Source organism: Caballeronia hypogeia, from assembly GCF_001544875.2.
Taxonomy (GTDB): Bacteria; Pseudomonadota; Gammaproteobacteria; order Burkholderiales; family Burkholderiaceae; genus Caballeronia; species Caballeronia hypogeia.
In genome coordinates, this window is the sequence record NZ_FCOA02000003.1 from 398,268 (window position 1) to 454,557 (window position 56,290).

Sequence of the window (56,290 nt, forward strand, 5' to 3'; positions counted from 1 at the left end):
GCTCGCGCCCGGCACCTGGCGGAAGTTGTACTTCGACAGCTCATTGGCGACGAGCGTCTCGTACGTCGTCTGCTCGATGCTGTTCTGCTGCTCGTCCTTGCGCGCGAATGCGTAGGTGCGGGTCGTGTCGTTGCCGCGCCAGTCGGAGAAGGCGGTCACCTGGGTCTGCACGTAGGTCGTGCATCCGCCGAGCCACAGCGCGACAAGCGCCAGCACGGCCAGGCGGCCCAGCGCAATCAAACGGAAATTCATGGTCGTCCTCACTTCGTTCAGCACCCTGCCCGTTATGTTTCGCACCGCCGGCATGTCCGGCGGCGGCTTGTTTTGTGGGGTCCACGACGCGCTGCGCCGCCCGATTCACGATCCCCGGGCGGCTTGTACAATGGTTCGACCAGCCGCGCGCGCGTTGGTGCGCTCATTCGTTCGAGCGCACAACGCCCGGCGCCGCTCAATCCAAACATGAAGATCTTGCCATGTCTACCACGACCGCATCCGCAGTGATTCGCCGCGAGGACTACACGCCGCCCGCCTTCCTGATCGACTCCGTCGCGCTCGAGTTCGACCTCGTGCCGGCGCGCACGGTCGTGAAGAACACGATGAAGCTGCGCCGCAACCCCGACGCCCGCGGCAACGCCACGCGCCTCGAACTGATGGGCGAGCAACTCGAATTCGTGAGCGCGACGATCGACGGCGCCGCGCACGCGGATGTCCGCATCGAGGAGAACGGGCTGTCCATCGGCAGTATTCCTGCGGATGTCTTCGAGCTTAGCATCGAGAGCATCTGCAATCCGGCGGAGAACACGACGCTCTCCGGACTTTATGTCTCCAGCGGCAACTTCTTCACGCAGTGCGAGGCGGAGGGCTTCCGCCGCATCACCTACTTCCTCGATCGACCGGACGTGATGGCCACCTACGTCGTCACGCTGCGCGCCGACAAGACCGCGTATCCGGTGCTGCTGTCCAACGGCAATCTGATCGAAGAAGGCGATCTCCCCGATGGCCGGCACTTCGCCACCTGGGAAGACCCGTTCAAGAAGCCGAGCTATCTGTTCGCGCTGGTTGCGGGCAAGCTCGTGTGCATCGAGGAGCGCATTCAGTCGGGTTCGGGCAAGGAGAAGCTGCTGCAGGTTTGGGTCGAGCCGCACGATCTCGACAAGACCCGTCACGCGATGGACTCGCTCATCAACTCGATCCGCTGGGACGAAAGGCGCTTCGGGCTGGAGCTGGATCTCGACCGCTTCATGATCGTCGCGGTGAGCGACTTCAACATGGGCGCGATGGAGAACAAGGGCCTCAATATCTTCAACACGAAGTACGTGCTGGCCAATCCGGAAACCGCGACGGACACGGATTTCTCCAATATCGAAGCCGTGGTCGGACACGAGTACTTCCATAACTGGACCGGCAATCGCGTGACCTGCCGCGACTGGTTCCAGCTGAGCCTGAAGGAAGGCCTGACCGTGTTCCGCGATCAGGAATTCTCCGCCGACATGGCCGCCGGCGACGTCGAAGGCGCGGCCAGCGCCGCTGCGCGCGCGACCAAGCGCATCGAGGACGTGCGCGTGCTGCGTCAGATGCAGTTCGCGGAAGACGCTGGTCCGATGGCGCATCCGGTGCGTCCTGAGAGCTACGTCGAGATCAATAACTTCTACACGATGACCGTCTACGAGAAAGGCTCGGAAGTCGTGCGGATGTATCAGACGCTGTTCGGCCGCGACGGCTTCCGCCGCGGCATGGACTTGTACTTCCAGCGCTTCGACGGCCAGGCCGTGACCTGCGACGACTTCCGCCAGGCGCTCGCCGATGCGAATCATCGCGATCTCGCGCAATTCGAGCGCTGGTACGCTCAGGCAGGCACTCCGCGCGTCTCAGTGCGCGCGCAGTACGACGCCGCGAACAAGCGCTACACGCTGACGCTCGCGCAAGGTTACGGCGACGCGTCCGAAGCCGCGCGCGAAACGCAGAAGGGACCGCTTTTGATTCCATTCTCGGTCGGTCTGATCGGCCAGAACGGCGCGGATCTGCCGCTGCGCCTGGAAGGCGAGAAAGAGCCGAACGGCACGACGCGCGTGCTCGAATTCACGCAGCGCGAGCAGTCCTTCACGTTCGTCGATGTGAACGAGGCGCCGCTGCCCTCGCTGCTGCGCAATTTCTCGGCGCCGGTGATCGTCGAATACGACTACACCAACGAGGAACTCGCGTTCCTGCTCGCGCACGACAGCGATCCGTTCAACCGCTGGGAAGCGGGCCAGCGCCTGGCCACGCGCGAGCTGCTCGCGCTCGCCGGACGCGCGGCGAAGGGCGAGACGCTCGCCATCGACGATCAGGTGATCGCCGCGTTCGCCCGCGTGCTCGGCGACACCACGCTCACGCCCGCGTTCCGCGAACTCGCGCTGATGCTGCCCTCGGAAAGCTATCTCGCCGAGCAGATGTCGGTATCCGATCCGGCAGCCGTGCACGCGGCGCGCGTCTTCATGAGCCGTCGCCTTGCGTCGCAGTTGCGCGACAAATGGCTCGCGACTTACGAGGCGAACCGCACACCGGGCGACTATCGTCCGACCGCGGACGATGCCGGCAAGCGCGGCCTCAAGAACCTCGCCCTCGCCTACCTGAGCCAGCTCGACGATCCGCGCGAGGCCGTGAAGCTCGCGCAGGCGCAATACGCAGCCGCCAACAACATGACCGACCGCTCGGCCGCACTCGGCGCTCTGTTGCTCGCAAGCGCGACGAAGGGCGCGGATGGGAGCGTCGCGGACGCGGCGCTGGCGGACTTCTACCGACGCTTCGAGAACGAGGCGCTGGTCATCGACAAATGGTTCGCGCTGCAAGCCACGCAGCGCGGCGGGCCGGATCGCAAGGTCATCGAGATCGTGCGCAAGCTGATGCAGCATCAGGCGTTCAACATCAAGAATCCGAATCGCGCGCGCTCACTGATTTTCAGCTTCTGCAGCGGCAACCCGGCGCAGTTCCACGCGGCGGACGGCTCCGGCTATGCGTTCTGGGCCGAACAGGTGATCGCGCTCGATGCGCTCAATCCGCAGGTCGCGGCACGGCTCGCGCGCGGGCTCGAACTGTGGCGCCGCTTCACGCCGCAGTTGCGCGAGAAGATGCACGCGGCGTTGAGCCAAGTCGCCGCAACGGCGAAATCGCGTGACGTGCGCGAGGTGGTCGAGAAGGCGCTCGCCGCTTAAGCCCTGTTTCATCTGCTTTTTTTGTCCGACGGCCGTCGCGCGTGGTTCTCGCGCGACGGCCGTTCTCGCTTATGGCGGATTCGCGCAGCCGCTGTCATACGGAGGCGTCAGGTCAAGCGGTTAGAATCGTGGATATTCGTCTAACGCTCACGGAGCTTAAGCATGTCCTCCATTTCCAGCCGCACCACGCTCTCGAAATATCTGATCGAGCAGCAGCGTGAACATCAGAACCTGCCGGCCGACTTGCGTCTGTTGCTCGAGGTCATCGCGCGTGCGTGCAAGCAGATCAGCTATCACGTGAGTAAGGGCGCACTGGGCGAAGCGCTCGGCAGCGCCGGCAGCGAGAACGTTCAGGGCGAAGTGCAGAAGAAGCTCGACGTCCTCTCGAACGAAATCCTGCTCGAAGCCAACGAATGGGGCGGCAACCTGGCCGCGATGGCATCGGAAGAGATGGAAAAGATCTTCCCGATCCCCAATCGTTACCCGAAGGGAAATTATCTGCTGACCTTCGATCCGCTCGACGGCTCGTCGAACATCGACGTGAACGTTTCGATCGGCACGATCTTTTCGGTGCTGCGCTGCCCGGACGGCGTAGAGCCCAGCGAGGCTGCGTTCATGCAACCGGGTTCGCAGCAGGTCGCGGCGGGCTACGCGGTGTACGGCCCGCAGACCGTGCTCGTGCTGACGACCGGCAACGGCGTGAACTGCTTCACGCTCGATCGCGAGCTCGGCTCGTGGGTGCTCACGCAGCGCGACATGAAGATTCCGGTCGAGACGCGCGAATACGCGATCAACGCGTCGAACAGCCGCCACTGGTATGAGCCGGTGCAGCGCTATATCGACGAACTGAACGACGGCCGCGACGGCGCGCGCAAGGAAGACTTCAACATGCGCTGGATCGCGTCGATGGTGGCGGACGTGCATCGCATTTTGAATCGTGGCGGCATCTTCATGTATCCGGCCGACAAGCGCGATCCTTCGAAGCCCGGCAAGCTGCGCCTTATGTACGAAGCGAATCCGATGTCATTCATCGTCGAGCAGGCAGGCGGCGCTGCGACCAACGGCGAAGAGCGCATTCTCGATATCCAGCCGACGAGCCTGCATCAGCGCGTCGCGGTGTTCCTCGGTTCGAAGAGCGAAGTCGATCGCGTGACCCGCTACCACCTCGACAAGAAAAATTGATCTTAGGTATTGCCAACCTCAGAAAAGCTCTGCATAATCTCACTTCTTCGTTGCTGACGAATATTTCAGACGCAACAATGGAGCCGGAATAGCTCAGACGGTAGAGCAGCGCATTCGTAATGCGAAGGTCGGGGGTTCGATTCCTCTTTCCGGCACCAGACAGGATTCAGGCAGCATTAAAAAACCCGCGTTCACGCAAGTGACGCGGGTTTTTGCTTTTTACTTTCGCCCCAAGCTTCGCCGCCATATTCGACGCCGACGAGCGTTGTGCTTTTTGCAACGATTGCTCGCTGTTCTCTACAGGATTGCGACAAGAACGGAAAACCGGCCTCACCGATTTCACGTTCCGGCCCGCCGCCTGCCTGATTCACGCCATATGTGCGCTTTCGTACAACAACGAGCCATTTTCCGCCCCGCACCATCGCGCGTCAACGCGAGTTTCCCGGTATCGTTATATCCATAGAGGAAAAGCTACAGTTTAAGTGCGCGATGGTCGCGTTTTCTCCGACGCCAGGCGGGACAAGGCTTGCGGGACGACGATCAAAAGGCGAAGAAACCGTAGTTTTTGCAGCAATCGATTAAGGGACGGTAATGCCTTACCGATGTTTTATCCCCCGAAAGACGAACGATCATGCGTTGCACAGGAGGCGCGCCAAAATGGCCGACAGAGACTCAAGCCAAAGCGGTTGCGATCCGATAACGCATTCATAGAGGAAAAACGTATTTCGTATTTCAGCCGCGTGCGGCGGCGCAAAAGCCGCATCGGCCAATGCATGCGCAATTGTTGATGTCACAGAGGAGAGCAATCATGGACGCAAAACCGACGAAAATCCCGACGCCCGACAAGGTGTTCTGTCCGGATCCGGAGCCGGTTGGCGTCGAGTTTCTCGCGACCGAACTGCCCGAGCATGTGCGCGCGTTCTTCGATGAACAGCGCAACTCGGCGCAGTCGAAATAGGCGGATCCGCTGGATCACGCCGTCGTCGTGAGAACGACGCCCGCTGCGCGCGGCGCACACGGACCCGATGGTCCGCTTATGGCTCACGCCAGGATGCGTCGCGCCTCGCGTTCATGACCGCTCTCCGGCGAGTCGTGCGGCGCGGCTCGCTTCTCCGAAATCTTTCGCTCTCGACTGACCTGCGGGCTTCGGCCTGATTGCGCGGTGCGCTATTCTGGCTCTTTTGCCTTGAGACCGTTGAGACCGATGCGCCGCCGATCGAAGTCTTTCCTCCTTTCCTTAGCCGCTTCAGCCTGTCTACTCGCACTCGCCGCGCCCTCCTCCGCACGCGCCGACGGCGACGACACTCCGTTCACCAATCTCATCGCGCTCGTTTCGCAACGGCTTGCGCTGGCCGAGCCGGTGGCGCGCTGGAAATGGGCGCATCACGAGCCGATCACCGACGCGCGGCGCGAAGAAGCGCTGCTCAAGCACGTCGAGGAAAAGGCCGCGGCCGCGCAGGTCGATACGGATTTCGCGCGCCAGTTCTTCCGCGATCAGATCGAAGCCAGCAAGGACGTGCAGAATGCGCTCTTCGCCAACTGGCGCGCGCTGAAGGCCGCACCGGAAGCCGCACCGCCCGATCTCGCGAAGGACACGCGTCCGAAGCTGGACCGGCTCACGCAATCGTTGATGTCAGCGCTCGCGCACGTCGAGCCCATTCGTCATGCGGACGACTGCCCGATGCGCCTGGCTGAGAGCGTTGCGCGCTGGAAGCATCTGACGCGCTATAACTCATCGATGAACGAACCGCTGCAGCGCGCGCTGTCGCATGTGTGCGCGTCCGGCGGCGTGGGCGCGGTCGGCTGATGAGCTTTTAGACGGCCGCGAGCATTTCGGCGGTGAGCGGCGTTACGGCCAGACCACGCGCCAGGCGCTCGCTCAGAACCCGGTAGGTCGACAGCTCGAACGCGCGCGACGTGCGGTTCGAGACCAGCGCGCCCGCCTGCGCGAGCGTATCGGCGGTGCCGAGATACTGCCAGTCGTCGATCACATGCCACACGCGCAGCGCCGAGGCGGCATCGCGCTCTTCGATCGCGATCGGGCCAGCGTAAGGCCAAGGCGCGCCACGAACATCGCCGGTCCGCGATTTCGGCGCGCGATTGTGCACGGGCCGCGCCTGCGCGATCCATTGCGTCTCCGCCAGCAACGCGCCGATTTCACCTCCGGTCGCCTTCCACTCGACGCGGCGCACGAGCGCTGCAAGGCGCAGATCTTTCGCCGAACGCCGAGGCCCGACGAGATGCGAGCGCACTCGCTGACGCAGTTTCACGCTGCGGCCCGCATAGAGCGGCGCGTCGTCGTCGCCATAAAACATGTAGACGCCGCAGCCTGCGGGAATCTGCTCGATCGTGTCCTCGTCGATGTGCGCCGCGAGCTGGAAGCGGCGCGTCACCCGTTCGAGATGTCCGCGCAATACGTCCGGCGCGTGCGCGCGATGCAGGTGCTGCCAAAACTGCCAGAGCAGATCTGCATCGGCGAGTGCGCGGTGCCGCGCCGAGGGCACGAGCGCATGACGTTCGACGAGCGCATCGAGGCCGTGACGGCTTTCGCCCGGATAGACCGCGCGAGACAACTGCACCGTGCACAGCACGTCCGGCGCGAAGCGCAGCCCGATTCGCTTGAACTCACCCTTCAGGAAGCCGTGATCGAAGTGCGCGTTGTGCGCAATGAACAGACGGCCATTCATCCGTTCGAGCAGAGCCGAGGCGAGTTCCTCGAAGGTGGGCGCGTCGCGAACCATCGTGTCGTCGATGCCGGTCAGTTGCTGGATGAATGCCGGAATCGGCTTTTGCGGGTTGACCAGCGACGTCCACTGCGAAACGCCTTGCGGCCCGGCCTCCACGATCCCGATTTCGGTGATGCGATCCACGCCGAACGTCCCGCCGGTCGTTTCTAGATCAACGAATACGACGGGCTCCGATGGGTAGGCCAGGTTTGAGAACGGTTCGAAATGCATCGTGGACGGCGGAGAGTCGGCGCGATGGCCGGATTGAGAACACGCGATGGCGACGGGATTGCCCATTCTAACGCAGGGCGCGGTGGCCGGCTTTCGCTGGCGGGCTTGCCTGTTTATCGCAGCTTTGGGGTTGGGATTTCAAATCAACTCATAGTCGGCGGTCACGTCGAGGGCCATTTCGCGGAGCATTTTGGCGATCATTAAGATCGATACGATAGCAATGGCGGATAACCCGTAATCGCATTCCCTGATTAGCAAATATTTTTTGTCGGCGCACGAGATGCAGAGCGCAGGTACCGACAGGGCAGCACGGCGCGAATAGGCGGGCCGGCGCGCCGCCCGCCACGCCAGATCTTGGCGCCGCTGGCATCGACCGAAACCTCGCTTCGCGGCAGTAGTTTTATTTGATCTCCCAAAAATCAATATTTTCGAAAATTAATATCGACGCGAATTCCCGCGCCCGCCATTCAAATAATCCGCATTGAGTTGAATTCGTTTCTTTAATTCGACCAGCCACAGTAACAACACTATTCGGCCTGCAAGTGTTTACTCGTCTTGCCCGATTCTCCGAAATTAAGAATAATGGAAATTAAAGAGTAACTTAAATGTAAGTGGAGGCCACGATCATGATGCAACTCAATCGAGTCGCGCAGTGGTTGAATTCGCTGCTAACGCCATCGATGGAACAGCCGGATGAAATCGCTTCACGGAGCGAATTCGATCCGGCATGGCATGGCGATCATTGGCAAAACCTGTTGTCATCGCCCATGGACGCGCGTCACTACGTCATGGAAGACTGGACGACACCGCTCGACGTCGACCTCGTCGCCGTCGAACCCGCGCCAGCACAGGCCGACGCGCCAAACTGACCCACGGAAAACGCAGGCAAAAAAAAAGCGCGACCGGGAAGTCGCGCTGACAAAGTTTGGAGATCTTTTTCCGTCAACGAAAAAGTCTGCTTCGGAAAGCAGAAATGACAGTATAGCGAGATGGCTCGCACAAATTACCTGCAGATTCAGCAAACTTCTGTTTCAAATATCTCAACAATTCATTTTCGGGCCTTGTCCCATTGATTTTGCGTACCGATTCATGTCGCACATGCGCAACGTCGTATGGTTGACACTTCTGCGCTTACGACTTTATTCGCCGATAAACCCCTGTATTTAAAGAAAAATACCCATCACCAAGATCATTGCCGCTGCAACAATGGTTTATTGCGGAAATTGGAACGCCCTCCTCTGTAACGCCGTCTTTACACTTCGTCTGGTCCGGAAACATATGTGTCCCACCGCGGATGCATGGCTCCTCCGCCGAGCGCCTCTCGCAGCGCGCCGGAGCGAGGTTTCCACAAAGCCTGGGTCCAAGGCCCTATCTGCTCTCGGAGTTACAAAGATGAAAAAGACTCTCGTGGTCGCCGCCCTGTCGGGCGTTTTTGCTACCGCCGCCCATGCGCAAAGCAGCGTCACGCTGTACGGCCTGATCGATGCCGGCCTGACGTACACGAACAACAACGTCAGCACCTTCGGCGGCGACGGTCACAGCAACTGGAAGGCGACGAGCGGCTCCGCGAACGGCAGCCGTTGGGGCCTGCGTGGTTCGGAAGACCTCGGTGGCGGCCTGAAGGCGATCTTCACGTTGGAGAACGGCTTCAACATCATGAACGGCCAGAACGGCCAAGGTGGTCGCGAGTTCGGCCGCCAGGCGTTCGTCGGTCTGTCGAGCAACCAGTTCGGCGCAGTGACCCTCGGCCGTCAATATGACTCCGTCGTCGACTTCCTCGGGCCTCTGGCTCTGACGGGCACGCAATACGGCGGCACGCAGTTCGCCCACCCGTTCGACAACGACAACCTCGACAACACGTTCCGCGTCGACAACTCGGTCAAGTACACGAGCGCGAACTACGCTGGCTTCAAGGTCGGCGCGATGTACGGCTTCTCGAACCAGGCTGGCGGTTTCTCGAACAACCGCGCATACAGCGCAGGCGTGTCGTATAACTACGGCCCGTTGAACGTCGCCGGTGCGTACTTCCAGGCGAACAACGGCGGCCAGGCTGCCGGCGCCCTCACGACGGATCAGACGCCGTTCGCGGCAGGCCGTCAGCGCATCTTCGGTGGTGGCCTGAACTACGCGTTCGGCCCGGCGACGGTCGGCTTCGTCTTCACGCAGACAATGCTCGACAACGCGACGGCTCTGACGAACGTCGGCTCGCAAGGCCTGGGCAACATCGCGCTCGGCGGCGGCAGCGTCCGCTTCACGAACTACGAAGTGAACGGCCGCTACAACCTGACGCCGGCATTGTCGATCGCGGGTAACTACACGTTCACGGATAGCCACATCGCAGGCGAAAAGCCGAAGTTCCACCAGTTCAACCTGCAAACGGCATACGCGCTGTCGAAGCGCACCGACGTGTACCTGCAGGGCGAGTACCAGCACGTGGCGGACGCGGGCGACCTGCCGATCGGCGCGACGATCAACGGCGTGGGCATCTCGTCGTCGACGAACCAGGTTTCGGCAACGGTTGGCGTGCGTCACCGCTTCTAAGCTTCACACGCAGTTCTGTTGTGCAAAAAGCCGCTCCTCGGAGCGGCTTTTTTTCGTCCGTGCTTCGCGCGGCGCGGAAGTTCAGTGGGGATATCGCACATCCAGAATATCGATCTGCTGCACGCCCGCGGGCGTGTGCAAGGCGACCGTATCGCCGATCTTGGCCTTCAGCAGCGCCCGCGCCACCGGCGAAATCCAGCTCACGTAGCCGCGGTCCAGATCAACCTCGTCGACGCCCACGATCGTCACGGTCTTCACGTCGCCGTCGTCGCCGGCGTAGTCCACGGTCGCGCCGAAGAACACCTGATCGACGTTCTCCTGCTTGCTGCTGTCCACCACTTCCGCCAGATCCAGGCGCTTGCCCAGAAAGCGGATACGCCGGTCGATTTCGCGCAGACGTCGCTTGCCGTAGATGTAGTCACCGTTTTCCGAACGATCGCCGTTGGAGGCCGCCCAGGAGACCAGCCTGACGACCTCCGGGCGCTCGGTATCCAGAAGCTGCAGAAGCTCGTCACGCAGGCGCTGGTGGCCTTGAGGCGTGATGTAGTTCTTGGTGCCCGCCGGAACGTCCGGATGGCCGAGATCGATGTCGTCGTCGCTGTCGTCCGACTCTTTGACAAATGCCTTGTTCATGATGCGAATCGCTTCCGAATTGCCAGGATTGGTGCTTTGAAAACATCAACTTACCACGTCGCGCCTCGGGTTCGTGGCCGCCCTTTCGATGGAACGTCAGACGAAAATCGAGATTTTGCCTAAAAACCCTTCCTTTTTGAAAATAGCTTGGCTATAATTCCGCTTCTGCGTGCGGCTGTAGCTCAGTTGGATAGAGTACTTGGCTACGAACCAAGGGGTCGTGGGTTCGAATCCTGCCAGCCGCGCCACTTATTCTGATGCTCTCGCGCTAACGAGGTCATCGAGTGCTTAACCACTAGCGCAATGAAGTAACACAGTGTTGTACCGTTTTGCGTGCGGCTGTAGCTCAGTTGGATAGAGTACTTGGCTACGAACCAAGGGGTCGTGGGTTCGAATCCTGCCAGCCGCGCCACTTATTCTGATGCTCTCGCGCTAACGAGGTCATCGAGTGCTTAACCACTAGCGCAATGAAGTAACACAGTGTTGTACCGTTTTGCGTGCGGCTGTAGCTCAGTTGGATAGAGTACTTGGCTACGAACCAAGGGGTCGTGGGTTCGAATCCTGCCAGCCGCGCCATTTTTTGAAGGGCCTTCCACACGGAAGGCCCTTTTTCTTTGCGCCGACGAAAGGGCTCACACGCGCGGCGTCGAGCCGATATCGCCGATATGCATGTTCGGCGATGGCACATCCTCGACCGAGGCCACCGCGCTCGATTCCCCGATCGCCTCGGCGCGCGCACCGAGCAGCGATTGCGGGCGACGCAGGAATTCGTCTTCGACGGTATGGCCGAACGCATGGCGCACGAATGCGCGCAAGAGCGCGATCCTCAGCGATTCGCCACGCCCTTCCACCGGCTTGCCCTCCCTGCCAAAGCTCACGGTGCACACCACTTCGCCACGGCCGTGATCGTGCATTTCCAGCCGGCAGGCGCGCTCCAGTACGACCGACGCAGCCTCCCACGACGTCGACGGCAGGAAACGCCCGTCCCAGGGCTTGCCCCGGTCGTTGCCGCGAATGGAGAGCGTCTCTCCGCTGTCGGTGAAATGAATCTCGCGGATGAAGTCGTGCAGCCCGCGCGCGACCCAATAGTCGAGCGTGGGGCCTTCGAGATCGGAAGTGTTCATTGCAGCGCTCTCCTGTTGTCGGACGACGACAGGCGTGCACGCTGCGTACCCGCAGGGCGTCAGTAGTCGGCGCGCTCGCGGTCGATGCGCATGCCGCCGTCCTGGTTGCGGTGATGCGGTTCGTCGCTTGGACGCTCGCGCGCGATGCGCATCACGTCCGGATTGGTGCGTACACGGCGCATGACATTGGCCAGATGCACGCGGTCGCTGACCTGAATCACGAAGCGCAGCAGCTTGGCTTCCTGCGACACGTCTTCGTCCATCGCGATATGCACGATGTTCGCATCCGCCGACGTAATATCCGCCGCGACGCGCGCGAAGACGCCCTTCGTGTTCTTGACCAGCACCTTCACGGCGACATCGAACAGACGGCCCGGCTGCGGCGCCCACGCGACGTCGATCCAGCGGCCCGGATCGCGGCGATGAATGCGCTGCGCGACGCGGCATTCGGTCGTATGAATCGCCATGCCGAGCCCGATGCCGATGTAGCCCATGATGTTGTCGCCGGGAATCGGGCGGCAGCAAGGCGACAACTGGACCGACATGCCCTCCGTGCCCGTGATGACCACCGGCGGCGCGGTATTGGTGTTGTGATGCTCGCGATGCGGATGCTCGTCGTCATCGACGATGCCGTTCATCAGCACCTCGATGCGCTTGGCCATGACCGCCGCCACGCGCCGGCCGAGACCGATGTCGGCGAAGATTTCCTGGCGCGTCTTGTTGCCGGTCCACAGCACGAGCTTTTCCCACACTTCCGGCGTGACGTCGGACAGCGCAAGGCCGTAGCCCTTGAGACTCTGATCGACGAGCCGCTCGCCCAGCTGGACGGACTCGTTCAGGCGCATCGTCTTCAGGTAATGACGGATGGCCGAGCGCGCCTTACCGGTGCGCACGAAGCCGAGCCACGCGGGATTCGGCTTCGAATACGGCGCGGTGATCACCTCGACGATATCGCCGCTCTTGAGCTCCGTGCGCAGCGGCAGGAGCTCGTTGTTGATCTTCACCGCGACGCACTGGTTGCCCAGGTCGCTGTGAATGGAATACGCGAAGTCGAGCGCGGTCGCGCCGCGCGGCAGCGGCATGATCTTCGACTTCGGCGTGAACACATAGACCGCGTCCGGGAACAGGTCGATCTTGACGTGTTCGAGGAATTCGCTCGAATCGCCCGCTTCGCTCTGAATGTCGAGCAGCGACTTGAGCCACTGATGCGCGCGCTTCTGCACGTCGTTGAGATCCGCGCCACCGTTCTTGTACAGCCAGTGCGCGGCGACGCCCGCTTCCGCTATCTCGTGCATCTTGCGCGTGCGGATCTGGAACTCGATCGGCGCGCCGAACGGGCCGACCAGCGTCGTATGCAGGGACTGATAGCCGTTCACCTTCGGAATGGCGATGTAGTCCTTGAATTTGCCCGGCACGGGCTTGTAGAGCGCATGTAGCGCGCCGATGCACGTATAGCATTCGAGCGCGCTCTCCACGACCACGCGGAAACCATAAACGTCGAGCACCTGCGAGAACGACAACTGCTTGTCGCGCATCTTCTTGTAGATGCTGTAGATCGTCTTTTCGCGGCCGGTGACTTCCGCGTTGATCTTCGCATCGGCGATGGTGCGCTGCACCGCTTCGAGAATCTTGCCGACCACTTCGCGCCGGTTGCCGCGCGCCGCCTTCACCGCTTTTTCGAGCGTGGCGTAGCGGTTCGGATTGAAGTTCGCGAAGGAAAGGTCCTGCAGCTCGCGATACGTATTGTTCAGACCGAGCCGATGGGCGATCGGCGCATAAATATCCAGCGTCTCGCGTGCGACGCGCCGGCGCTTTTCCGGCGGCACCGCGCCCAGCGTGCGCATGTTGTGCAGCCGGTCGGCGAGCTTGACGAGAATGACGCGCACGTCGCGCGCCATCGCGAGCAGCATCTTGCGGAAGTTTTCCGCCTGCGCTTCCTCGCGATTGCGGAATTCCATCTTGTCCAGCTTGGACAAGCCATCGACCAGTTCCGCGACCTTCGCGCCGAAGCGCTCCGCGATCTCGGTCTTGGTGACGCCCTGATCCTCGATCACGTCATGCAGCAAGGCCGCCATGATCGATTGCGCGTCCAGCTTCCAGCCCGCGCAGATTTCCGCGACGGCGACCGGATGCGTGATGTACGGCTCCCCGCTCTGGCGATACTGCCCCAGATGCGCTTCGTCGCTGAAATGGAAGGCCGCCTTGACTTCCTTGATCTCTTCCGGAGTGATGTAGCTCGCGAGCGTGTTCGTCAGCTTCGCGATGGAAACGACGTCATGCCTGCGCGGCTGCTCCGGCGTGGCGGTCGGGCCGAACAGATGGCGGAACGACTGTTCGAGGACCGCGTCGATGTACTTGCGCGCCGCATGCGGCTTGTCGGCGTCGAGCACCGAATCGGCGTCGATTTCGATGTCGGGATCCACGGCGGTGGAGACGGGCAACGGTGTCTGGCTCATCTTCGCCTCCGTGGTGATGTGACGCGCTGGGGTCGTCGGTTGCAGAAATTGAAACCGCTTTAGCCGCCGCCCTTAGACGGGCACCTTCTTCAGCATTTCAATGCCGACCTGGCCCGAGGCGATCTCGCGCAGCGCAACGACGGTCGGCTTGTCGCGGCTCTCGATCTTCGGCGTGTGGCCTTGCGCGAGCTGACGTGCGCGATACGTCGCGGCGAGCGCGAGCTCGAAGCGATTGGGGATTTGTTTCAGGCAGTCTTCAACGGTGATGCGGGCCATGTTTGTTTCCTTCTCGATATGGACTTTATTCTACCTTATGTGACCGATACGACCCGGCCACTCCAGTGCGTCACGCCTGCGGCGTGGAGTGGATGCCGAGGTCGACGAACAACTGCGTATTGCGTGCGTATTGCGACGTGAAGCGCAGACGCGTCGCAGCTACGAGACAGCGCAGTTCGGTGAGCGCCCGATCGAAGTTCTCGTTGATGACGACATACTCGGCTTCCGACGCATGCGCCATTTCGCTACCGGCCGCGAGCAGGCGACGCACGATCACTTTTTCGGAATCCTGGCCGCGTTTCTTGAGGCGATCTTCGAGCGCATCGAGCGACGGCGGCAGGATGAAAATTTCCACCGCATTGCGGAACTGCTTCTTCACCTGCTGCGCGCCCTGCCAGTCGATTTCGAGCAGCACGTCGTGGCCCTGCTTCATCTGGTCCGCGATCCACAGCTTCGAGGTCGCGTAGTAGTTGCCGTGCACTTCGGCGCTTTCGAGAAACTCGCCCTTCTCGCGCCGTTCCATGAATTCATCGACGGACACGAAGTGATACTGCACGCCGTTGGTTTCCTTCGACCGCGCTTCGCGCGTCGTGTACGACACCGACAGCAGGATGTCCTTGTCCTCGGCCAGCAGCGCGTTCACGAGCGTGGACTTGCCCGCGCCCGAGGGCGCGACCACCATGAACAGGTTGCCGGGATAGATACCCGTGTACTGGCTGTGCGAGCGGTGTGTGTTCGGCATGATGTTGCGTTACTCCAGATTCTGTACTTGCTCGCGCATCTGCTCGATGAGCAGCTTGAGCGTCATCGATGCATCGGCGAGTTCCTTCGCCGCGGCCTTCGAGCCGAGCGTGTTCGCTTCGCGGTTGAGTTCCTGCATCATGAAGTCGAGGCGCTTGCCGACCTTGCCGCCCTTCTGCAGCACGTGGCGCGTTTCATTCAGATGCGCGGTGAGACGTTGCAATTCCTCGGCGATGTCGATGCGAATGCCGTACATCGTCACTTCCTGGCGAATGCGCTCGGCAATTTCTTCGCGCGGCACGCTGGTCGTGACCGTCGCGCCGCCGTCCGTCGTGGCGATGCCGAGCGCGTCCTGCAGACGCTCGACGATCTTCTGCTGATGCCGGGCGATCAGTTCCGGCACGAGCGGCGTGATGCGCGCGACGATGGCTTCCATCTCCGTCACGTTGTTGATGAGCACGCCGCCGAGCGCCGCGCCTTCACGCGCGCGCACTTCGATGAGATCGGCAATCGCCTGCTTGCCGCACGCGAGCACGGCTTCGCGCAACGCTTCCTGCGACACCGCGCTTTCGGCCAGCACGCCGGGCCAGCGCAGGATTTCGCCGGTACGCATGCGTTCGGCGTCGGGGAAGATATCGAGCACGGCGCGCTCGAGCGTGGCGAGCTGGGAGAGCGCGTCGCGATTGAGCGCGCCCGCGTTGGCCGTCTGCTCGACCCGATTCAGGTTGATGCGGATATCGACCTTGCCGCGCGAGAGCCTGGTCATCAGCATTTCGCGCAGTTGCGGCTCGGTGGCACGCACGTCTTCGGGCATGCGGAAATTCAGGTCGAGAAAGCGCGAGTTCACCGTGCGCAATTCCACCGATACGCCGATGCTCGAAGCCGTGCCGCCATTGGGTCCCACGCCATCCGCGACGACTTCGCGCGTCGCGCTGGCATAGCCTGTCATGCTGTAGATCATGGTACGTCTCGCGATGTGAGCCTTCGTTGCGAAGGCCGTTTCGATACGAAACGCCCGGCGCTTTTCGAAGGTGCGCTGGGAATGGCACGCGTTGGCTGCCGGGCGAGGAATCCGCATTATCCCATTTTTGGCGTCGTGGCCGTCCGAATGACGAGTGCAATGGCGTGACGCGCGCGCAACGCCTGAAAGTGAATGACGATAAAATCCCGTGATTCGCAGTTCCACTTCCCAATCACGACATCCATGACCGATTCCCCCTTGCTCAAGCCTTCTCCCCCGCGCCCGAGCGGCCGCCGCGCGAACCAGTTGCGCGACGTGCGCATCACGCGGCATTACACGAAGCACGCGGAAGGTTCGGTGCTCGTCGAATTCGGCGATACCAAGGTGATCTGCACGGCGAGCATCGCCGAGCGCGTGCCCGAATTTCTGCGCGGCCGTGAACAGGGCTGGCTCACCGCGGAATACGGCATGCTGCCGCGCGCCACGCACACGCGCAGCGACCGCGAAGCCGCGCGCGGCAAGCAGACGGGGCGCACGCAGGAGATTCAGCGCCTGATCGGTCGCGCGCTGCGTTCCGTGTTCGATCTGAACGCGCTCGGCGCACGCACGCTGCACATCGACTGCGACGTGATTCAGGCCGATGGCGGCACGCGCACGGCGAGCATCACGGGCGCGTTCGTCGCGGCGCACGATGCGGTGGGCAAGCTGCTTGCGGCGGGCAAGATTGCGCAGTCGCCGGTGAAGGACTTCGTCGCGGCGATCTCGGTCGGTGTCTTCGAAGGCGCGCCCGTGCTCGATCTCGACTACGACGAAGACTCGCAATGCGACACCGACATGAACGTCGTGATGACGGGCGCCGGCGGCTTCGTCGAGGTGCAGGGCACGGCGGAAGGCGCGCCGTTTTCGCGCGACGAGATGAACGAACTGATCGCGCTCGCCGACAGCGGCATCAAGGCGCTGATCCTGAAGCAGAAGGAAGCACTGGGGATTCAAGGTGTCTGATGTCAACGGTCTTGGCCGCGTCGTGCTCGCGTCGAACAACGCGGGCAAGCTGCGCGAATTCGCGTCGCTGCTGGATGCGGCGGGCATCGAACTGATCGCGCAGGGCGAGCTCGGCGTGCCCGAGGCGCCCGAGCCGCACGTGACGTTCGTCGAAAATGCGTTGGCGAAGGCGCGGCATGCCTCTTCGTTGACCGGCCTGCCCGCGCTGGCGGACGACTCCGGCCTGTGCGTGCGCGCGTTGAACGGCGCGCCGGGCGTGTATTCGGCGCGTTACGCATCGCTCGATGGCGGCGAGAAGAGCGATGCCGCGAACAATGCGCGCCTCGTCGCGGATCTCGCCGACAAAGCCGATCGCCGCGCGTATTACTTCTGCGTGCTGGTGCTCGTGCGTCATGCCGACGATCCGGAACCGCTCATCGCCGAAGGACGCTGGCACGGCGAAGTGCTCGACGCGCCGCGCGGCGCGAACGGCTTCGGCTACGACCCATACTTCTTCCTGCCCGCGCTCAACGCGAGCGCCGCCGAGCTCAATCCCGCGCGCAAGAACGCGTTGAGCCATCGCGCGCTCGCGCTACGCGAACTGCTGCAACGACTGAAGGAACTTGCGTGAGCGCCGGACCGAAGACCATCAACGTGGTGCAGGCATTCACGTCGCCGGGCAGCATCAGGCTGACGTCGCTGCCGCCGCTCTCGCTGTACGTGCATTTTCCGTGGTGCGTGCGCAAGTGCCCGTACTGCGACTTCAACTCGCACGAGTGGAAGGACGACACGTTCCCCGAAGAACGCTATCTCGATGCGTTACGCGCCGATCTCGAAAGCGCGCTGCCGCTCGTGTGGGGACGGCAGGTGCATACGATTTTCATCGGCGGCGGCACGCCTTCGCTGCTGTCGGCGAAGGGTCTCGACCGTTTGCTATCGGATGCGCGCGCGCTGCTCCCCATCGACGCCGATGCCGAGATCACGCTCGAAGCCAATCCCGGCACCTTCGAAGCCGCGAAGTTCGCATCGTTTCGCGCGAGCGGCGTGAACCGTTTGTCGATCGGCATTCAGAGTTTCAACGAGGCGCATCTGAAGGCGCTCGGCCGTATTCACGACGCGACGCAGGCGCGCCGTGCCGTCGAAATCGCAGCCAAACACTTCGACAATTTCAATCTCGACCTGATGTTCGCGCTGCCGCAGCAATCGCTCGACGAGTGCCGGCATGACATCGAGACGGCGCTTGCCTTCGCGCCTCCGCATTTGTCGCTGTATCACCTGACGATGGAGCCGAACACGGTCTTCGCGAAGTATCCGCCCGTGCTACCCGACGACGACGCGTCCGCCGACATGCAGGACTGGATTCACGAGCGCACGCGCGAGGCCGGCTACGAGCGCTATGAAGTGTCGGCGTATGCGAAGCCGCATCGACAGAGCCGGCATAACCTGAATTACTGGCGCTTCGGCGATTACCTCGGCATCGGCGCGGGCGCGCATACGAAGCTGTCGTTTCCATCGAAGATTCTGCGTCAGGCGCGCTTCAAGCATCCCGCCTCGTACATGGATCACGCGCTCTCGCCCACCGAAACGCCGATTCAGGAAGAGCGTGAAGTCGGTCCGCGCGATCTACCCTTCGAGTTCATGCTGAACACGCTGCGTCTGGTCGAAGGCTTTCCGGTGCACGCTTTCGTCGAGCGCACGGGGCTCGCGCTGTCCGCGATCGAACCGGCGCTCGTTCAGGCGGAGAAGCGCGGCTTGATCACGCGCAGCATCGAACGCATCGCGCCCACCGAGCTCGGCCAGCGCTTTCTCAACGACCTGCAGGAACTGTTCTTGAAGGACCCGAAAAATTGAGCGCACCCACGATGGCGCCGGGCCCGGTGATGCGGCATCGCCCGTTCGCGCTGTTCTGGACCGCGCGGGTGATGTCGTCGGTGGCTTTTCAGATGATGTCGGTTGCGATCGGATGGCAGATCTATTCGATCACGCATAGCGCCTACGCGCTCGGTTTCGTCGGACTCGCACAATTCCTGCCGATGTTCGTGCTGACGCTCGTCGTCGGGCACGTGGCCGACCGTTACGACCGGCGCACGATCGCGTACGTGTGTCAGGCGATCGAGGGCCTCGGCGCGCTCGCCCTGTGTCTGGGCGCATGGCACGGCTGGGACAGCGTCGCACCGATCTACGCGATCGCGATGATCACGGGCGCGGCCCGCGCGTTCGAATCGCCGTCGATGGCGGCGCTCCTGCCGAATCTCGTCGCGCGTTCCCAGTTGCAGCAGGCGACCGCGTGGTCGACTTCCGCCAATCAGACCGCGATGATCCTGGGCCCGGCGATGGGCGGCCTGCTGTACGGTCTGGGCGCGCTCACGGTGTACGGCGCGGTGACGATCGCTTTTCTGGCGGCGGCGTGCTCGATTGCCGCGATCCGCATCGACGCGCCCGTGCGCATGCGCGCGCCCTTGTCGTTCGAAGCGCTGTTCTCGGGCATCGGCTTCATCAGAGGCAAGCCGGTGATTCTGGGCGCGCTGTCGCTCGATCTGTTCGCGGTGCTGCTCGGCGGCGCAACGGCGCTCCTGCCGGTCTATGCGCGCGACATCCTGCATACCGGCCCGTGGGGGCTCGGCGTGCTGCGCGCGGCGCCCGCCGTGGGCGCGCTCGCCGGTTCCATTTACCTGGCGCATTTTCCGTTGCGCCAGCGGGCGGGCACGGCCTTGTTCGGCGGCGTAATCGCGTTCGGCATTGCGACGATCCTGTTCGGTCTGTCGCGCGATATCGTGTTTTCGCTGGCGGCGCTCGCCGTGCTCGGCGCTTCGGACGTGATCAGCGTGGTCGTGCGCTCGTCGCTCGTGCAATTGCAGACTCCCGACGAGATGCGCGGACGCGTCGGCGCGATCAACTCGCTGTTCATCGGCACGTCGAATCAGCTCGGCGAGTTCGAATCGGGCATGACGGCGGGGCTGTTCGGCGCGGTGCCAGCGGTGCTGATCGGCGGCGTCGGGACGATCGCCGTCGCGCTGCTGTGGATGCGGATATTTCCCGCGCTGCGGGCGACGAAATCGCTGGAAGGCTGAGCGCCCCTTTCCGCCGATGACTTGCGCTACAATACGCGCCTTGCTGGAGGTGTGGCCGAGTGGTTTAAGGCACCGGTCTTGAAAACCGGCGAAGGAGCGATCCTTCCGTGAGTTCGAATCTCACCGCCTCCGCCAGAATCAAAAACCTCGTAAGTTCAGTGACTTACGAGGTTTTTCGTTTTTGGCGGGCCGATTTGCTCAAGTGCGCGTTTGCTTGGGCAGACGGTCCAGTTGGCGATTGCGATTCTTTGATTCGTCGGTCCCACTATTGCATGCCCTAACGGCACGCCTCGGCAGGACTACCGATCATATGAACCGCACATTCAGACGATACGTATAGGCACCGCATTGCAACCCCGGTATCGTCGTGCTGCCTCCTTCGCGGGTTTCTCCCCCGTTCCCGGTCGAAGGAGGGCTTCAATGGGTAAGGTTGGATTGTGGCCTCGCTACGTGCGAGGCCTTTTTTTATCCGCCGTCCGCCCGCACCGCAGGCTTCCAGCAAAATCGCCGTGAACAAGACGGCAAAAACATCATCTAACCGCCCTCATTGATAACAACGCGGAGCATCGCCTATGAAGCCAGGCCGCATCATTCCCCTTCTCTTCGCCTGCGTCGCGGCCACGACTTTCCCTGCATACGCCCAGCCCCAGGCTAGCGCCCAATGGCGCGCCACTGAAACCACGCTTTTCGATCTCATTCAGAACGGTTATGGGATCGTCACCGTGACGAGTGTCGCTGCACGCAGCACCGGCCTGCCCGAGGACACCTATGTGCTGCAGAAGAACAACAGCGTGTACCGTTGCGTGGAAACGCGCGCGGCGGAAACCGGCGCGACTCGCTCCACGGCGCCCCTACACTGCGCCGAACTGGTCAAACCTTATATCGACTGACAAGTGACACGGGACGGCGCGAAACAAGCGCCGCCCTTCGCTCAATTATCGTCGGATCGGACGGGCGGGCGCACGTGCGGAACCGGCTCCGCCTTGGCGGCATCGGTTTTGGTCGTGGCGCGCTTCGGCTCGTTCTTCGAAGGCGCCGCCGATGTTGGCTGCTGCTGCCGGGCCGGGGCCCCGGACGGGGCAGGATGGTTCTTGCGTGACATTGCATTCTCCCGAAAAGTCTGGGACATCCCTCTTCTACCTTAGCACCGCGCGGTCCTCGTCGCTTGGGTTGCGCCGGAATCAGCCGACCGGCGCCTCGCCCTCGCCCGACTGCTTGCCCGGGCGGTCGTTCGGCCCTTGCTTGCGGCCTTCGTCATCGCGCTCCGGCAACTTGCTCTTCTCGTTGTCGCTGTGCTCCGCGGGCTTGCCGCTTTCCGGGACGTTCGTATCGCTGCTCATGGCTCCCTCCTCTAGGGCTTTCGAATGAAAGCATGTTGAGCAAATCTCGCGCCCGAAAGCGCGCCAGCGCACGCTTTTTTCGCACCGAACTCCGCTGCAGCGACTACCATTTAAGTAGATCACCTGCGTCAATTCCCGCGATGTCCGCCTTACGTACCGGCCTCACCGTCTTCGCGATCATCACCATCATCGCGATGAGCGCCTGCACGATCACCCCGCCTCCGGGCGTCGTAGCGGCGCGCACCGCCGCCGCGCCCGCCGTCTCCGGCCAGACGCTCGACGAGTACAAGCACCGCATTGCGCAACGCATCTTCGAACGCAATCCGTCGCTCGTACTGAGGGGCACGCCGCAAGCGATGCTGCGCTCCTTCGTTCTCGTTTCGTTCACGGTCGACAGCGGCGGGCGGCTCGTGGATTCGTCCGTGTATCGCACGAATGGCGACGACGAAGCCGAAGCCACCGCGCTCGCCTCGCTGCGCCGCGCGTCGCCGCTACCCGCGCCGCCCGCGCGGCTTCTGAACGGCCACGGCCAGCTCGAGCTCTTCGAAGGCTGGATGTTCAACGACAACGGCCAGTTCCAGTTGCAAACGTCGCACTCGCCGCAGGCGACGACCATCGATTGATTGGCGGGCGCTGCGCACGCTCGTTATAATTTTCGACACCCCTGCCGGACCCGTTTCCGGCGCGGCCTTCGCCGCGCGCTCATCCGCGCGTCGCGCGAAGCGCCTGGCGCAGCATCGCCTGCGCCGCGACCGCGCGCGCCACTCGCGCGCGTCGCCTCGACCTTGGCTTCCCGCCTCCGTGTCGCCATTCATACAGAAAGCTTGCGCGCGCCGCCGATCGCCGACCTCGTTCGTCATCCACTCGCCCCTTGCCCGGCCGCGCGCGCGACAATGCTTCGCATCAAGCCAACACCAAGCAACACGACAACGGAGACAACATGTCCTCACCCTCGCTTTCCGCCGCAAAGCCCGACGACGGATCCCAAAGCGCTTCTCGCGTGATTTTCGCGAGTTTCATCGGCACCGCGATCGAGTTCTATGACTTCTACGTGTACGCGACCGCCGCGGCGCTCGTCATTGGACCGGTGTTCTTTCCGCACGATTCGCCCGCCGCGCAGGCGCTCTCCGCGTTCGTCACGTTCGGCATCGCGTTCTTCGCGCGGCCCATCGGCTCGTTCCTGTTCGGTCATTTCGGCGACCGCATCGGCCGCAAATCGACGCTCGTCGCCTCGCTGCTCGTCATGGGCCTCTCGACGACGCTGATCGGCTTCGTGCCCGGCTACGATTCCATCGGCAGCCTCGCGCCGATCCTGCTGTGCGTGCTGCGCTTCGGCCAGGGCATCGGCCTCGGCGGCGAATGGGGCGGCGCGGCGCTACTCGCGACCGAATACGCGCCGCAAGGCAAACGCGGCCTGTTCGGGATGTTTCCGCAACTCGGGCCGTCGATCGGCTTTCTCGCGTCGAACGGGCTGTTCTTCGGCCTGGCGCTGTCGCTCTCGGACGAGCAATTCCGCAGCTGGGGCTGGCGCGTGCCGTTCATCGTGAGCGCCGTGCTGGTCGCGCTGGGCCTGTATGTGCGCCTGAAAATCGCGGAAACGCCGGCGTTTCGCGCGGCTGTGGAGCGTGAGGAGCGCGTCAAGGTGCCGGTCGCGGAACTGCTCGGCCGACATCTCGCACCGACGCTGCTCGGCGCGTTCGCGATGGTCGTCTGCTACACGCTCTTCTACATCTCGACGGTGTTCTCGCTGTCCTACGGCGTCGCCAAGCTGCATTTCGCGCGTGAGACTTTCCTCGGCCTGCTGTGCTTCGCGGTGCTGTTCATGGCGATCGCCACGCCGATCTCGGCAATCGCGAGCGACCGCTTCGGCCGCAAGCCCGTGCTGATCGTCGGCTGTCTGCTGGCGATCCTCTCGGGCTTCACGATGGCGCCGCTGCTCGGCAGCGGCAACACCGTGCAAGTCGCGCTGTTCCTGACGATCGAGCTGTTCCTGATGGGCGTCACCTTCGCGCCGATGGGCGCGCTCCTGCCGGAACTCTTTCCGACCAACGTGCGTTACACCGGCGCGGGCGTCGCGTATAACCTCGGCGGGATTCTGGGTGCGTCCGTGGCGCCGTACATCGCGCAGTTGCTCGCCAATCGCGGCGGGCTGACGTGGGTGGGCGGCTATGTGTCGGCGGCGGCGGCCGTGAGCCTCGTCGCCGTGCTATGCATGCGCGAAACGCGCAATATCACGCTGAAGTAGGCCCGGAACGGCAACCGGCGCGTTAGCGATCGCGCCGGTTGCCGGCATGCGCCGGCACCGGCCGTCGCTCGATGGCCGGCACGCGCGGCGCGGTCTGCCTTTCGATCGCCGCGCCTTTGGCTCTCGCCGCCTTCATCGCCTTCCGGTCGGCCCAGAAACGCGCGAGCGCGAGCAAACTTACGATTGCGATGGCATCGGCGATCAGACCCAGAATCCAGTGCGACGGATAGCGGTTGAGCCCGAGCACGCCCATCGCGCGCAACGCCGAATCCAGGACAAGCGACACGCACGTCCCCGCGATAAAGCACACGAGCCCCTGCTGCCCGATCGTCACGACACCCGGCAGCCTGCGCGCGAGCCTGCCGATCCAGCCCGCATAGACCGCGCGCGCGACCACCCACGCGACCGCCGCGAAGCTCACGATGCGCAGCGTCGCGAGATTCTGCTTCATGTATCCCGGCGGTGCCTGGGTTTCGAGGAACAGCTTGAAGAACGCGAAGGTCAGCGCGACGGCGATCGCGCCGGCGGTCAGCCAGCGCGCGAACCGTCCGGCGTGGAATTCGTCGCTGATCGGCTGGACTCGCGCGAGCACGCCGGTCACGAACATCAGTTGCCACGCGAAAGGGTTGAACGACCACGCCTCGCCGTACGTGCCGGGCAAGAAGCGCAGCAGCGGCGCGGCCGCGAGCCACACCAGCAAGCTGCCGAACATGGCGACGACGGGCTTCCTCTGCGCGAGCGGCACGATCATCGGCACGGCGAGGGCGAACACCGAATACATCGGCAGCACGGCCGACAGATACGGCTGCTGGCGCAGCAACGCGATATCGGCGACGAGCCCGAACGGCCGCACGAGGAAATTCGGCCATTCGGTGTACTGGAGCATCGGCGTATCGACCTTGAGAAGCATCAGCAGCGCCCCGCCAATCAGCATCAGCGACGCGGTAAACAGGTACGCGCGATAAATCTCCCAACTGCGTTTGAAAAAGCGTCGGCGGGCGGCTGAATCGCTACGGCGAGTCGCAAGCGCCGTATAAGCCGCCGCCGACGCATAACCTCCAAGAAAAACGAATACTTCGGCGGAATCACAGAACGCATATTGATGCAGCGTAAAGCGCGACAGGACACTTCCCGTTATATGGTCCACCGCGATAATGAGCAGCACGATTCCCCGAAAGAAATCGACTTCGAGGGAACGTGTGGCCGGGGAAGTCATTTGGCGAATGCTCCACGAACTGCGGTTCGGCGCGCGACGGACATGTCTGGCGCGCATGCGGGGTTTGTACCTACGTCGGAGAGAAAATTCCCCGAATCGACGGGTATTTAAATTAACACCCGGGTGCAGTCGGCAAGCTGGCGGGAAAATGACTTTTTTGTCCGCTTTCCAGTCAATGTAGCGCTGCCTATACTCAAAACGAGTTCGACAAAAACGCTGCGCGGAAAGTTATTCCGCAATCCATTCAGGAGGTCGTCATGCGTATTCATCTCGAGAGTTCGAATCTCGTCGCAATGATTGCCATTGCGCTGCTGACCGCCTTGCTCCTCGCCGTGAAATTCAGACCCGCGACCTGGCGCGGCGTGCTCTTCGAAGCGGTGATCGCCAATGTCGGCGCGATCCTCGCCGTGCTCGCCTTCGAGGTGCTGACGGCCTGAAATCGCCCGCGCGCGGTTTCAAACAGCGCGCCTGCAAATAAATTTCAAACCAGTTGAACTTTCGCCAAAGCGCTCACTCTGAACAATTAATGTTGTTTGTGCGGGCGCGCTTCACGCGCTGGACGAACAGCAACCTTCTCCTCTCCGCTCCTGATTCTGTCGGGAGCGTTTCTTGGGCGCCCGGCGAAAGCCTCGCGCCTGTTCTTTTTTCTGGCCTCGGTTTTTGCGTATCGCCTTACGCGGTGTGACGCTGCCCGACGCACTTTCCTCCTGCGATCCCGTCCCGTCTGCGCATCCGTATCGGCCGCGAAATCGCTCCATCTGGCACGCGCAAACGATAGCGCGCGCAAAAACAAAAGCCAGGATCATGAAATCCTGGCTTTCCGGGCGATACGCCCGCGCGACCGGTTGGCAACCGCCCGCGCCCATTTCCGCAGAGGCTACGCCTGCGGAATTTCGATCTTCACTTCGAGCACTTCGAGATCGTCCTGACGTTCGAGACTGACCCGAATATCGTCGTCGGAAATCTTCACGTACTTCGAAATCACCGCAACGAGTTCCCGTTGCAACGCCGGCAGGTAATCGGCGGCGGCTTTGCCACCCGCGCGCTCGTGCGCAATGATCAACTGCAAGCGTTCCTTCGCGACCGTAGCGGACTTCTTCTTCTCGCCCAGCAAAAACGAAAGAATCGACATTGCGTCCCCTTACTTGGTGCCGAAGATGCGTTGCAGCAAACCGGGCTTCTGATAATCCGTGAAGCGCAGCGCCTTCTGCTCCCCGAGGAAGCGCGACACCACGTCCTTGTACGATTCGGCGACATCGGTGCCATCGAGATGCACCGCCGGCAAGCCCTGGTTCGATGCATGCAGCACCGCTTCCGACTCCGGAATCACGCCGATCAGATCGATGCGCAGAATTTCCTGGATATCGTTGAGCGAGAGCATTTCGCCTTCCGACACTCGCTTCGGGTTGTAGCGCGTGATCAGCAGATGTTCCTTGATCGGCTCCTTGCCTTCCACCGCGCGCTTGGTCTTCGACGACAGAATGCCGAGAATTCGGTCCGAGTCGCGCACGGACGACACTTCCGGATTCGTCACGATGAGCGCTTCGTCGGCGAAGTGCATCGCCATCAGCGCGCCGGATTCGATACCCGCCGGCGAATCGCAGACGATGTACTCGAAGTCCATCTTGACCAGCTCTTCAATGACCTTCTCCACGCCTTCGAGCGTGAGCGCGTCTTTATCGCGCGTCTGCGATGCCGGCAGGATGAACAGGTTCTCGCACTTCTTGTCCTTGATGAGCGCCTGATGCAGGTTCGCCTCACCCTGGATCACGTTGATCAGGTCGTACACCACGCGGCGTTCGCAACCCATGATGAGGTCGAGATTGCGCAGACCGACGTCGAAGTCGATCACGGCCGTCTTGTGGCCGCGCAATGCGAGCGCCGATGCGAAGCTCGCGCTGGTGGTCGTCTTGCCGACGCCGCCCTTCCCCGAAGTCACCACAATGATTTTTGCCATACAAGTACCTTGTGTTCGTCAAATAGGTCCGCTCGCGTTGCAGTCGAGCGCGCGCCAGGGCATCGGGCGCGCAAGCTGATACGACTCGTCAGGTCAGACGCAGCGGTTCGATCATCAGTTTTTCTTCGCTCAGCCAGATCTGCACCGGCTTGCTCAGCACGTCGGCCGGCAGCGGGTTCTCGGTCGTCCGGTAGATGCCCGCGATCGAGATCAGTTCCGGCTCGAGACAGGTGCAGAAGATGCGCGCGTCGAGATTGCCGTGCACGCCCGCAAGCGCGCGGCCCCGCAACGGCGCATAGATATGGATATTGCCTTCCGCGATCACCTCGGCGCCGAACGACACGAGCCCGAGCACGATGAGATCGCCTTTCGCATAGACCTGCTGCCCCGAGCGCAGCGGACGGTCGATGATGGTCGCCGGCTGTGGCAGTGTCGCGGGCGCGGGCGCCTGCGCGACCGCCGCTTCGATGACCGCGGCGGCTTCGGTGTTGGGCTTCGCTTCATCGACCGAAGGCTTGGGCGCGCCGCGCCGGTCGCGCGCTTCGAGCACCGGCAGGCCGCCCTGATTCGCCCACTGGATCGCCCACGTCTGCGCGGGCAGCGCGACGATGCCGATGGGACGCATGCGCACGCTGGTCAGCAGCTTTTCGAGTTCCGCGAGCGAGACACGCTCGCCTTCTGCGCCGCCCGCGCTTTCGGCAAGACGGCGCACGTCGATGGCGACGACATCGCCCGCGAAGAATTCGGGAGTCGCTTCGAAGCGCCGCGTGAGTTCAGTGCGCAGGGCATCAAGGTCGGAAGTCTTGACGACGAAGAGAAGCGTGTCGACGGAGCCGCTGCGCAGTTCGAAAAAGGGCGTTTTGTTGAGCGACATAAGAACGGCCAAAAATTTTGCGTATTTTACAGGCGTTGCCGCACACGGCCATAATTTTTAGGCCTGATTTACGCTATCGAAAACGAGGGGCGCGTGCTGAATGCACGCACGAAGCGAGGACGGAATGCGCGCGAACGCGCCTCAAGCGTGACTATGCGTGACGTTCGGAATGCATGTGCAGCACGAAGAGCGATTCGGCTTCTTCCGCGTGGGAGGGCATGGCGCGGCGGTCTCCGGTGGGACCGAAGCCCAGACGCTCGTAGAAGCGCATCGCGGTGCGGTTCTCTTCCGAGATCCACGCATGCACCTCGGCCGCGCCCTGCTCCGCGAGCCATTGCGAAGCGACGTTCACGAGCAGCTCGCCGCCGCGCAAATGACGCACCGCCGGCGCGACCCACAACGCGCTCACGAAGGCGCGCGCCTCGGGCGCGTCCTCGATGTACGCATGTACGAGACCGCAGGCATGCCCTTCCGTGTAGAGCAGAAATGTCGCGAGCCGCGGCGAGTTTGCGTGCAGCACCGCGGTTTGGTCGAAAGACGACGGCTCGACCAGCAACGCATCTTCGAGCGTTTCGTCGAATGCGTACGGCGCTTCGCGCAGCGAAGCCGTGCGAAGATCGCGTAGAACCGAACCTTGTTGCGCGGCGATGCGGCTGACGGTCAGTGAGGGACTCATGCGGGCGCTCATGCAGACTATTTCTCTCTGGCTTTCAGGCTCCATGCGCGTGCGGCTCTGTCGGCCGGTCCGGCGCGCGGGCCATTGGCATAGATTCAACCGAACGGGCGAACCCGTCAATTCCTAAATCCTGGAAAGTGCTTTACAGCGCACACGAATGGCGCTGCGACACTCACGGCGCGGCGTATTGTCCGGTGCCGTCCGGCCACGGCGTGAGCACTTCGAAGCCATCTTCGGTGACGGCGACCATGTGCTCCCATTGCGCGGACAGCGAGCGATCTTTCGTCGTCACGGTCCAGCCGTCACGCGACTGCTGCGTGGCGGCGCGGCCCGCGTTGATCATCGGCTCGATGGTGAAGACGAGGCCCGGCTTCAGGCGCAGGCCCGCGCCACGCTGGCCGTAGTGCAGCACCTGCGGATCTTCGTGGTACACGCGGCCGATGCCGTGGCCGCAGTACTCGCGCACGACCGAGAAGCCCTCGCGATGCGCGACGCTCTGGATCGCCGCGCCGACGTCGCCGAGCGTGGCGCCCGGGCGCACTTCGCGCATGCCGGCGATCATGGCTTCGTAGGTCGTTTCGGTCAGACGGCGCGCTTCGGCGCTCGGCGTGCCGGCGTAGTACATGCGGCTCGTGTCGCCGTAGTACCCGTCCTTGATGATCGCGACATCGATGTTGATGATGTCGCCGTCCTTCAGTTCTTTCGGTCCGGGAATGCCGTGACACACGACATGATTCACCGAGGTGCAGACCGTCTTCGGAAAGCCCATGTAACCGACGTTGGCGGGAATCACCTTCAGTTCGTCGACGATGAAGCGGTTGCAGATGGCGTCGAGTTCGTCGGTGGTTACGCCCGGGCGGACGTGTTCGGCGATCATCGCGAGGACTTCGGCGGCCATGCGGCCGGAGATGCGCAACTTTTCGATGTCTGCGGGTGTCTTGAGCGTGATAGCCATTGAGCAATGCGAATGGGTTCGTGCCGCCTCGCGTGCGCGCAGTTCTTCCGGTGTTTCGGGCAGGCGCGGCGCGAGGACAATGGGCCCGATGATAGCACTCCCGCGCAGCGCCGCCTCTTGCAAAGCCGCTTGGGCGCTGCATTTCGAGGCCTCGCGCGTGGTGTTTTCGATGCGCCGCGAGCGTCGTCCACGCTTGTGATGAAGGCCCGTTTGTGGTTTAGTGGCCCGCATTCAGACTTGCCGGAGGGTAATGACTTTGCAGCGATTTGCGTTGATTTCCGTGGTTTTCTCGGGCGTCGTCGCCCTCGCCGCCTGCAGTTCGACGAGCGGCCCCGAGCTGCGCGCATCGAAGCCGGTGATTCATGTTTCGTCGGCGCGAACAGCGTCGGACATCTCGAGTTGCCTGCAACGCATGATTCCGTCGGCGCAGACGAGGCGCAATCAAGGCACTACGGAGCTGATGGTCGGATCGAATGCGTGGCTCGTGACGCTAACGCCTTCGGGCTATGGATCGATCGTGAAGGTGCAGCAGTCGTCGAGCGATGATGGCGGTGTGCCAGAGCCGGAACTGCGGTTCGATATCGCGCGGTGCACGACTTGAGGGATGTGCTCCGCTTCGACCAAGCGGAGCGTCTTGTGATAGCGCACGCAAGCCCAAAAGCAAAACCCCGCAAGTCTCACGACTTGCGGGGTTTTTTGTGTCTTGGCGGAGAGGGTGGGATTCGAACCCACGGTACGGGAAAACCGTACGCCTGATTTCGAGTCAGGTACATTCGACCACTCTGCCACCTCTCCGTCTACCAATCGCGCTTTACTTTCGCTCTGCTTCGATCGGCCTTCGCTGAGTGGGTCGTTGCTCAACGAAGAACGAAAGTATATCGAAGTCTTCTGACGTTTCCAAGCCCCATTTTGAAAATAAACGTCACGCCGAAACTTCGATTCTTTCCGCGCCGCGCATGTACGGACGCAGCGCGACCGGAATCGTCACCGAGCCATCCGCGTTCTGGAAATTCTCCAATACCGCGACGAGCGTGCGACCGACCGCCAGTCCCGACCCATTGAGCGTATGCACGAACTCCGGCTTGCCTTGCGCATTGCGAAAGCGCGCCTGCATGCGCCGCGCCTGGAACGCTTCGGTATTCGAGCAGCTCGAAATCTCGCGATACGTGTTCTGCGCCGGCAGCCACACTTCGAGGTCGAAGGTCTTTGCGGCCGAGAAGCCCATGTCACCGGTGCACAGCGTGATCACGCGATACGGCAGTTCCAGCTTCTGCAGAATCGTCTCCGCCTGGCTGACCATTTCGTCGAGCGCGGCATACGAATGCTCCGGCGCCACGACCTGCACCATCTCGACCTTGTCGAACTGATGCTGGCGGATCAGCCCGCGCGTGTCGCGGCCATACGAGCCCGCCTCCGAGCGGAAGCACGGCGAATGCGCGGTGAGCTTCACGGGCAGCGTATCGGCTTCGAGAATGCTGTCGCGCACCGTGTTGGTCAGCGAGATTTCTGAAGTTGAAATGAGGTATTGCGTGACCGTGTTCTCGTCGCCGCCCTTCTCGACACGGAACATGTCGTCGGCGAACTTGGGAAGCTGACCCGTGCCGTAAAGAATCTCCGGATTCACGATGTACGGCGTGTACGCCTCCGTGTAGCCGTGCTGCTCCGTGTGCGTGTCGATCATGAACTGCGCGAGCGCGCGATGCAGCCGCGCGATCTGCCCGCGCAACAGCGTGAAGCGCGCGCCCGAGAGCTTCGCGCCCGTCTCGAAGTCGAGGCCGAGCGGCGCGCCGACATCCACGTGATCACGGATCTCGAAGTCGAACGAGCGCGGCGTGCCCCAGCGCCGCACTTCGACGTTCTGTGTCTCGTCGTTGCCTACCGGCACGCTTTCGTGCGGCAGGTTCGGCACCGTCAGCATGAGGTCCGACAGACGCTTCTGGACGTCCTCCAGCTTCGCCGCCGATTCCTTCATCGTGTCGCCAATGCCGCCCACTTCCGCCATCACCGCCGAGGTGTCCTCGCCACGGCCCTTCATCGCGCCGATTTGCTTCGAGAGGCTGTTGCGGCGCGCCTGCAGTTCTTCGGTGCGGGTCTGGATCTCGCGGCGCTCGGCTTCGAGCGACGCGAACGCGGCGACGTCGAGGGTGTAGCCTCGATCGGCGAGACGCTTCGCGACGCCGTCCAGGTCTTTGCGGAGGTGTTGGATGTCGAGCATGGCGGGGGCTGCTTGTTAAGTAATCGGAAACGCCGATTTTAGCGCACGGGCATCGGGCGACGGGCGCGTTTGGCGAACCGCTTGTCGAAACGCAGTTTGACCGCGCGCGAAACGAACCGCGCGCGCTTCAACGCTTCTTCTCGTCCCGATGCTCGCGCCGCCACGCTTCGTCGAGTTCTGCGAGACGGGCGAGCTTGTCGCCGATCTTGCCTTCGAGCCCGCGCGGCGTCGGCTGATACCAATACGGCTCGCGCATGCCTTCGGGCAAATAGGTTTCACCGGCCGCGTAGGCGTCGGGCTCGTCGTGCGCGTAGCGATATTCGTGGCCGTAGCCCAGTTCCTTCATCAGCTTGGTCGGCGCATTGCGCAGATGGACCGGCACGCCGCGCGACTGGTCTTTGCCGACGAAGCGCCGCGCCTCGTTGTACGCGTTGTAGCCGGCATTCGACTTCGGCGCGACCGCGAGATAGATGAGCGCCTGTGCGAGCGCCAGTTCGCCCTCCGGTGAGCCGAGGCGCTCGTAGGTTTCGGCTGCATCGAGCGCGATGCGCGCGCCGCGCGGATCGGCCAGCCCGATGTCCTCCCACGCCATGCGCACGATGCGCCGCGCCATGTAGCGCGGGTCCGCGCCGCCGTCGAGCATGCGGCAGAACCAGTACAACGCGCCGTCCGGATTGCTGCCGCGCACCGATTTATGCAGCGCGCTGATCTGGTCGTAGAACGCGTCGCCGCCCTTGTCGAAGCGGCGCAGGTTTTCAGCGAGCGCGCTGCCGAGCAATGCGCCGTCGACTTCGCCCTGTTTTTGCTGCGCCGCCGCGCGCGCGACGATCTCGAGATTGTTCAGCAGCTTGCGGCCGTCGCCGTCGGCGGAACCGACGAGCGCGTCGCGGGCTTCGTCGGTGAAAGTGAGGCCGCCGAGTTCCTTCGTCGCGCGTTCGAGCAATTCCTTCAGTTCGTCGGCGTCGAGGCTCTTCAGCACGTACACTGCCGCCCGAGAGAGCAACGCGCTGTTCACCTCGAACGACGGATTCTCGGTGGTCGCGCCGACGAACACGAACAGGCCCGACTCGACGTGCGGCAAGAACGCGTCCTGCTGGCTCTTGTTGAAGCGATGCACCTCGTCGACGAATACGAGTGTCTGATGCCCGTTCGCGCGATGAATCTGCGCCGTCTCCACCGCCTCGCGGATATCCTTGACGCCCGACAGCACCGCCGACAGCGAGATGAACTGCGCGTGGAACGCGTCGGCCATGAGGCGCGCGAGCGTGGTCTTGCCGACGCCGGGCGGGCCCCAGAGAATCATCGAATGCGGCTCGCCCGATTCGAACGCGACGCGCAGCGGCTTGCTCTGCCCGAGCAGATGCTTCTGGCCGATCACGTCGTCGATGGTGCGGGGGCGCAAGCGCTCCGCGAGCGGAACGGTGCCACGGTTTTCTTCGAACATGTGCTTGGTCGGGCGCAATGGATGCGCAAAGTCGCTCGACGGGTGTACGAGCGCGGTTGAGGCGAACGCGGCGATAATCTTGCCCTTTTGCGGCGCACCTGTGCATCGGCCGTTCGGCCAGGTTGTCGCGCGGGGCAATCCGACCGCAGAATCGGACAATTATGACAGCCGGGCGTGCCCGCACGTTCGGCTCGACAAGACAATATAGGGACGCAAACCCATGCAGCAAGAGACTACCGGCGATATCGGCAGCCGCTCCACCTACGCGCCGCTCACGCCCGTGCCGCCCGAGCGGCGCGCCTTCGGCACGCGAGACGCCTTTGCGCTGTGGTTTTCGCTCGGCATCGGGCTGCTCGTCGCGCAGGCGGGCGCGCTGCTCGTGCCAGGATTGTCGCTGCCGCATGCGCTGGCCGCGATCGTCATCGGCACTGTGATCGGCGTGCTGCTGCTGGCGCTCGCGGGCGTCGTCGGCGCGGATACGGGGCTCGCGGCGATGTCGTCGCTCAGGCCGACGCTCGGCGTGCGCGGCGCGTCGGTGCCGGCGGTGCTGAACGCGATCCAGCTCGTCGGCTGGGGATCGTTCGAGATCATCGTGATGCGCGATTCCGCCGATGCGCTCGCGAAGCAATCCTTCCACTTCTCGACGCCGATCGTCTGGACGCTCGCCTTCGGCGCGCTCGCCACGGTGCTCGCGATAAGCGGACCGCTTTCGTTCGTGCGGCGCTTTCTGCGCACCTGGGGTATGTGGCTGCTGCTCGGCGGCGCCGGCTGGCTCACGTGGAATCTGCTCGCGAAGCACGATCTCGGCGCGCTCATGACGCGCCCTGGCAACGGCGAAATGGCGTTCGGCGCGGGCATCGACCTGGTCGTGGCGATGCCGCTATCGTGGCTCCCGCTGATCGCCGATTACACGCGCTTCGGTCGCAGCCCGGGCGGCGCGTTCCGCGGCACGCTATTCGGCTACGGTATCGCCAACCTGTGGTTCTATGCGCTCGGGGCGATCTACGGGCTCGCGGCGGGCGGCGGCGACGCCCTTCTGACCACCGCGTTCGCGCAGGCGGGCGGCGGCATTGCGCTGTTCCTGATTCTGATCGACGAAACCGACAACGCCTTCGCCGACATCCACTCGGCGGCCGTATCGACCGGCACGTTCTGGGCGCGCGCCAGCGTGCCTACGCTTTCGTGCGCATTCGGCGCGTTGTGCACGCTGGTGGCGCTCGTCGTGGAGATGGGGAAATATCAGAACTTCCTGTTGCTGATCGGCTCGGTGTTCGCGCCGCTGTTCGGCGTCGTGCTGGCGGATCACTTCATCGTGAGAAAGCGCCGCATCGAAGCCGCAGTGCTCGCCGACGTCAACGGGCGTTATGGTCATTCGGCCGGCTGGCACGTGAGCGCGTTCGTCGCGTGGGGCCTCGGCATCGCGGCGTATCACGCAATCAACCAGTGGCTGCCGAATCTCGGCGCGACCTTGCCCGCGCTCGCGCTCGGCGCCGTGTGCTATTTGCTGCTCGTGTCGGGACGGCGTCGCGCGTACGCGTGATTGCGGTGAGAAACGCCGCCCGCGGACGGCCTTTTACTTCGCCGCGCGATACTCGACGCCCGGCAACACGCAAAGCAGCTCGAAAGCGAGGTTGGCGCCGAGCAGCGCGGTCGTGCCGAACGGATCGTAGGGCGGCGCGACTTCCACCAGATCCGCCCCGACGATGTTCAGCCCGCGCGCCCCACGCACGATCTCCAGCGCCTGCGGCACGGTCAGCCCGGCGATTTCCGGCGTGCCCGTACCCGGCGCGAATGCGGGATCGATGCCGTCGATATCGAACGTGACGTACACCGGACCATCGCCCATCTGCGCGCGCACTTCTTCCATCAACGGCGCGAGCGACTTGTTCCAGCACTCTTCCGTCTGCACGACGCGAAAACCCTGCTCGCGGCACCAGTCGAAATCGCCGGCCTCGTAGCCCGTGCCGCGCAGACCGATCTGCACCACGCGCGAGCAGTCCAGCAGCCCCTCCTCCACCGCGCGGCGGAACGGCGTGCCGTGGGCGATCTTCTCGCCGAACATGGTGTCGTTGACATCCGCATGGGCGTCGATGTGAATCAGCCCGACCTTGCCGTGCTTCGCGTGAATCGCGCGCAGGATCGGCAGCGCGATGGTGTGATCGCCGCCGAGCGTGAGCGGCTTGCAGTCGTGCTTCAGGATTTCGCGATACGCGCGCTCGATACGGTCGATCGAATCGAGCAGGTTATACGGATTGATCGCGACATCGCCGATATCGGCCACACGCAGCGAATCGAAGGGCGCGGCGCGCGTCGCCATGTTGTACGGGCGCAGCAGCACCGATTCGCTGCGCACCTGGCGCGGACCGAAGCGCGCGCCGGTGCGGTTGGACGTGCCCAGGTCGAACGGCACGCCGACGAAGCACGCATCCAGCCCTTCGGCCGACTGGACGTGCGGCAGGCGCATCATCGTCGTGATGCCGCCGCAGCGCGGCATCTGGTTGCCCGAAAGCGGTTGCGGCCGTTCGGCGCGCTGTTGGAGGAAGTGCGAGTCGAAGTGCTCGGCGGGTGCGAAAAGCGAGGATGGCGAGGATGTATTCATGGCGTCAGATGGGGAGCAGGTTTCGACCCGCCAATTAATAGCCGCATTTCTACAAAGATAAAATGGCGATGAAATTAACTTAACATCGATATTTATCGATGTATCGCCGGCGCCCATGTTCACGCATCTTTCCGACCTCGACCTCCGCCTGATCCGCGTGTTTCTCGCCATCGTCGATGCGGGCGGCGTCTCTTCCGCGCAGGCGACGCTCAACGTCGGGCAATCGACCATCAGCACGCAGCTCGCCACGCTGGAGACGCGCCTCGGCTACCGGCTCTGCGAACGCGGACGCGGCGGCTTCGCGCTGACCTCGCGCGGCGAACAGTTCGTCGAGGCGTGCCGGACGCTGCTCGCGGCCATCGATACCTTCGATTCGACTGCGCGAAACGTCGGCAAGACGCTCGTCGGCACGCTCACGCTCGGGATGATCGGCAACACGCCTGTGAGCGCGAACGCGCGCGTCAGCGAGGCGATCGCGCGATTCCGGCAGCGCGACGAATCCGTGCGCTTCGCGGTGCTCGTGCGCTCGCCGGGCGAACTGGAGGAGATGCTGCTGTCGGAGCGCATTCAGATGGCGATCGGATATTTCTGGCATCGCGTGCCATCGCTGGAGTACACGGAGATTTTCGCGGAGGACCAGCTCGCTTATTGTGGGCGCGAACATCCGCTCTTTGCGCACGCGGGCCGCATTCGCGCGACCGAAGCCTTCGAGCACGATTGGGCGTGGCGAAGCTATCCGCTGCCCGAAGCGGGCGAACTCACGCCGCGCAATGTCGTCGCGGTCGCGGACAACATGGAGGCGGTCGCGATGCTCGTGCTCTCGGGACGGCATCTCGGCTATCTGCCCGAGCATTTCGCCGCGCCGTATGTCGAGCAAGGTTTGCTCGCGCCGCTGAACGCGAAGACGATGCGCTATCGCGTCGCGTTCCAGATGGTCACGCGCGCCGAACGTGCGGGCGGTGCGAGCGGCGCACGCGCGGCGAAACGGGAGATCGTGGAAGCGTTTCTGGAAGACATGGCCGCGGCGCACGCGGCCATCGATTGAATCGGGGCGCAACGTTGCCGCTTCAGCGCCCCGCGAGGATCAGCCGTTGATCACGTCCGCGCCCTTCGGCACCGTGAACTTGAAGGTGTCGCTCTTGATCGGCGGATTCTTCTGGATGTTCGAGAACGTGAGCAGCGTCACGTTGCCGAACACATCGTGCAGTTCCATGGCCTGCAGATTGCCGTCCTTGAAGCCGATACCCACCGACTCGAACTGAGTGTCCTTCGCCTTCGGCGTGAGTTCGAGCCAGTCGATTCCACCCTTCTCGCCCGCGTCGCGCAGGTTGAAGTTCTTGTCGAGATCGTTGCTGCCGAAGAGAATCGCCGCCGGGCTCGCGCCAAGCGCGCCGCCGAGACTGCGCACGGTGACCTGATTCAAATCCTTGTCGTAGACGTAGAGCTTGTCGCCGTCGGCCTGAAGGATTTGCGAGTACGGCTTCTGATACGACCAGATGAACTTGCCCGGCCGCGCGAACATGAAGGTGCCGCTGGAGGTGGCGCCCTTGGTCGGCACCGCGTTCGAGGTCGCTCCGTTGTTGGTCTTGCCCGGCGCCTTGATTTCCTGCTGCGTGAAGTCGCCGCGCGCCGCCTTGACCTGCGACACGAATGCCTTCAACTGCTCCGTGCCGCTCGCGAACGCGTGCGATGCGAACAGCATCGACGCCGAAAAGATCGTCGCACCGACCGCCTTGATCAAGGTGCGCCCCGTAGGTTGCTTCATCGTTATGTCCTCCCTGTAATGCCTATTCCGCGTCGCGCGCCGGCGTCAGGATTTCCCGGTTGCCGTTCGACGACATCGCCGACACGAGCCCCGAGTTCTCCATCTGTTCGAGCAGGCGCGCCGCGCGGTTGTAGCCGATGCGCAAATGCCGCTGCACCAGCGAAATCGACGCGCGCTTGTTCTTGATGACGACTTCGACCGCCTGATCGTATAAAGGATCGGCTTCGCCATCGGCGCCGCCCGCACCGCCCGCGCCCGCCGAGCCTTCGTCGCCGTCGCCCGCGAGGCCGCCCTCCAGAATGCCTTCGATATAGTTCGGCTCGCCGTGCTCCTTCAGCTTGTCGACGACGCGATGCACTTCCTCGTCCGACACGAACGCGCCGTGCACGCGCACCGGCAGGCCCGAGCCCGGCGGCAGGTAAAGCATGTCGCCCATGCCGAGCAGCGATTCCGCGCCCTGCTGATCGAGAATCGTGCGCGAATCGATCTTCGAAGACACCTGGAACGCCATGCGCGTCGGCACGTTGGCCTTGATGAGACCGGTGATCACGTCGACGGAAGGACGCTGCGTCGCGAGAATCAGGTGGATGCCCGCCGCGCGCGCCTTCTGCGCGATGCGCGCGATCAGCTCTTCGACCTTCTTGCCGACGACCATCATCAGGTCGGCGAGCTCGTCGATCACCACGACAATGTTCGGCAGGCGCGTGAGCGGCTCCGGTTCGTCGGGCGTCAGGCTGAACGGGTTCGGAATCTTTTCGTCGCGCTTCTTCGCTTCGTCGATCTTCGTGTTGAAGCTCGCGAGATTGCGCACGCCCATCTTGCTCATCAGCTTGTAGCGGCGCTCCATCTCGGCGACCGCCCAGTTGAGCGCGTGGCCGGCCTGCCGCATGTCGGTCACGACCGGGCACAGCAAGTGAGGGATGCCTTCGTAGACGCTCATTTCGAGCATCTTCGGATCGATGAGGATGAGGCGCACCTGATCCGCGCTCGCCTTGTACAGGAGCGAGAGGATCATCGCGTTGATGCCGACGGACTTGCCCGAACCGGTGGTGCCCGCGACCAGCAGGTGCGGCATCTTCGCGAGATCGGCGCAGACCGGATTGCCGCCGATGTCCTTGCCCAGCCCCATGGTCAGCGGCGACGCGCCGTTCGCATAGACTTCGGAGCCGAGGATTTCAGAGAGCTTGACCGTCTGACGGCGCTGGTTCGGCAATTCGAGCGCCATGAAGTTCTTGCCGGGAATCGTCTCGACGACGCGAATCGACACCAGCGACAGCGAGCGCGCGAGATCCTTCGCGAGCCCGACGATCTGACTGCCCTTCACGCCCGTGGCCGGCTCGATCTCATAACGCGTGACGACCGGCCCCGGATACGCGGCGACCACGCTCACCTCGACGCCGAAATCCTTCAGCTTCTTCTCGATGAGACGCGACGTGTATTCGAGCGTGTCCGCAGCGATGGTCTCCTGCGTCTTGGGCGGCGCGTCGAGCAGCGCGAGCGGCGGCAAGGTGGAGTCTCCCGGCAAATCCTTGAAGAGCGGCACCTGCTTTTCCTTCTCGGCGCGTTCGGAGCGCGGGGGCGCGGGCGCGGCGGGCACGATCATGACCGGCTCGTGATCCTCGCTCTTTTCGCGCGAACGCACGACCTTGCCCTCGCGCTTCGACGCCGCCGCCTCGCCGAGCTTGCGGTCGCGTCCGGCTTCGCGGCGCAGTTGCGCGCCGGTGATCGCGTTGAGAATGCCGTCGCCGACCTTCTCGCACACCGACAGCCACGAGAAGCGGAAATAGAGCGAAAGGCCGATCGCGAGCGCGATCAGCAGGAACAGCGTCGCGCCCGTGAAGCCGAGCGCATGCGAGACGTGGCGCGCGACGAAATCGCCGACTACGCCGCCGGCCAGGCGCCACTGCACTTTGAGCGACCACATGCGTAGCGCTTCGATGCCGTTGCTCGCGAGCAGGACGAGCACGAACGCGAAGGCTTCGGCGAGCCACGTGCGATCCTTGGGCGCATCTTCCGCGACGACCGGCGGTTGCGTGATCTTCCGGTAATTGGCGACGATGCGGCGCGCGAGGAGCACGACCAGCCACCACGACGACAACCCGAAAACCTGCAGCAGGATATCGGACGTATATGCGCCGACGCGCCCTGCCCAGTTGCCGATGTGATCGACGCTGACCGCGTGCGTCCAGCTCGGATCCTTGCGGCTGTACGAGAGGAGCGCCATCACGAGGAACAGTCCGAGGGCGACCTGGAGAATCCAGCGAATCTCGGTGAAGAGCCGCGACATGCGGTGCGGCAACGCCTGCGGGCTCGCGGAATAAGTAGCTTTGGCCATTGATTCGGTGTCGCTTTGTGTCGCTTGCTTGCGGCTTCGCGGCGATAAAGGGCGCCAGTGAAGGGCCGCATGGAACGGTGACCTATTGTAAACGCTGCATTGCGGTGAAAGGCGCAAAAACGGCCGCGTTCTTGCAACCTGTAACACTCGTCACGCACTCGTCATGCGAGCGCTTCGTCGCGTTTCGCCCGTCAAACGCCTATCAACGCGATTGAAAGGTTCATTCGGAAGGCTTTTCCGGCGGCCTTTATAATCCTCTCTTTGCACCTAAATACGGTTCAAAGGAAGCACGCGGCGCAATCCGGCCCGCAGCGGCATGCAGCGGCACCGGCGCGGGATTGCTGCGTTGCAGGTAATCGGCCAGTGCGCCGGTGCCGCTGTACGGCGCGCTTCCGCTGACCATCAATAACGGACCATCATCATGTCTTCGCCCAAACACGCCAAAGTGCTGATTCTCGGTTCCGGCCCCGCCGGCTACTCCGCGGCCGTCTACGCCGCGCGCGCGAACCTGTCGCCGCTGCTCATCACCGGCCTCGCGCAAGGCGGCCAGTTGATGACCACCACCGACGTCGAGAACTGGCCGGGCGATCCGTCGGGCGTTCAAGGCCCGGAACTGATGCAGCGCCTCGAAGAACACGCACGCGCGTTCAACACCGACATCGTCTTCGATCACATCCATACCGCGAAGCTCAACGAGCGTCCGATGCGCCTGATCGGCGATTCGGGCGAGTACACCTGCGATTCGCTCATCATCGCGACCGGCGCGTCGGCGCAATATCTCGGCGTGCCGTCGGAAGAAGCGTTCATGGGCAAGGGCGTCTCCGCCTGCGCCACGTGTGACGGCTTCTTCTATCGCAACGGTGAAGTCGCGGTGATCGGCGGCGGCAATACGGCCGTCGAGGAAGCGATCTATCTCGCGGGCATCGCGAAGAAGGTCACGGTCGTGCATCGCCGCGACAAGTTCCGCGCCGAGCCGATCCTGATCGACCGGCTGCTGGCGAAGGAAAAGGAAGGCATCGTCGATATCAAGTGGAATCACGTTCTCGACGAAGTCATCGGCGACCAGTCCGGCGTCACCGGCCTGCGCGTCAAGGACACGCAATCGGGCAACACCACGGACATCGCGCTGCAGGGCGTGTTCGTCGCGATCGGCCACAAGCCGAACACCGACCTCTTCGCGGGTCAGGTCGAAATGAAGAACGGCTACATCATCACCAAGGGCGGCACCACCGGCGACGCCACCGCGACCAGCATTCCCGGCGTGTTCGCCGCGGGCGACGTGCAGGATCACGTGTATCGCCAGGCCATCACCAGCGCGGGCACCGGCTGCATGGCCGCGCTCGATGCACAACGCTATCTCGAGACCATCAACGAGACGCCGACGCCGCATTCGATGAGCCACGAAGCGGATCGCTGAAACGCCTGAACGCGCAATGCGGGCGCGAAGACGCGCGGCGAGACATTAAAATGTGTGTCGCCCGCGCGTGAGCGTCCCGCTACAAAGCGCAGAAACGACTGAAAGAACAACGGGCCACGGTTCGCGCCGCCGGCCCGTTTTCGTTTCGGCGCGCGCCGGACGGCGTATCGCCCTGCGGCATTCGATGCGCGGCGCGCGCGTGGCATGATCGGCGCCTGCGCGCCTCGCCCGACCCCTGACGTTTTTCCGCTGGCCGAACGATGCCGAAGAATCTCCCTCACCCGAACGAACCGAAAGTCCGACGCAAGGACGCGCCGCGCGCGGCCACGCTCGTCGAACCGAAGCCGGCCGATGCGCGCGAGCTCGCTGCCGCCGTGAAGCGCGAGGGTTTCGCGGGCCTGTCGTCGCTCAAGACCGCGCTGAAAGCCGGCGCCGAGAAGCGCGAGGTGCAGCGCGTCGCGGCGGCGCGCGCCGAACGCGAGGCCGTCGCCGACGCGAGCGAGTTCCGTCGCGCGATCGGCGAGATCGAGCCGCTCAAAACACCGCCGCGCACCACCGTCACGCGCGTGCCGCCTCCGCCCGTGCCGCTGCAAAGCCGCCGCGACGAGGAAGCCGTGCTGCAGGAAGCGCTCTCCGACGAATACGACCCGGAAAGCCTGCTCGACATCGATGAGACGCTTTCCTTCTATCGGCCCGGCATCAGTCAGGAAGTCGTGAGGAAGCTGCGGCGCGGCGCGTGGATCGTGCAGGCGCAGCTCGATCTGCACGGCATGCGCCGCGAGGAAGCGCGCGAGGCGCTGGCGGAATTCATCCGTGAAGCGGTGAAGCGCGGGCTGCGCTGCCTGCGCGTGATTCACGGCAAGGGGCTCGGCTCCATCGGCCGCGAGCCGGTGCTGAAAGGCAAGGTGCGCGCGTGGCTGGTGCAGAAGCAGGAAGTGATCGCGTTCTGCCAGGCGCGTCCGAACGACGGTGGCGCCGGCGCCGTGCTCGTGCTGCTGCAGCCGGGCGGCGCGCCGCGGCATCACAATCATCCGCAGGACAAGGGCTCCAGCAGGAGTCAGAAACCGGGGCCGGAAAGTGCATCCTAGGCTTACCCTCGCCATCTCCATCATGGAGGCGCTCGCGATCTTCGCGTACGCCTTCTCGGGACTCATCGAGGCACGCAAGCGCCGGCTCGACGCGGTGGGTGCATTTCTCGTCGCGCTCGTGACGGCGTTCGGCGGCGGCACGGTGCGCGACGTGCTGCTGTCGCGCCGCCCGTTCTACTGGGTCGAGCATCAGGATTACGTCCTCTTCATCTTCGCGATGTCGATCTTCGCGCCGCTGTTCCTGCGCGTCACCTCGCGCCTGTTCGACCAGCGCGCCCTGCTCGTCACCGATGCGATCGGGCTCGGTCTCTTCAGCGTGTCGGGCACGTCCATCGCCCTCGACGCCCAGATGCCCGCCTTCACCGCGACGATGATGGGCGTCGTGACCGGCGTGTTCGGCGGCGTGCTGCGCGACGAGGTGCCGCTGATCCTGCGCGATTCGCGTCCCTACGCGGTGTGCGCGTTCGCGGGCTGCTGGATTTACCTCGGGCTCGACCGGCTCGACGTCGATACGATCTACAACGTGCTGATTTCGACGGCGTTCATCCTGCTCGCGCGGCTCGTCACCTTCAAGTTCGATATCCGATTGCCGCACTAGCCGCGCGGCGTAAAGCGCGGAACGGGCGGCAAAACCCGTCCTTTTGCTACAATCTCAAAGTTTTCCAGTCCCGCTTTTTCCAGTCGCCATCGGCCGCGGCACAGTCGCTCCGGTCGCCCTTACGCACACAGAACATGAACATCGAGCAAGCGCGTTTCAACATGATCGAGCAACAGATCCGTCCGTGGGAAGTGCTGGACCAGGACGTGCTGAACCTGCTGTCGATCGTCAAGCGCGAGAACTTCGTTCCCGCCGCGTACCGCAACATCGCTTTCGCGGACCTCGAAATTCCGCTGCCCGGCGGCGAAATCATGCTCGCGCCCCGGGTCGAGGCGCGCGTTTTGCAGGAACTGGCGATTCACAAAGGCGAAACGGTGCTGGAAATCGGCGCCGGGTCCGGCTACATGGCGGCGCTGCTCGCGCATCGCGGCCGCAGCGTGACCACGGTCGAAATCTCGCCCGAACTCGCCGCCTTCGCAAAGCAGAACCTCGCCGCGAACGGCGTGACGAACGTGGACGTGGTGACCGGCGACGGCGCGCTCGGCTGGGTTCAGAGCGCTCCCTACGACGTGATCTGCGTGTCGGGCGGCCTGCCGGTCATGCCGCAGGAATTTCTGGAGCAGTTGAAGATCGGCGGGCGCATTGCCGCGTTCGTCGGCAAGGCGCCGGTCATGAAGGCGCAGATCATCACCCGCGTCGATGAAAAGCAGTTCCGCGTGTCGGATGTCTTCGAGACGCTCGTCGCGCCGCTGAAGAACGCGGTGCATCCGTCGCTGTTCAAGTTCTGACGTCCAAAGCGCGAAGCCGGGCCTGCCCGCGGGTCGGCCCGCTTTCGCCTGTCTTGCCGGAATTCCCATGCAAAACCTGACTGCACCCGAACTCGCCGCGTGGCTTGCCGATTCCTCCCGCCCCGCGCCCGTCCTGCTCGACGTGCGCGAGCCCTGGGAAATCCAGACGGCGAAGATGAACAACATCGTGTCGATTCCAATGCGCGACATCCCCGCGCGCAGCGAAGAGCTCGACGACGAAGCGCAGATCGTCTGCATCTGCCATCACGGCGCGCGCAGCGCCCAGGTCGCGATGTTCCTCGAATCGCGCGGCTTCACGAAGACCTTCAACCTGTACGGCGGCATCGACGCCTGGTCGCGCCAGGTCGATCCTTCCGTGCCGACTTACTGATCTTTCCGCAGGCCGCGCCCATTCACGCGCGGCCTCGTCTTCGCTCTCATCCCGCGCTGGACCACAGCGCCGTGCCGTTCGCGGAATAGATCACCAGATGCCCGTCGGTCTGGATCATCGCGTACGCGCCCGGATTGCCCGCGGTCTTCGTCTGCCACACCATCGCGCCGTTGCTGTCGTACATGACGAGATTGCCGTCTTCCTGCATGCGGACCTCGACACCAGGCGTACCCGCAATCTGCGATGACCAGCTCGGCACGCCGCCGACTCCGGCCGCCAGATAGCCGTCATCGCCAAGCCCCACCGCCGCGTCGCCGCTGCATGCGGACAATGCCTGCCCGACCGACAGCCCCTCGCCGGTCGCGATCCGTCCGCACGCGGCCGGCGCGCTGATCGACGGCAACGCGGCGAACCAGCTCAGATCGATTCCATTGGCGATCGCTTGCAGGCCCGCCACACTCGGATGGAGATTGTCTCCGCTGTTGTAAGCGGCGATGAAGGATGACGAGCTGCCGCCCAGAATCGCGGCCTGATCGAGGACGGCGTCGCAGCCGCTGCTGCCGCCGCGGATGAACGCGTTCACGGCCTCGCGCGTGCTTTCGATGGCTGGCGTCCAATCCCCGACGCCTTCGAATGGCGTCAGCGTCGAGCAGATCACGCCGACACCCGCGTTATGCGCCTGCGGGATCAACTGCTGATAGGCGCTGATCAGCTTCTGCGCGTCCGGCGGATTGCCGCTGATGAGGTTGTTGACGGCGTCGTCGGAGATGATCACCCACTTCACGTTGGCCTGCGAAAGCACGTCGCGGGAAAAGCGCGAGAGGCCTGACGGGCCGGCGTCGTTGGTGAAGAAGTTGTTGCCGCTGATGCCCTGGTTCAGCACGCCCACCGACATGCCCGCGCGTGACAGGCGCGTCGCGAGCAGATTCGGCCAGCGGTTGTTGGCGTTGGGCGTGGAAGAAAGCCCGTCCGTGATCGATGCGCCGAACGCGACCACGGAGCCGGTCGCCGAGGCGTTCATCACGTCGACGTTGGTGAGGAAATAGTACGACTGGCCGCCCGCCGCGTTCGCCACGCCGCCGGTGAACGCCGGGTCGGCGCTGACATCGCCTGGCGCGATGTACACGTCCTGCATGCCGTCGATGTGGCCGGTGGAACCCGGCGGCGTCTGCGACGGAATATGGAAACTCACGGCGATGTCGGCGAGCGCCGGCACCTGGAACGCGACGGCGTCGCTCTGCGCCGAGCCGCCGGCGGGAATCGTCACGCTGGGCTGGCCGTTGAAGGTCACGGCGCGATCGGTGCCCGCGACCGTGCGTTCGGCGCTCGCGCGGCGAGCGATATGCACGTCGCTGATCGTGATCGGCTGCGCGCCCATCAGATTGGAGAACTTCACGCGCGCCGCCGTGCCGCCGATGCTCGTATGCACGATCTGACGAATCGTCTGATTGTTGAATCCGGGATCGGGCGTGGTGGAGGGTGCGACCGACCAGGTGCCGGTCCAGGGTGCACTCGTGATGATCCCTTGCGCGAAGTAATGCGATGTATCGGGCCACGACAGAAAAACGACGAGCGCCAAGCCGAGCAACCTGCGAAACCGCTGATTCACTTCCGCCTCCGATCTGTGTGGTCGCCGGGGAGTCACGATATCCGCGGAGCAAATCCGCGTTTTTGGAGCACCGGGCGCCAATCTGTATTTGGTAGTCGGAAACTAGACCACGGCACCCCCAGCATGGCCGTACGCTGCCGCACAGACACTGCGTAACCATTGGAAACGGGCCCAAGCAATAAACAAGCCGCATGAACGAACGCTCATGCGGCTTGGTTGCCAGGCGCCGATGCAACCGGCCGGATCAGACGACGTTCATCGCCAGCGCACTCGCGCGATAGTGTTCCGCGGCCTTCTCCGTGTCGCCCAGTTGCTCGTGCAGACGGGCGAGCGCGCGATGCGTGCGGATCTTGAGCGGTTCGTTGTCGGCCAGCTTGAGCGCCGATTCGAGGAACGCCTGTGCCTTGCCCCACAACTGCTGATGCAGACAGAGCCGCCCGAGCGTGAAGAGCAGGTCGGCGTCTTCCGTGCGCTCCTTCTGCCACGCCTCGGCGCGCTGGATCAGCGGGAAGGCGTCGCCGCCGACGACGCAATCCGGATAACGCCGCAACAGCCGCGCGTCCCAGTTGTGCGCGAGCGCATCCTCGACGATCTTCTTCGCTTCCGCGCGACGGTCGAGCGCGATCAGCAGTTCGGCTGCGAGGTCGGCGAGACGCGGCGACTGACGCTCGGTCGTCGACAGCGACTGCCAGAACTCCATCAGCGCATCTGGATTGTGGCGCCGGTCGCGCAGCAGATTCTCCGCCGCGACCTGCCGCAGCCGAACCGCGACCGCCGGATGCAGCGCCTCGCGCTTCTCCAGCATGCGCACGAGCTTCAGCACTTCTCCCCAGTTCTTCAACTGCTGCTGCGCGCGCAGCGCGATCTGCTGCGCGTGAATGCGTTTGCCGCCCTGCACCTGCATTTCGGTCAGCGCGACCAGGGCGCCGTCGGCGTCGCGGCCATCGGCGCGCATGTCGGCGGTGGCCATCAGGCGCGCGTCCTGCCAGTCCGCGCCGCTCACTTGCGCGAGCCATTCGTCGCGACGCGCGTACTCATGCAGACGATGCGCCGCGCTCGCGCCGATCAGCCCGGCCGCGGCCTTGTTGTCATCGACGGAAAGCGCATCGCGCGCGGCCTTCTCGGCTTTCGAGAAGCGCCCGGCGTACAGATGGCCGACCGCGTCGCGCAGGGAGGCATTCGCCTTCGCGAGCTTGCTGCGGGCGCGATACGCGGCGACCCGCGACGGCATCTTCCACACGCCGCGCACGGCGCGAATGATCGCGTAGATCACGATGAACAGCACGACGAGCGCCACGACGAACAGATTGAGCGACACGTCCACGCGATACGGCGGCATCACGAGCAGGATCTGCCCGCCGTTGAAACCTCCGACCGTCGCGACGATCACCGCGACGGCGAACAGCAGCGCGAGCCAGATCAGTCCACGAATCGTCATCATCCGCCTCGCTTGAACTGATGCACTGCGGCGAGGCTGGCGTTCAGGTTCGGCACGGCGACCGCGAGCGACGCCTGATCGACCTGCTTCACGAGATCGCGCACGGCCTGCACTTTCCTGGACGACGCATCGAAATAACGCGCGAGCGCGGCGTCGGCGGCGCGCAGATCGGACTTGAGCGTCGGCTCACTGCGCGAGAGCAGCGACAGGCGCGCCGACAGCAAACGCAGCTTCACGTTCTCGCGCACGAAGTAACCCTGATCGGGCGACGTGAGCATGGCGTCGGCATTGTCGATGCGGCGCACCGAAACCAGGCTCGACAACTGCTGGCCAATGCCGCTCGTGATCTGATGCCACAGCACTTTCCAGCGCGGCTCGCCGGTCGCCGCCGCGATCGACGCGCTGTCGGCCGGCTCGGCGGCCTGCGCGCGGGAACGCGCGATCGGCGCTTCGCCTGAAAGCGGCAACTGGTCGACCTGATCGATGGCGGTATCGAGCTTGATCGCGAGACCGGTCAGGTCGGTGGTCGGCGTGGCCTTGAGCTTGTCGATGTCCTGCGCGATCGCCTTGCGGATCGCGACCACCTGCGGGCCGGTGGTCGCGGCGAGGCGCGTATCGGCGCTTTGCAGCGCGAAGAGCGCGAGTTGCACGTTGCCGGTCAGCTGCAACTGCTGGCTGGCGCTCGACAGAATCTGCTCGACTTCGGCGACGGTCCAGTCGTCGCGATTGGCCGCGAGATCCTGATACTGCTGCTGCAACGCCTGGCTGTGCGCTTCAGCGTCGGCGAGCTTGCCTTGCATCTGGATGAGCTGCGTGTTGAGCGCCGTGGTCGCGCTCGCGGCCTGATCGGCCTTGGCGCGCAGGTCGGCGTTCTGCTCGTCCGACTGCGCGAGCCGTTGCGACAGCTGCGCGTCGGCGCGATCGAATTTGCGGTTCAGAACGAACGCGCCCGCGCCCGCCGCCACCGCGAGGATGACGACGACGAGCCACAACAACACGACGCCAGCGCCGCCGCGACGCTTCTGCTGCTCGTAGGGCGTGAAGGGCGTGTTCGGCGGCAAGGGCGGTGTCACGTTCGGCTGAGGTGAAGCTTTCTTGGAATCGTTCGAATCAGTCATGCGTGATTGTGCCGTTGGTTGGTCCATTCGGTGGGCCGGTGCGCTGGCCGGATCGGCGTCGGCTGGCGCGGATGAACTGGAGCTCGAAGCGTAAGCGTTCGCGCTCGCCTGTGCGTGGGCCTCCGGATCATCTGGTGTCTGTGCCTGCGCGGCCGCGCGGGCGGGGTCGGACGGAAACAGCGCTTCCAGCGCGTGCGCGATGCGTTCGTCGCCCGCGCCGGACACCGTAATCCTATCAAAACCCGCTCCACGCGCGGCCTCGGCGATGCGCGGGTGCGGGCAGACGAGCGGCACGTGCTTCAGCAGCACGATTTCGTCGTCGGTGAGATGTTCGTGCGCCAGCTCGGCGAGATTGCGCACGCCCTCCGAACTCGTCAACAGCCACGCATGACGCTCGTTTGCCCGGTCCGCGAGCAGCTCGTGCACGCGCTCCCATTTCTGCATCGACGGCTCGGGCAACACGCGGCGATACGCGGCGGATTTCTCGACCTGCGCGCCCGCTTCGGTCAGGCGCTCGGCGAGCCATTCGCGCCCGCCGTCGCCGCGCACGATCAGCACGCGCTTGCCCGCAAGACCGTTCGTGCCGAAATGCGCTTCGATCGACGCGTAGAGCGCTTCCGAGTCGAAGCGCGGATCGGCCTGTTCCGTCGACGGACTGATCACGCGATACGACGGCGCGTGCACGCCCTGCCGCCCGAGCGCCGCGACCGACCCGGGGCCGACGACGGCCACCGGCAGATCGGCGGGCCACGGCGCACCGAGGCGGCTGAACGCATGATCGACCGCATTCGGCGACACGAACACGACGAGCGCGTAACGCTCGGGCGCAGCGGGCGGCAAATGGAGCGGATCGAGCGCGGCGCGCAGCGGAGCATCGTCGGCGATCGGCGCGATGTCGATGAGCGGAAACTCCAGCGTTTCGAAGCCGGCGTCGGCCAAAAGCGCGAGCAGTTCGGACGACTGCCCGCCCGGACGCGTGACGACGACGGTGGCGCGGCGTGCGCTCGCCATCAGGACTTGGGCGCCGTGGGCGCTGTGTTGGGGCCGTCGGTGCGGCTCATCGTCGTGAGTGCGGCGACGATCTGCATCGCGCCCTGCGCTTCGAGATCGGACGAGACGCGCTGCCCGAGCGCGAGCGCGGCGGCGAGATCGGGCGCCTGCGCGCTTTCCTCCGCGCGCAACACGCGCTTTCCGTCCGGCATCGACACCGCGCCGCGCAGATGCAGCGCGCCGTCGCGCCATACGGCGTGCGCGGCGAGCGGCACTTCGCAACTGCCGCCGAGCGCGCGCGACACGGCGCGTTCCGCTTCGACGGCGAGCGCCGTTGGTTCATCGTGCAGGGGTTGCAGCCACGCCGCCAGGTCAGCGCGATCGGCACGAATCTCGATGCCGAGCGCGCCCTGCCCCGCCGCCGGCAAGCTCTCCGAAGGATCCAGCAAAGCGCGGATGCGCGCTTCCAGACCGAGCCGCTTCAAACCTGCCGCCGCGAGAATGATCGCCGCGTATTCACCGCGGTCGAGTTTGCCGAGACGCGTGTCGAGATTGCCGCGCAACGGGCGCACGTCGAGATGAGGAAAGCGCGCGCGGATCATCGACTCGCGGCGCAGGCTCGACGTGCCGACCACGCTTCCCGCCGGCAACGCTTCGAGCGATTCGAAGTGCGGCGACACGAACGCGTCGCGCGGATCTTCGCGTTCCAGAATGGCGCCGAGCGCGAAGCCTTCGGGCAGTTCCATCGGCACGTCTTTCAGCGAATGCACAGCGAGGTCGGCGCGGCCATCGGCAAGCGCGGCTTCGAGCTCCTTCACGAACAGACCCTTGCCGCCGACCTTCGACAAGGTGCGATCGAGAATCTGATCACCGCGCGTCGTCATTCCGAGGATTTTCACGTCGCAAGATGGATATAATTTGTGCAGCGCACACCGCACATGCTCGGCCTGCCACATGGCAAGACGGCTTTCCCGCGAAGCGATGGTTATGCTCGCGGGCGGTGTCGTTGAATGCGTCTCGGAATTCATTGATGCTCGATCGAATGACGGGATGGATGAATAGACATTAGCGAACAATGGTAGCACGCACGCCGGGGTCCACTTGCAGACAGGCAGCGCGCGAAAGCCTTGTCCGATGTGCCTTTCGGGGCGTTTGCGGTGCGTTTCCATCGATGCGAACGGCAGTCATGGCCGACTCGCGCGCGTTGAACGCTTCGAGACGCCGCGAACGCCGCGACATGGCGTCGCCGATTTCACGCACGGCCGTTCGTCACGGCCTGCGGTTTCCCGCCCGATGCGGTTTCTCGATGCGATTTCTTTTTGTCGGCCGCATCCTGTAGTTGTGCCCTGGCTTCGCAGCTTCTGAGAGGAACCCAACGTGACGTCTTCTGGATCGGCTCGCCCGGCGCGCCGCAACGCCGCATTGCCCAAGTCTTCCTCCTCCGACGCGCCCCGCGCGGCGTCGTCGCCCATCGTCACGAAGGCCGCCACCGCCGTGAAGGCGTCGAAGGCCGCGATTGCGCCGAAGCCGCGACCCGGCATCAAGGCGACAGCGAAGCCCGCTGCGAAGCCTGCCGCGAGCAAAACCAAAGCGCCGCGGTCGAACGGCGCGGCGAGCGCCAAACGCGCAATCGTCGTGAAAACCACGAGCCGCACGCGCGACGACAAGGATCGCCCGCTCTTCGAGGACATCCGCTTCCTCGGCCGTCTGCTCGGCGAAGTGCTGCGCGAGCAGGAAGGCGACGCCGTTTTCGACGTGGTCGAAGCCATTCGTCAGACGGCCGTGAAGTTCCGCCGCGAAGACGATGTCGAAGCCTCGCAGTCGCTCGAGAAGAAGCTGCGCGCGCTGTCGCCGGAGCAGACGGTGTCGGTCGTGCGCGCGTTCAGCTATTTCTCGCATCTGGCGAACATCGCGGAAGACCGTCATCACAATCGCCGCCGCCGCATTCACGCGCTCGCCGGCTCCGGTTCGCAGCCGGGCACGATCGCCTACGCGATCGAGCGCATGCGCGAGCACAAGAACGTCAGCGCGACGCGCAAGCTGCTGGAGAAATTCTTCGGCGATGCGCTGATCGTGCCCGTTCTCACCGCGCACCCGACCGAAGTCTCGCGCAAGAGCATTCTCGACGGGCAGCACGACATCGCGCGCCTGCTCGCCGAACGCGATCAGGAACTGACCGCCCGCGAACGCGCGCAGAACGAAGCCGTGTTGCGCGCGCGCGTGACCTCGCTCTGGCAGACGCGCATGCTGCGCGACTCGCGTCTGACCGTCACCGACGAAATCGACAACGCGCTGTCCTACTATCGCGCGACCTTCCTGGCCGAGATTCCCGCGCTCTACGCCGATATCGAAGGCGCACTGGCCGAGCACGGCCTGCCCGTGCGGCTGCCGCCGTTCTTCCAGATGGGAAGCTGGATCGGCGGCGACCGCGACGGCAATCCGTTCGTCACCGGCGAGACGCTCGAAACCGCGATCACGCGGCAAGCCATCGTGATCTTCGAGCACTATCTGGAAGAAACGCACAAGCTCGGCGCGGAACTGTCCGTGTCGAATCTGCTCGCCGGTTCGAGCGACGCCCTGAAGGCGCTCGCCGATGCCTCGCCCGACCAGTCGCCGCATCGCAGGGACGAGCCGTATCGGCGCGCGCTGATCGGCATCTATACGCGGCTCGCCGCGAGCGCGCGCGTGCGTCTGGGCGAAGGCGTGGTCGCCGTGCGCAGCGCGGGCCCCGGTGCGCCGCAGATTCGCGCGACGCCTTACGCCGACGCATCGGAATTCGTGCGCGACCTGCACGTGCTGATCAATTCGCTCGCCGAGCATCACGGCGCTTCGATGTCGATCCTGCGCCTGTCGCCGCTGGCGCGCGCGGCGGAAGTCTTCGGCTTCCATCTCGCGAGCATCGACTTGCGGCAGAGTTCGGATATTCATGAAGCGGTCGTCACGGAGTTGCTCGCGCGTGGGGGCGTCGTGGCGGATTACGCGGCGCTCACCGAAGAGCAGAAGCGCGCGGTGCTGCTGAAGGAACTCGCGCAGCCGCGTCCGCTGCGCCTGCCCTACGCGCAGTATTCCGATCTCGCGAAAAGCGAACTCGGCGTGCTCGAAGCGGCACGTGAAACGCGCGAGAAGTATGGCGCGCGCGCGGTGCGCAACTACATCATCTCGCACACGGAAACCGTCAGCGACCTGCTCGAAGTCATGCTGCTGCAGAAGGAAACCGGCGTGCTGCGCGGCTTCCTGGGCGCGAAGGACGATTCCCCGCGCGACGGCCTGATGGTGATTCCGCTCTTCGAGACGATCGAGGACTTGCGCAATGCGCCGGTCATCATGGGCGAGTTCTTCGCGCTGCCGGGCATCGACAAGCTGATAGAGAATCAGGACAACGAGCAGGAAGTCATGCTCGGCTATTCGGACAGCAACAAGGACGGCGGCTTCCTCACCTCGAACTGGGAGCTGTATCGCGCGGAACTGGCCCTCGTCACGCTGTTCAAGCAACGCGGCACGACGCTGCGCCTGTTCCACGGGCGCGGCGGCACGGTCGGTCGCGGCGGTGGCCCGACGTATCAGGCGATCCTGTCGCAGCCGCCCGGCACCGTCGACGGGCAAATCCGCCTGACCGAGCAGGGCGAAGTCATCGCGAGCAAGTTCGGCAATCCGGAAATCGGGCGGCGCAATCTGGAAACCGTGGTCGCGGCGACGCTCGAAGCGTCGATCCTGCCGCACGAGAACGCGCCCGCGCAGTTGCCGCAATTCGAAGCGACGATGCAGACGCTTTCCGATTCGGCGATGGCCGCGTATCGCGCGCTCGTTTATGAAACGCCCGGCTTCACCGACTACTTCTTCCTGTCCACGCCGATCTCGGAGATCGCGGAGCTGAACATCGGCAGCCGGCCGGCGTCGCGCAAGCTGCAGGACCCGAAGCAACGCAAGATCGAGGATCTGCGCGCGATACCGTGGGGTTTCTCGTGGGGGCAATGTCGCCTGCTGCTGACCGGCTGGTACGGTTTCGGCAGCGCGGTGTCGGCGTATCTCGACAAGTCCGGCTCCGACGAAGAACGCGCCAAGCGTCTGTCGACGCTGCGCAAGATGCACAAGACCTGGCCGTTCTTCAAGAACCTGCTGTCGAACATGGACATGGTGCTCGCGAAGACCGACCTCGCGGTGGCATCGCGCTATGCGCAGCTCGTCACCGACAAGAAGCTGCGCAAGACCGTGTTCGACAAGATCGTCGCGGAGCACGAGCGCACGGCGAGCGTGCTCGCGGAGATCACAGGCAAAGGCGAGCGTCTCGCCGACAATCCGCTGCTCGCGCGCTCGATCAAGAACCGCTTCCCGTATCTCGATCCGCTCAATCACCTGCAAGTGGAACTGCTGAAGCGTCACCGCGCGGGCGATCAAAACGTGCGGCTGCGGCGCGGGATTCACCTGACGATCAACGGCATCGCGGCGGGCCTGCGCAATACCGGCTGATGTCTCGCGGCGTCGTGCGCTTTCCAGGCACGACGCCGTTCTCCTTCTCAGTCCCTTCGTGTCGCCTCGATCATCATCGCGTCGAGTTCGAACGAGTAGTCTTCCTTCACGCCGAAGTACTGGCGCACTTCATCCGGCGCGCTCGTCCACATCGACCGGATCGCGGTCACGCGCTCCGGTGGCGTGCGCATGCGCGTGACCCACGCATCGAACTCCAGCGGAATGCGCCAGCGCTCGGAGACGCGCGCGTCGAGGCCGGCGGCGTCGAGCATCGCGATCCATTCGTCCGCGCGATAGTCGCGGATATGCGATGCATCGCGCAGGATTTCGACTGCCTGAATGTGCGTGTCGTAGAGCGGATCGTCGATGCCGGCGATATCGATGAACCTGAGCCGCCCGCCCGGCTTCAGCACGCGATGCACTTCCTTCAATGCCGCCGGCACGTCGCGCCAGTGGTGCGCGCTCATGCGGCTCACGGCCCAGTCGAACGTGCCGTTGTCGAAAGGCAGCGTCTCGGCGGCGCCCTGCTGGGTGCGGATCGTCGCGAGTCCGCGCTCCTTCCCGGCGGCGTCCACGGTGGCGAGCATCTGCGGCGCGATGTCGTACGCGACCACCTCGCGAACGTGCGGCGCGATCGCAAAGCTCGCGTGACCCGCGCCGCAGCCCATGTCCAGCACGCGCGCGTTGCCGCAGGTGGCCGCGAAGGTCGCGGCGAGATTCTGCAGGTCCGCGCCGCTCGCGTGGACGGCGCTCGTGAGATAGGCGGCGGCAGTGCTGCCGAACGCGTCTGCGACCTGATCGTGGTGTTTCATTAGGGTCTCCGGTGCGGTGTGGGGAAGCTCTGCCGCTACAATAGAGCCCGCTTTGTACCAGTACAAGCTGAGCAATTATTCTGGTATCTGAACCACCTGCCACGCATGATCCAGTCCGACAAGAACGAACCGCTCGCCGAAACCCCCGCCCGCGCGCTCGGCGACTTTATCCGCGCGCATCGTGAGCGGCTCACGCCGCAGGCCGTCGGCCTGGCGCCCGGGCCGCGCCGCCGCACGCCGGGCCTGCGCCGCGAGGAAGTCGCCGCGCTCTGCGGCGTGAGCCCGACCTGGTACACCTGGATCGAGCAGGGCCGCCCGGTGTCGGCGTCCGCCGATGCGCTCGCGCGCATCGCCGTCGCGTTGCAGTTGTCGCGCGCCGAACGCGCATATCTGTTCGAGCTTGCCGCCCAGCGCGATCCCGCCGAGCCCGATCCCGCATCGCAGGACGCGCCCGCCGCGCTCCTGCAGACCGTCGGGCTGATCGGTGCGCCGGCCTATGTGCTCGATCGCCAGTGGAACGCGCTGCGCTGGAACGAGCACGCGGCGGCGCTGTTCGTCGGCTGGCTCGACGGCGCGAACGACCGCAATCTTTTGACCTACACGTTCACATCGCCGGCGGCGCGCGCGCTGATCGTCGACTGGGACACGCGCGCGCGGCGCCTCGCCGCCGAATTCCGGGCAGATTCGATCCGCCATCTGAACGACGCCCCGACCCGCGCGCTGATCGACTCGCTCTCCGCCGCGAGCGATCCCTTCGCGCGCTACTGGGCGTCGCAGGACGTGTTCGAGCGCGAAGGCGGCGAGCGCGCGTTCGATCATCCGGCGCGCGGGCGCGTCGTGTTCAATCAGATCACGTTCAAGCCGGCGCATCGCGAGGATCTGAAGCTCGTGATTCTCGTCGGGGAGCAGTAACGGCATTTGTTAAAATCGTAGGCTTCCGGCTTGCCAGAAAGCCGCCCGGCAAGCAAACCGCACGCAAACCCACCGCAGATCACATCACCATGACGTCCCAACTCCACAAAAAAGGCGAGGCCTGGTCGGCTCGCTTCTCCGAGCCGATGTCGGAGCTCGTCAAGCGCTACACGTCGTCGGTGTTCTTCGATAAACGCCTCGCGCTCGTCGACATTCAGGGCTCGCTCGCGCACGCGTCGATGCTTGCCGCGCAGAAGATCATCAGCGCCGACGACCTCGCCGCCATCGAGCGCGGCATGACGCAGATCAAGGGCGAGATCGAGCGCGGCGAGTTCGAGTGGAAGCTGGATCTGGAAGACGTGCACCTGAACATCGAGGCGCGTCTGACCGCGCTGATCGGCGATGCGGGCAAGCGCCTGCACACCGGCCGCTCGCGCAACGATCAGGTCGCGACCGACATTCGTCTGTGGCTGCGCGCCGAGATCGACCGCATCGGCGAGTTGCTGAAGGACCTGCGTCTCGCGCTCATCGACATGGCCGAGAAACACGCCGGCACCATCATGCCCGGCTTCACGCATCTGCAGGTGGCGCAGCCGGTCACCTTCGGGCATCACCTGCTCGCGTATGTGGAAATGTTCTCGCGCGACGCCGAGCGCATGCAGGACGCGCGCAAGCGTGTGAACCGCCTGCCGCTGGGCGCGGCGGCGCTCGCGGGCACGAGCTACCCGATCGACCGTCACGCGGTGGCGAAGACGCTCGGCTTCGACGGCGTCTGCGCCAATTCGCTCGATGCGGTGTCGGATCGCGATTTCGCGATCGAATTCACTGCGGCGGCCGCGCTCGTCATGACGCACGTATCGCGCTTCTCCGAAGAGCTCGTGCTGTGGATGAGCCCGCGCGTCGGCTTTATCGATCTGGCGGACCGTT

General features: G+C 64.1%; 52 protein-coding genes and 6 tRNA genes (2 of these 58 only partly in view). 30 read left to right on the forward strand and 28 right to left on the reverse strand.

Annotation, left to right across the window (positions count from 1 at the left end; translation table 11 throughout):
- Window positions 1-252 carry the 5' portion of a DUF4136 domain-containing protein gene (locus tag AWB79_RS07885; protein WP_061167020.1) on the reverse strand. The gene continues 471 nt to the left of window position 1, outside the view, so only the first 252 of its 723 coding nucleotides appear in the window; it begins with the start codon at window positions 250-252; the stop codon falls past the left edge of the window.
- Between the two features lie 221 nt (window positions 253-473).
- Between AWB79_RS07885 and pepN the strand changes: the two genes are divergently transcribed.
- The 3 genes from pepN to AWB79_RS07900 all read left to right on the forward strand — a co-directional run bounded on the left by pepN (window position 474) and on the right by AWB79_RS07900 (window position 4,531).
- A complete protein-coding gene (gene pepN / locus AWB79_RS07890) occupies window positions 474-3,191 on the forward strand; it encodes an aminopeptidase N (RefSeq protein WP_061166827.1) in 2,718 nt (905 codons plus the stop codon).
- 162 nt (window positions 3,192-3,353) lie between these two features.
- Window positions 3,354-4,373 (forward strand): class 1 fructose-bisphosphatase, encoded by a 1,020-nt coding sequence (locus tag AWB79_RS07895; RefSeq protein ID WP_061166828.1) that lies wholly within the window; start codon window positions 3,354-3,356, stop codon window positions 4,371-4,373.
- Between the two features lie 82 nt (window positions 4,374-4,455).
- Window positions 4,456-4,531: transfer RNA gene (locus AWB79_RS07900), tRNA-Thr, on the forward strand.
- A 33-nt stretch (window positions 4,532-4,564) separates the two neighbouring features.
- Here the strand turns inward: AWB79_RS07900 and AWB79_RS39380 are convergent.
- Window positions 4,565-4,744, reverse strand: coding sequence for a hypothetical protein (locus tag AWB79_RS39380; protein ID WP_157695713.1), 180 nt, complete (start codon window positions 4,742-4,744; stop codon window positions 4,565-4,567).
- 437 nt (window positions 4,745-5,181) lie between these two features.
- Between AWB79_RS39380 and AWB79_RS40015 the strand changes: the two genes are divergently transcribed.
- Window positions 5,182-5,331: a hypothetical protein gene (locus AWB79_RS40015; RefSeq protein WP_198398987.1), complete on the forward strand. Its 150-nt coding sequence runs from the start codon at window positions 5,182-5,184 to the stop codon at window positions 5,329-5,331.
- Window positions 5,332-5,577: 246 nt separating this feature from the next.
- The gene (locus AWB79_RS07905) at window positions 5,578-6,180 is read left to right on the forward strand and encodes a chorismate mutase (protein ID WP_061166829.1); all 603 of its coding nucleotides are present in this window, start codon (window positions 5,578-5,580) and stop codon (window positions 6,178-6,180) included.
- 7 nt (window positions 6,181-6,187) lie between these two features.
- On the opposite strand, the gene AWB79_RS07910 is transcribed toward AWB79_RS07905, so the two are convergent.
- Window positions 6,188-7,330 (reverse strand): exonuclease domain-containing protein, encoded by a 1,143-nt coding sequence (locus tag AWB79_RS07910; protein ID WP_061166830.1) that lies wholly within the window; start codon window positions 7,328-7,330, stop codon window positions 6,188-6,190.
- 626 nt (window positions 7,331-7,956) lie between these two features.
- Here AWB79_RS07910 and AWB79_RS07915 point away from each other — a divergent pair.
- Entirely contained in the window at window positions 7,957-8,199 is a 243-nt protein-coding gene (locus AWB79_RS07915) for a hypothetical protein (protein WP_061167021.1), read from the forward strand.
- A 523-nt stretch (window positions 8,200-8,722) separates the two neighbouring features.
- A complete protein-coding gene (locus AWB79_RS07920; protein ID WP_061166831.1) occupies window positions 8,723-9,871 on the forward strand; it encodes a porin in 1,149 nt (382 codons plus the stop codon).
- An 81-nt stretch (window positions 9,872-9,952) separates the two neighbouring features.
- On the opposite strand, the gene greB is transcribed toward AWB79_RS07920, so the two are convergent.
- Window positions 9,953-10,504, reverse strand: coding sequence for a transcription elongation factor GreB (greB, locus tag AWB79_RS07925; protein WP_061166832.1), 552 nt, complete (start codon window positions 10,502-10,504; stop codon window positions 9,953-9,955).
- A gap of 171 nt (window positions 10,505-10,675) precedes the next feature.
- Here greB and AWB79_RS07930 point away from each other — a divergent pair.
- The 3 genes from AWB79_RS07930 to AWB79_RS07940 all read left to right on the forward strand — a co-directional run bounded on the left by AWB79_RS07930 (window position 10,676) and on the right by AWB79_RS07940 (window position 11,080).
- Window positions 10,676-10,752 (forward strand) — tRNA-Arg (locus AWB79_RS07930).
- Window positions 10,753-10,839: 87 nt separating this feature from the next.
- A tRNA-Arg gene (locus AWB79_RS07935) sits at window positions 10,840-10,916 on the forward strand.
- Window positions 10,917-11,003: 87 nt separating this feature from the next.
- Window positions 11,004-11,080, forward strand: a tRNA-Arg gene (locus AWB79_RS07940).
- A 56-nt stretch (window positions 11,081-11,136) separates the two neighbouring features.
- On the opposite strand, the gene AWB79_RS07945 is transcribed toward AWB79_RS07940, so the two are convergent.
- From AWB79_RS07945 to AWB79_RS07965, 5 genes are all read right to left on the reverse strand, one after another.
- On the reverse strand, window positions 11,137-11,628 hold the full coding sequence (locus AWB79_RS07945) for a phage protein NinX family protein (RefSeq protein WP_061166833.1): 492 nt from the start codon (window positions 11,626-11,628) through the stop codon (window positions 11,137-11,139).
- A 59-nt stretch (window positions 11,629-11,687) separates the two neighbouring features.
- Window positions 11,688-14,084: a RelA/SpoT family protein gene (locus AWB79_RS07950; RefSeq protein ID WP_061166834.1), complete on the reverse strand. Its 2,397-nt coding sequence runs from the start codon at window positions 14,082-14,084 to the stop codon at window positions 11,688-11,690.
- Between the two features lie 72 nt (window positions 14,085-14,156).
- Entirely contained in the window at window positions 14,157-14,360 is a 204-nt protein-coding gene (gene rpoZ, locus AWB79_RS07955) for a DNA-directed RNA polymerase subunit omega (protein WP_050456014.1), read from the reverse strand.
- 70 nt (window positions 14,361-14,430) lie between these two features.
- Window positions 14,431-15,102 (reverse strand): guanylate kinase, encoded by a 672-nt coding sequence (gene gmk / locus AWB79_RS07960; RefSeq protein ID WP_061166835.1) that lies wholly within the window; start codon window positions 15,100-15,102, stop codon window positions 14,431-14,433.
- Window positions 15,103-15,111: 9 nt separating this feature from the next.
- The gene (locus AWB79_RS07965) at window positions 15,112-16,062 is read right to left on the reverse strand and encodes a YicC/YloC family endoribonuclease (protein WP_061167022.1); all 951 of its coding nucleotides are present in this window, start codon (window positions 16,060-16,062) and stop codon (window positions 15,112-15,114) included.
- Window positions 16,063-16,305: 243 nt separating this feature from the next.
- Here AWB79_RS07965 and rph point away from each other — a divergent pair, with 243 nt between their 5' ends.
- The 6 genes from rph to AWB79_RS07995 all read left to right on the forward strand — a co-directional run bounded on the left by rph (window position 16,306) and on the right by AWB79_RS07995 (window position 21,004).
- Entirely contained in the window at window positions 16,306-17,064 is a 759-nt protein-coding gene (gene rph, locus AWB79_RS07970; RefSeq protein WP_061166836.1) for a ribonuclease PH, read from the forward strand.
- Window positions 17,057-17,674 carry an RdgB/HAM1 family non-canonical purine NTP pyrophosphatase gene (rdgB, locus tag AWB79_RS07975; RefSeq protein ID WP_061166837.1) on the forward strand — a complete coding sequence of 206 codons (618 nt, stop codon included), beginning with the start codon at window positions 17,057-17,059 and terminating at the stop codon, window positions 17,672-17,674. The genes rph and rdgB overlap by 8 nt, the downstream gene beginning before the upstream one ends.
- Entirely contained in the window at window positions 17,671-18,894 is a 1,224-nt protein-coding gene (gene hemW / locus AWB79_RS07980; protein ID WP_061166838.1) for a radical SAM family heme chaperone HemW, read from the forward strand. The genes rdgB and hemW overlap by 4 nt, the downstream gene beginning before the upstream one ends.
- Window positions 18,895-18,905: 11 nt before the next feature.
- Window positions 18,906-20,114 carry an MFS transporter gene (locus tag AWB79_RS07985; protein WP_232470850.1) on the forward strand — a complete coding sequence of 403 codons (1,209 nt, stop codon included), beginning with the start codon at window positions 18,906-18,908 and terminating at the stop codon, window positions 20,112-20,114.
- A gap of 45 nt (window positions 20,115-20,159) precedes the next feature.
- Window positions 20,160-20,249, forward strand: a tRNA-Ser gene (locus AWB79_RS07990).
- Window positions 20,250-20,686: 437 nt separating this feature from the next.
- Complete coding sequence (locus tag AWB79_RS07995) at window positions 20,687-21,004, forward strand: hypothetical protein (RefSeq protein WP_061166840.1); 318 nt, start codon at window positions 20,687-20,689, stop codon at window positions 21,002-21,004.
- A gap of 291 nt (window positions 21,005-21,295) precedes the next feature.
- On the opposite strand, the gene AWB79_RS40020 is transcribed toward AWB79_RS07995, so the two are convergent.
- Window positions 21,296-21,454, reverse strand: coding sequence for a hypothetical protein (locus tag AWB79_RS40020; RefSeq protein WP_198398988.1), 159 nt, complete (start codon window positions 21,452-21,454; stop codon window positions 21,296-21,298).
- 140 nt (window positions 21,455-21,594) lie between these two features.
- Between AWB79_RS40020 and AWB79_RS08000 the strand changes: the two genes are divergently transcribed.
- Both AWB79_RS08000 and AWB79_RS08005 read left to right on the forward strand, forming a co-directional pair.
- Window positions 21,595-22,077, forward strand: a complete 483-nt coding sequence (locus AWB79_RS08000) for an energy transducer TonB family protein (RefSeq protein WP_082862294.1) — start codon at window positions 21,595-21,597, stop codon at window positions 22,075-22,077.
- 317 nt (window positions 22,078-22,394) lie between these two features.
- Window positions 22,395-23,699, forward strand: a complete 1,305-nt coding sequence (locus AWB79_RS08005; protein ID WP_061167024.1) for an MFS transporter — start codon at window positions 22,395-22,397, stop codon at window positions 23,697-23,699.
- Between the two features lie 22 nt (window positions 23,700-23,721).
- On the opposite strand, the gene opgC is transcribed toward AWB79_RS08005, so the two are convergent.
- Complete coding sequence (opgC, locus tag AWB79_RS08010) at window positions 23,722-24,915, reverse strand: OpgC domain-containing protein (protein WP_061166841.1); 1,194 nt, start codon at window positions 24,913-24,915, stop codon at window positions 23,722-23,724.
- 257 nt (window positions 24,916-25,172) lie between these two features.
- Between opgC and AWB79_RS08015 the strand changes: the two genes are divergently transcribed.
- A complete protein-coding gene (locus tag AWB79_RS08015; RefSeq protein WP_061166842.1) occupies window positions 25,173-25,352 on the forward strand; it encodes a hypothetical protein in 180 nt (59 codons plus the stop codon).
- Between the two features lie 440 nt (window positions 25,353-25,792).
- Here AWB79_RS08015 and minE read toward each other — a convergent pair whose 3' ends face one another.
- From minE to map, 5 genes are all read right to left on the reverse strand, one after another.
- Window positions 25,793-26,047, reverse strand: a complete 255-nt coding sequence (gene minE / locus AWB79_RS08020; protein ID WP_008350955.1) for a cell division topological specificity factor MinE — start codon at window positions 26,045-26,047, stop codon at window positions 25,793-25,795.
- Between the two features lie 9 nt (window positions 26,048-26,056).
- On the reverse strand, window positions 26,057-26,872 hold the full coding sequence (gene minD / locus AWB79_RS08025) for a septum site-determining protein MinD (RefSeq protein WP_061166843.1): 816 nt from the start codon (window positions 26,870-26,872) through the stop codon (window positions 26,057-26,059).
- 88 nt (window positions 26,873-26,960) lie between these two features.
- Complete coding sequence (gene minC / locus AWB79_RS08030) at window positions 26,961-27,746, reverse strand: septum site-determining protein MinC (RefSeq protein WP_061166844.1); 786 nt, start codon at window positions 27,744-27,746, stop codon at window positions 26,961-26,963.
- A gap of 151 nt (window positions 27,747-27,897) precedes the next feature.
- On the reverse strand, window positions 27,898-28,422 hold the full coding sequence (locus tag AWB79_RS08035; RefSeq protein WP_061167025.1) for a GNAT family N-acetyltransferase: 525 nt from the start codon (window positions 28,420-28,422) through the stop codon (window positions 27,898-27,900).
- A 172-nt stretch (window positions 28,423-28,594) separates the two neighbouring features.
- Window positions 28,595-29,377 (reverse strand): type I methionyl aminopeptidase, encoded by a 783-nt coding sequence (map, locus tag AWB79_RS08040; RefSeq protein WP_061166845.1) that lies wholly within the window; start codon window positions 29,375-29,377, stop codon window positions 28,595-28,597.
- A 250-nt stretch (window positions 29,378-29,627) separates the two neighbouring features.
- On the opposite strand from map, the gene AWB79_RS08045 reads away from it, so the two are divergent.
- Window positions 29,628-29,978, forward strand: coding sequence for a hypothetical protein (locus tag AWB79_RS08045; protein WP_061166846.1), 351 nt, complete (start codon window positions 29,628-29,630; stop codon window positions 29,976-29,978).
- A 103-nt stretch (window positions 29,979-30,081) separates the two neighbouring features.
- On the opposite strand, the gene AWB79_RS08050 is transcribed toward AWB79_RS08045, so the two are convergent.
- The 3 genes from AWB79_RS08050 to AWB79_RS08060 all read right to left on the reverse strand — a co-directional run bounded on the left by AWB79_RS08050 (window position 30,082) and on the right by AWB79_RS08060 (window position 33,036).
- Window positions 30,082-30,172: transfer RNA gene (locus AWB79_RS08050), tRNA-Ser, on the reverse strand.
- A 127-nt stretch (window positions 30,173-30,299) separates the two neighbouring features.
- Entirely contained in the window at window positions 30,300-31,592 is a 1,293-nt protein-coding gene (gene serS, locus AWB79_RS08055) for a serine--tRNA ligase (RefSeq protein ID WP_061166847.1), read from the reverse strand.
- Window positions 31,593-31,719: 127 nt separating this feature from the next.
- Window positions 31,720-33,036 (reverse strand): replication-associated recombination protein A, encoded by a 1,317-nt coding sequence (locus AWB79_RS08060; RefSeq protein WP_061167026.1) that lies wholly within the window; start codon window positions 33,034-33,036, stop codon window positions 31,720-31,722.
- Between the two features lie 220 nt (window positions 33,037-33,256).
- On the opposite strand from AWB79_RS08060, the gene cytX reads away from it, so the two are divergent.
- A complete protein-coding gene (gene cytX, locus AWB79_RS08065; RefSeq protein WP_061166848.1) occupies window positions 33,257-34,576 on the forward strand; it encodes a putative hydroxymethylpyrimidine transporter CytX in 1,320 nt (439 codons plus the stop codon).
- Window positions 34,577-34,609: 33 nt separating this feature from the next.
- On the opposite strand, the gene speB is transcribed toward cytX, so the two are convergent.
- Window positions 34,610-35,635, reverse strand: a complete 1,026-nt coding sequence (gene speB, locus AWB79_RS08070) for an agmatinase (RefSeq protein WP_061166849.1) — start codon at window positions 35,633-35,635, stop codon at window positions 34,610-34,612.
- 115 nt (window positions 35,636-35,750) lie between these two features.
- Between speB and AWB79_RS08075 the strand changes: the two genes are divergently transcribed.
- Entirely contained in the window at window positions 35,751-36,680 is a 930-nt protein-coding gene (locus AWB79_RS08075; protein ID WP_061166850.1) for a LysR family transcriptional regulator, read from the forward strand.
- 39 nt (window positions 36,681-36,719) lie between these two features.
- Here the strand turns inward: AWB79_RS08075 and lolA are convergent, their stop codons facing one another.
- Both lolA and AWB79_RS08085 read right to left on the reverse strand, forming a co-directional pair.
- Window positions 36,720-37,400, reverse strand: coding sequence for an outer membrane lipoprotein chaperone LolA (gene lolA, locus AWB79_RS08080; RefSeq protein ID WP_061166851.1), 681 nt, complete (start codon window positions 37,398-37,400; stop codon window positions 36,720-36,722).
- A gap of 22 nt (window positions 37,401-37,422) precedes the next feature.
- Window positions 37,423-39,735, reverse strand: coding sequence for a DNA translocase FtsK (locus AWB79_RS08085; RefSeq protein WP_061166852.1), 2,313 nt, complete (start codon window positions 39,733-39,735; stop codon window positions 37,423-37,425).
- Window positions 39,736-40,156: 421 nt separating this feature from the next.
- Between AWB79_RS08085 and trxB the strand changes: the two genes are divergently transcribed.
- The 5 genes from trxB (at window position 40,157) to AWB79_RS08110 (ending at window position 44,017) form a co-directional block, all read left to right on the forward strand.
- Entirely contained in the window at window positions 40,157-41,152 is a 996-nt protein-coding gene (trxB, locus tag AWB79_RS08090; RefSeq protein WP_061166853.1) for a thioredoxin-disulfide reductase, read from the forward strand.
- Window positions 41,153-41,412: 260 nt separating this feature from the next.
- Entirely contained in the window at window positions 41,413-42,240 is an 828-nt protein-coding gene (locus AWB79_RS08095; RefSeq protein ID WP_061166854.1) for a Smr/MutS family protein, read from the forward strand.
- On the forward strand, window positions 42,230-42,838 hold the full coding sequence (locus AWB79_RS08100) for a trimeric intracellular cation channel family protein (protein ID WP_061166855.1): 609 nt from the start codon (window positions 42,230-42,232) through the stop codon (window positions 42,836-42,838). Before AWB79_RS08095 ends, AWB79_RS08100 begins: the two co-directional genes overlap by 11 nt.
- A 134-nt stretch (window positions 42,839-42,972) precedes the next feature.
- Complete coding sequence (locus tag AWB79_RS08105; protein ID WP_061166856.1) at window positions 42,973-43,626, forward strand: protein-L-isoaspartate O-methyltransferase family protein; 654 nt, start codon at window positions 42,973-42,975, stop codon at window positions 43,624-43,626.
- A 67-nt stretch (window positions 43,627-43,693) separates the two neighbouring features.
- Window positions 43,694-44,017: a rhodanese-like domain-containing protein gene (locus tag AWB79_RS08110; protein WP_061166857.1), complete on the forward strand. Its 324-nt coding sequence runs from the start codon at window positions 43,694-43,696 to the stop codon at window positions 44,015-44,017.
- Between the two features lie 46 nt (window positions 44,018-44,063).
- On the opposite strand, the gene AWB79_RS08115 is transcribed toward AWB79_RS08110, so the two are convergent.
- The 5 genes from AWB79_RS08115 to AWB79_RS40355 all read right to left on the reverse strand — a co-directional run bounded on the left by AWB79_RS08115 (window position 44,064) and on the right by AWB79_RS40355 (window position 50,839).
- Window positions 44,064-45,626 (reverse strand): GDSL-type esterase/lipase family protein, encoded by a 1,563-nt coding sequence (locus AWB79_RS08115; protein ID WP_061166858.1) that lies wholly within the window; start codon window positions 45,624-45,626, stop codon window positions 44,064-44,066.
- A gap of 244 nt (window positions 45,627-45,870) precedes the next feature.
- A complete protein-coding gene (locus AWB79_RS08120) occupies window positions 45,871-47,064 on the reverse strand; it encodes a heme biosynthesis protein HemY (protein ID WP_061167027.1) in 1,194 nt (397 codons plus the stop codon).
- A complete protein-coding gene (gene hemDX, locus AWB79_RS08125) occupies window positions 47,064-49,193 on the reverse strand; it encodes a fused uroporphyrinogen-III synthase HemD/membrane protein HemX (RefSeq protein WP_061166859.1) in 2,130 nt (709 codons plus the stop codon). Before hemDX ends, AWB79_RS08120 begins: the two co-directional genes overlap by 1 nt.
- Window positions 49,193-50,200 carry a hydroxymethylbilane synthase gene (gene hemC, locus AWB79_RS08130; RefSeq protein WP_061166860.1) on the reverse strand — a complete coding sequence of 336 codons (1,008 nt, stop codon included), beginning with the start codon at window positions 50,198-50,200 and terminating at the stop codon, window positions 49,193-49,195. Before hemC ends, hemDX begins: the two co-directional genes overlap by 1 nt.
- A 156-nt stretch (window positions 50,201-50,356) precedes the next feature.
- Window positions 50,357-50,839 (reverse strand): hypothetical protein, encoded by a 483-nt coding sequence (locus AWB79_RS40355; RefSeq protein WP_232470840.1) that lies wholly within the window; start codon window positions 50,837-50,839, stop codon window positions 50,357-50,359.
- Between AWB79_RS40355 and ppc the strand changes: the two genes are divergently transcribed.
- Window positions 50,808-53,639: a phosphoenolpyruvate carboxylase gene (ppc, locus tag AWB79_RS08135; RefSeq protein ID WP_232470841.1), complete on the forward strand. Its 2,832-nt coding sequence runs from the start codon at window positions 50,808-50,810 to the stop codon at window positions 53,637-53,639. The genes AWB79_RS40355 and ppc overlap by 32 nt on opposite strands.
- Before the next feature lie 47 nt (window positions 53,640-53,686).
- Here ppc and AWB79_RS08140 read toward each other — a convergent pair whose 3' ends face one another.
- A complete protein-coding gene (locus tag AWB79_RS08140) occupies window positions 53,687-54,451 on the reverse strand; it encodes a class I SAM-dependent methyltransferase (protein WP_061166862.1) in 765 nt (254 codons plus the stop codon).
- A gap of 105 nt (window positions 54,452-54,556) precedes the next feature.
- Here AWB79_RS08140 and AWB79_RS08145 point away from each other — a divergent pair, with 105 nt between their 5' ends.
- Window positions 54,557-55,363, forward strand: a complete 807-nt coding sequence (locus tag AWB79_RS08145; protein WP_061166863.1) for a helix-turn-helix transcriptional regulator — start codon at window positions 54,557-54,559, stop codon at window positions 55,361-55,363.
- Between the two features lie 89 nt (window positions 55,364-55,452).
- On the forward strand, window positions 55,453-56,290 hold the 5' portion of the coding sequence (gene argH, locus AWB79_RS08150; protein WP_061166864.1) for an argininosuccinate lyase. 566 nt of this gene lie beyond the right edge of the window; only the first 838 of its 1,404 coding nucleotides appear in the window; it begins with the start codon at window positions 55,453-55,455; its stop codon lies beyond the right edge, outside the window.

Excerpts from the sequence above, each read along its gene's own strand:
- AWB79_RS08095 (WP_061166854.1), top strand. The coding sequence starts at position 41,413 with ATGCCGAAGAATCTCCCTCACCCGAACGAACCGAAAGTCCGACGCAAG.
- AWB79_RS07995 (WP_061166840.1), top strand. The coding sequence starts at position 20,687 with ATGAAGCCAGGCCGCATCATTCCCCTTCTCTTCGCCTGCGTCGCGGCC.
- AWB79_RS07965 (WP_061167022.1), bottom strand. The coding sequence starts at position 16,062 with ATGATCTACAGCATGACAGGCTATGCCAGCGCGACGCGCGAAGTCGTC.
- AWB79_RS40015 (WP_198398987.1), top strand. The coding sequence starts at position 5,182 with ATGGACGCAAAACCGACGAAAATCCCGACGCCCGACAAGGTGTTCTGT.
- AWB79_RS08060 (WP_061167026.1), bottom strand. The coding sequence starts at position 33,036 with ATGTTCGAAGAAAACCGTGGCACCGTTCCGCTCGCGGAGCGCTTGCGC.
- AWB79_RS07920 (WP_061166831.1), top strand. The coding sequence starts at position 8,723 with ATGAAAAAGACTCTCGTGGTCGCCGCCCTGTCGGGCGTTTTTGCTACC.
- AWB79_RS08045 (WP_061166846.1), top strand. The coding sequence starts at position 29,628 with ATGACTTTGCAGCGATTTGCGTTGATTTCCGTGGTTTTCTCGGGCGTC.
- gmk (WP_061166835.1), bottom strand. The coding sequence starts at position 15,102 with ATGCCGAACACACACCGCTCGCACAGCCAGTACACGGGTATCTATCCC.
- cytX (WP_061166848.1), top strand. The coding sequence starts at position 33,257 with ATGCAGCAAGAGACTACCGGCGATATCGGCAGCCGCTCCACCTACGCG.
- AWB79_RS08105 (WP_061166856.1), top strand. The coding sequence starts at position 42,973 with ATGAACATCGAGCAAGCGCGTTTCAACATGATCGAGCAACAGATCCGT.
- AWB79_RS07905 (WP_061166829.1), top strand. The coding sequence starts at position 5,578 with ATGCGCCGCCGATCGAAGTCTTTCCTCCTTTCCTTAGCCGCTTCAGCC.
- AWB79_RS08085 (WP_061166852.1), bottom strand. The coding sequence starts at position 39,735 with ATGGCCAAAGCTACTTATTCCGCGAGCCCGCAGGCGTTGCCGCACCGC.
- minC (WP_061166844.1), bottom strand. The coding sequence starts at position 27,746 with ATGTCGCTCAACAAAACGCCCTTTTTCGAACTGCGCAGCGGCTCCGTC.
- AWB79_RS07915 (WP_061167021.1), top strand. The coding sequence starts at position 7,957 with ATGATGCAACTCAATCGAGTCGCGCAGTGGTTGAATTCGCTGCTAACG.
- AWB79_RS08075 (WP_061166850.1), top strand. The coding sequence starts at position 35,751 with ATGTTCACGCATCTTTCCGACCTCGACCTCCGCCTGATCCGCGTGTTT.
- AWB79_RS07985 (WP_232470850.1), top strand. The coding sequence starts at position 18,906 with ATGGCGCCGGGCCCGGTGATGCGGCATCGCCCGTTCGCGCTGTTCTGG.
- AWB79_RS07895 (WP_061166828.1), top strand. The coding sequence starts at position 3,354 with ATGTCCTCCATTTCCAGCCGCACCACGCTCTCGAAATATCTGATCGAG.
- serS (WP_061166847.1), bottom strand. The coding sequence starts at position 31,592 with ATGCTCGACATCCAACACCTCCGCAAAGACCTGGACGGCGTCGCGAAG.
- AWB79_RS08120 (WP_061167027.1), bottom strand. The coding sequence starts at position 47,064 with ATGACGATTCGTGGACTGATCTGGCTCGCGCTGCTGTTCGCCGTCGCG.
- AWB79_RS07910 (WP_061166830.1), bottom strand. The coding sequence starts at position 7,330 with ATGCATTTCGAACCGTTCTCAAACCTGGCCTACCCATCGGAGCCCGTC.
- rph (WP_061166836.1), top strand. The coding sequence starts at position 16,306 with ATGACCGATTCCCCCTTGCTCAAGCCTTCTCCCCCGCGCCCGAGCGGC.
- map (WP_061166845.1), bottom strand. The coding sequence starts at position 29,377 with ATGGCTATCACGCTCAAGACACCCGCAGACATCGAAAAGTTGCGCATC.
- rpoZ (WP_050456014.1), bottom strand. The coding sequence starts at position 14,360 with ATGGCCCGCATCACCGTTGAAGACTGCCTGAAACAAATCCCCAATCGC.
- opgC (WP_061166841.1), bottom strand. The coding sequence starts at position 24,915 with ATGACTTCCCCGGCCACACGTTCCCTCGAAGTCGATTTCTTTCGGGGA.
- speB (WP_061166849.1), bottom strand. The coding sequence starts at position 35,635 with ATGAATACATCCTCGCCATCCTCGCTTTTCGCACCCGCCGAGCACTTC.
- minD (WP_061166843.1), bottom strand. The coding sequence starts at position 26,872 with ATGGCAAAAATCATTGTGGTGACTTCGGGGAAGGGCGGCGTCGGCAAG.
- AWB79_RS08035 (WP_061167025.1), bottom strand. The coding sequence starts at position 28,422 with ATGAGTCCCTCACTGACCGTCAGCCGCATCGCCGCGCAACAAGGTTCG.
- AWB79_RS08015 (WP_061166842.1), top strand. The coding sequence starts at position 25,173 with ATGCGTATTCATCTCGAGAGTTCGAATCTCGTCGCAATGATTGCCATT.
- trxB (WP_061166853.1), top strand. The coding sequence starts at position 40,157 with ATGTCTTCGCCCAAACACGCCAAAGTGCTGATTCTCGGTTCCGGCCCC.
- AWB79_RS08005 (WP_061167024.1), top strand. The coding sequence starts at position 22,395 with ATGTCCTCACCCTCGCTTTCCGCCGCAAAGCCCGACGACGGATCCCAA.
- minE (WP_008350955.1), bottom strand. The coding sequence starts at position 26,047 with ATGTCGATTCTTTCGTTTTTGCTGGGCGAGAAGAAGAAGTCCGCTACG.
- AWB79_RS08140 (WP_061166862.1), bottom strand. The coding sequence starts at position 54,451 with ATGAAACACCACGATCAGGTCGCAGACGCGTTCGGCAGCACTGCCGCC.
- AWB79_RS07945 (WP_061166833.1), bottom strand. The coding sequence starts at position 11,628 with ATGAACACTTCCGATCTCGAAGGCCCCACGCTCGACTATTGGGTCGCG.
- hemDX (WP_061166859.1), bottom strand. The coding sequence starts at position 49,193 with ATGGCGAGCGCACGCCGCGCCACCGTCGTCGTCACGCGTCCGGGCGGG.
- AWB79_RS08000 (WP_082862294.1), top strand. The coding sequence starts at position 21,595 with ATGTCCGCCTTACGTACCGGCCTCACCGTCTTCGCGATCATCACCATC.
- greB (WP_061166832.1), bottom strand. The coding sequence starts at position 10,504 with ATGAACAAGGCATTTGTCAAAGAGTCGGACGACAGCGACGACGACATC.
- pepN (WP_061166827.1), top strand. The coding sequence starts at position 474 with ATGTCTACCACGACCGCATCCGCAGTGATTCGCCGCGAGGACTACACG.
- AWB79_RS08145 (WP_061166863.1), top strand. The coding sequence starts at position 54,557 with ATGATCCAGTCCGACAAGAACGAACCGCTCGCCGAAACCCCCGCCCGC.
- AWB79_RS07950 (WP_061166834.1), bottom strand. The coding sequence starts at position 14,084 with ATGAGCCAGACACCGTTGCCCGTCTCCACCGCCGTGGATCCCGACATC.
- AWB79_RS40020 (WP_198398988.1), bottom strand. The coding sequence starts at position 21,454 with ATGAGCAGCGATACGAACGTCCCGGAAAGCGGCAAGCCCGCGGAGCAC.
- hemC (WP_061166860.1), bottom strand. The coding sequence starts at position 50,200 with ATGAATTCCGAGACGCATTCAACGACACCGCCCGCGAGCATAACCATC.
- lolA (WP_061166851.1), bottom strand. The coding sequence starts at position 37,400 with ATGAAGCAACCTACGGGGCGCACCTTGATCAAGGCGGTCGGTGCGACG.
- AWB79_RS08110 (WP_061166857.1), top strand. The coding sequence starts at position 43,694 with ATGCAAAACCTGACTGCACCCGAACTCGCCGCGTGGCTTGCCGATTCC.